The sequence below is a fragment of the Streptomyces sp. NPDC048671 genome (assembly GCF_055587045.1).
Genome location: NZ_JBVJHB010000006.1, coordinates 1 through 57,016, shown reverse-complemented (window position 1 = coordinate 57,016; position 57,016 = coordinate 1). Strand labels below are relative to the sequence as shown.

Genomic DNA, 57,016 nt, shown 5'->3' with positions numbered 1-57,016 from the left:
CCGTCGAGGAGCCGCCCGGACTGACGGCCCGGGTCGCGGCGGCCATCGCCACCGCGTCGGCGGACGGGACCTGGGACCGGCTCAAGGCGTGCGAGGCGGCGGACTGCCGCTGCGTGTACTACGACCGCAGCCCGGCGGGACGCCGTCGCTGGTGCTCGATGTCGGTGTGCGGTGCCCGCGCGAAGATGCGCACGTACCGCGCGAAGCGCGGCTGAGGGCGGCTGGGCGCGGCTGAGGGCGGCCGAGGAAGGGCCCGGACGTCTCCGGGCCCCGGCGGGGGTCAGGCCTTCGGCCGTCCCATCGCCCGGAACGTCCACCCGGCCTCGCGCCACACCGCGGGGTCCAGTGCGTTGCGCCCGTCCAGGATGATCCGGCGGCCGGCGGCCTCGCCCAGCACCGCCGGGTCCAGCTCACGGAACTCGCTCCACTCGGTCAGGTGCAGCACCACATCGGCGCCGCGCACCGCGTCCAGGGCCGTGTCCGCGTAACCGAGCGTGGGGAAGAGGCGGCGGGCGTTGTCCATGCCCTTCGGGTCGAAGACCGTTACCTGGCCGCCCTGGAGATGGATCTGACCGGCGACGTTCAGGGCCGGTGAGTCGCGTACGTCGTCCGAGTCCGGCTTGAAGGTGGCGCCCAGGACGCCCACCCGCTTGCCGAGGAAGGAGTCGCCGCCGACGGCCTCCCTGGCGAGCTCAACCATGTGGCCGCGGCGCCGCATGTTGATGGAGTCGACCTCGCGGAGGAAGGTCAGCGCCTGGTCGGCGCCCAGCTCACCGGCGCGCGCCATGAAGGCGCGGATGTCCTTGGGCAGGCAGCCGCCGCCGAACCCGATCCCGGCCCGCAGGAACTTCTTCCCGATCCGCTCGTCGTGGCCGATCGCCTCGGCCAGCTTCACGACGTCGCCGTCGGCGGCCTCGCAGACCTCCGCCATGGCGTTGATGAAGGAGATCTTGGTGGCCAGGAAGGAGTTGGCCGAGGTCTTCACCAGCTCGGCGGTCGGGAAGTCCGTCACGACGAACGGGGACCCCTCCGCGACCGGTGTGGCGTACACCTCGCGCAGCACCTTCTCGGCCCGCTCGCTCTCCACCCCGACGACGATCCGGTCCGGGTGCAGCGTGTCGTTGACGGCGAAGCCCTCGCGGAGGAACTCCGGGTTCCACGCCAGCTCGGCCGCGTCGCCCGCGGGTGCGAGCTCGACGAGCCGCGCCGCGAGCCGGGCCGCGGAGCCGACGGGCACGGTGGACTTGCCGACCACCAGGGCGGGCCTGGTCAGAAGGGGTGCGAGCGAATCGAAGGCGCTGTCCACGTAGCTCATGTCGCAGGCGTACTCACCGTGCTTCTGCGGGGTGTTCACGCAGACGAAGTGCACATCACCGAATTCGGCCACCTCCTCCCACGAGGTGGTGAAGCGCAGCCGCCCGCTGGCGCCCTCGATGCCCGCGACATGCTTCTTCAGGATCTCTTCGAGCCCCGGCTCGTACATCGGGACCCGGCCGGCCGACAGCAGCTCGACCTTCTCGGGCACGACATCGAGCCCCAGCACCTCGAAGCCCAGCTCCGCCATGGCCGCGGCATGGGTGGCGCCGAGGTAGCCGGTGCCGATCACAGTGATCCTGAGGGCCATGTAGTGCTCCTGTGAGATGCGGACAGACGTGCGGTCAACGAGCATAGTCCTGCCTCTGAAACGCTCCATTCCGGCTGTCGCGAAGCTCACGGCTCCAGCTCGTATGCCTTTCCCGGGGCGGGCGCCTAAAATTGTGTTACTTAACGGTAGTTAGCATCCTGGGGAGTGAGAGTCTTGGCGGGTTCGACCGATTTCGACCTGTACCGTCCGGCCGAGGAGCACGACATGCTCCGTGAGACGGTGCGTGCGCTCGCCGAGGCGAAGATCGCCCCGTACGCGGCCGCGGTCGACGAGGAGGCCCGCTTCCCGCAGGAGGCGCTGGACGCCCTGACCGCCGCGGACCTGCACGCCGTCCACGTACCGGAGGAGTACGGCGGCTCCGGCGCCGACGCGCTCGCCACGGTCATCGTGATCGAGGAGGTGGCCCGTGCCTGCGTCTCCTCCTCCCTCATCCCGGCCGTGAACAAGCTCGGCTCGCTCCCGGTGATCATGTCCGGCTCCGAGGACCTGAAGAAGAAGTACCTGGGCCCGCTCGCCAAGGGCGACGCGATGTTCTCCTACGCACTCTCGGAGCCCGACGCGGGCTCCGACGCCGCCGGCATGAAGACCAAGGCCGTCCGCGACGGCGACTTCTGGGTCCTCAACGGCGTGAAGCGCTGGATCACCAACGCGGGCGTCTCCGAGTACTACACGGTCATGGCGGTCACCGACCCGACGAAGCGCTCCAAGGGTATCTCGGCGTTCGTCGTCGAGAAGTCGGACGAGGGCGTCTCCTTCGGCGCCCCGGAGAAGAAGCTCGGCATCAAGGGCTCCCCGACCCGCGAGGTCTACTTCGACAACGTCCGCATCCCCGCCGACCGCATGATCGGCGAGGAGGGCACCGGCTTCGCCACCGCGATGAAGACCCTGGACCACACCCGCATCACGATCGCCGCCCAGGCCCTCGGCGTCGCGCAGGGCGCGCTGGACTACGCCAAGGGCTACGTCCAGGAGCGCAAGCAGTTCGGCAAGCCGATCGGCGACTTCCAGGGCATCCAGTTCATGCTCGCCGACATGGCCATGAAGCTGGAGGCGGCCCGCCAGCTCACCTACTCGGCCGCCGCCAAGTCCGAGCGCCTCGACAGCGACCTCACCTTCTTCGGCGCCGCGGCCAAGTGCTTCGCCTCCGACGTCGCGATGGAGGTCACCACGGACGCGGTCCAGCTGCTGGGCGGCTACGGCTACACGCGGGACTACCCGGTGGAGCGGATGATGCGGGACGCGAAGATCACCCAGATCTACGAGGGCACGAACCAGGTCCAGCGGATCGTCATGGCCCGCAACCTGCCGTAACAGGGTTTTAGCAGGTCAGCGGCTATTTTCGATGGCTCCCGGACTGTGATCGGCTTTCGGGTCCGGCTCGGGTCCGGTTCGGGCTGATCATGGGCGTCATGCTGGGGGGAACCCTGGGCTGACGCTGGGCTCTGGATCGCTTCTGGCCTGTACAAACACGACGGCCCCCGGCGTGAGGCGAATTCGAGGGGCCGTTCGCATGGTCTCTGCCAGGCGGCTTGCGCCTGTCCTTCTGCGGGGTCGTCCGCGCCGGGCGTCAGCATGCTTGCGATGGCCGCCCGACCGCGCTGCTCGGCTCCTTCGAAGATGTAGTGGTAGTGCTCCCTGAGCACGTCCGTGGAGCTGTGACCCATTCAGTCGGCCACATCGTTCTCCGGGACGCCCGCGTACAGCAGGCGCGATCCGTAGTAGTGCCGCATGGAATGCGGCTTGCAGTACGGAACCCCTCCCTTACTCAAAGCCACCATCCAGATCTGCTGGTAGAAGTACGAGGTGTACACGTACCCGGTCCGCGTCACGTTGGGGAACAGCAAGCGCTCCGGCCCCCGCACGCCGTGGTTCTTGATGTGCCGCCGAAGCTCGAACGCGACGTTGGGCGGCAGGGGCACGGTGCGCCCCGGCTCCTCCTCATCACGCGCCTTGATGTGCCGACGTTGCAGGGCGCTGTTCTTGCCGGACTCTGACTCGCCGTCCTCAGCGATCTGGAAATCCACTCGCAAGACCTCGGCCTTGAAGTCGATCTGATCCCGAGAGACGGCCACGGCTTCACCGATACGGAGTCCGCATCCGGCCATCAGCCAGAGCATCGCCCGGTAGCGGGTAGGAGCCCCGTCGAGCATCGCCAAGACTTCCCGCGTCGTCAGCCGTCGAGCCTTGCTCTTGTGCTCGCGTATCTCCTTGGCGCGACTGCCCGCGTGCTTGATCTTCTTGCACGGGTTGCGGCCGATGATCTCGTTGACGACGGCCCAGTCCATCATCCCGGAGAAGAACGAGAACCGCTGACGGCGAGTGCGCGCGGACAGCTTGCGGTCCGTCTCCATCCACAAGAGCCACTGCTCAATGTCTGCCACCTTCAGGGACACGATGGACCGGGCCTTAAGGAACACCCCCGCCAGTTCCAGCTGGGGTGTTCGCATGTCCAGGAGATCAGCGTTTTACGCTGCGTACGATCAGGGTTCCGATGTGTCCCCCGGTGGGAGCGTCCAGGACGGTTGCGTCGATGTCCTGGAAGCCACTCTTGGCGAGAAGCGCGGACCACTTGCGGGGTGTGAAGCTGTACCGGTAGGTGAACATGGCCTTGCCCGCGAAGCCGCCTTTGTACATGCCCTGGGGGCCGTAGGCCCCTGGGATGGCCGGAGGTTGGGAGAAGACCAACGTGCCACCAGGGTTGAGCCGCTTGGCGATCAGCGGGAAGAGCTTCACCGGGTCGGTGAACCAAACCGCGCCGAAGATTGAGTAGATGGCGTCGTACGTCTCCGTGCTCGCCGCGAGGTGCTCAAGCACTTCCGCACAAATGAACTCCGCCCCCGTAGGCCCCCAGCGTTCGGTCAGGTGCTTGACGGCGACCGGAGACAGGTCCAAGCCCGTGACCTCGACTCCCTGGTTCAGGAGGAACGCCAATGCTCGCCCGGTACCGCAGCCGATTTCCAGTGCCGTTCTTGGTGAACCCAGGAGTTCAGGCCCTGGGCCGTGTCCGGCGTACTGCGTCCAGCAGAGCACCGGTTCAGCCTCCAGGGCCTTGTCCTTCGTGTTCTCGGCGAAGGTGTCCCAGAGTTCGCGTTCAGAGTCGATGTTGTGCTGAGCGGGCAACTGTCGTCCTCAGTTCCACGTTGGTTCGGTGCCCCGCCCTGGGGAGGGCGGGGCACCCCGTACAGGGCGCGGCTAGTGGCTGTCGGGCACCTTGTTGTCGCACGGCGAGCACTCCGCCGCGTCCATGTCCCACAGCTCATCGTCTACGGCGAATCCGTTGTCCCGCAGGATGTCGGCCGTCCGCGTCACGGTGCCGTCGCAGCGCCGCTGGATCAGGGGAGCGTGGTGCTTGTACTGGCCGCTGTTGTATTCGTCGCACAGGGCGAAGTACAGCGGAGTGTCCAGGATCAGGGCGTGAACGGCCACGTCCACCGTGTAGCCGACGCCCATGTCCACGCCCTTCCGCTCCATGGCGGTGATCGTGTAGGCGATGGCCTGGCCCAGCAGCCGTTCGGCGGTGTTACGGGTCATGACGCTGTTGTCGCGAAGCAGGAGAGCGATTTCTCGATCCCACAGCGTCGGTTCGGTGTCGGTGATCAGGTGGGGCACTCGATGGGCCAGTGCGTTGAGGATGATCTGCGGCTCACGGGTGCGGGTCTGAACGGCTGTGCTCATTGTGCGTGCCTCCAGGGAGAAGGGTTGCGTGGAGCGTGCGGGCCGGCCAGTTGTGTTCAGACGCTGTCCCGGATGCGGCGCTCGCTCTCGGGAGCGCATCTGTTGTCCGCGTGAACGGGGCAGCGACACAGCGGGAAGCGGTTCGACGCGGAAGGCTCTGAAGCGGGTGCCACCTCATGTTTTGGAACCCGCTCTGTGATGCCGTCCCTCGTCACTCGATAGACCGCGATGGTCATCGCCATGCTTGCCTCCGGCTGTCAACTGGCTGTGCCAAGAACGGTAGGAAGAGGGGCAGCCAGGCAGGGCGGATGTTGCATGGTGTTGTAAGTCTTCATTCCTCGGTAGCGTCGAGGGCCTTCCTGATCAAGGCTTTGGCATTCGAGCCGTACACAGCGGCTCGTGCCATCTGAGCGAACGCGCTCAGGTACACGTCGATCTCGGCTCGATTCGTCACCCGGACCATGGCGGTCAGGGTTTCCACCTGAACTTCGCGATCATCGAATGCGTAGAAGGATTCGATGGGCCATACCGGGCGGCGTGACATGTGGGGGATGATTCCGAAAGCCAAGTTGGGGTGCCCGATGACGGACATGAAGTGTTCCAGTTGTTGCGCATGCTGCGGAGGGTCGGTCATCGGCATGTACAGGGCCGATTCTTCGATGAGGACGGACACTTGATTGCCTCGCAGAGTGGCGGCCGAGCGCTCCAGACGCGCCTGTACGGCGTCCTCAACGTCGTCGGGAAGACTCCTGAAGCGACGGATCTTACGGAGAATGCCCCGCGCGTACGCCTCCGTCTGGAGCATCCCGGGGAGGACCCCGCAGCTATATACCCGGAAGGAACGTGTCTCCTGGTAGATGCCGCTGCGTTGGGCCTTGCTGAGGCCGCCCTTCAGGTACTGGGTCCACTGGACGTACAGGGTCTTGGCCGTGCGCGTGGTCTCTATCAGTGCTTCAGCTTCTTCGGGCCTTCCGCATGCCGTGCACCATGCGCGGATGTCGGCGGGCTTGGGGATCGTCTTCCGGTGCGTGATCCGGTGAGTCTTGGAACGGTCCCAGCCGCACAGAGCGGCCAGCCGGGCCCCCGATAGATCGGCGTCTTCCATCATGCGAGTAAGCCGGTCGGCAACTGCCTTATGGGCCTCTTCAGCCGTCGACAGAGGTGAGGTCATGGACTGGCCGCTGTTCTGTTAGACGTTGTACTTGTTGTGCGGGACAGCTCGCTCCCAAACCGCCTCGAACATGTCAGCACACCGTGCCGCTACGCCCGCGTCTTCTGTGAAGTCCGTGTGCATCCAACGGCCGTCACCGTCAAAGACGTTGAACTGGACTAGCTTGCCGTCGAAGAGCCAGAAGTCGTTCCCGGGCAACAGCAGGTCGGATGCCTGCCGACGCGGCAGCCACCGGACGTCCTCCCCGCAAGCGACGTTGCCATACGTGACGTTGTGCTCCCACTTGATGTAATCCGAGGCCGGCTCACCCACCACCCTCGCGCGGCGCACCGTCACACCTCGGGCGGTGATGTTCTGGATGAGGCCGTGCCAGTCATCGCGCCACCACGACGAACGGTCGTCCCAGTCCTTGCGCTCCCCTGCTAGCCAGGCGTCGAAGGCAGGGTGTTCCCCGGGGACGGCATACGCGTCGCGGGTCTCAAGGTGGACTGCTGAGTGCTCACACTGCCTGAGCAGCTTGGCGAACTCAGCCAGACTCTGCGACACGGATAGCCTCCTTGAGAAGCGGGATCATCCTCGGTTCCAGAACGATCAGCGTCTCATCCTCGGCTCGCGGCGAGTCGGCCACCGTCCGAGCCTTAACGTCTTCCCCGGCGCGCCGCCCCTGTACGAGTAGCCGTCGGTCGTCATCCACCCAAACCGCCGGGCACCCGTTCACGTCGGACTCGGGATCTTTGCCGATGAAGGTGTAACCCATGGTGCGCCCTCCTGCTGCGTGCGTTGCACTGCGTTGCAGTCTGTTACATGACCCTCACCCTTTGGGTTGATGAGGTCAAGAGGGCGGTTGTCGGGTCCGCGAGCACGACGAGGCGCGCGCCCGTCATCGCAGCATCCTGACCAGCGGTTGGTCCCGCGTGATCATGGGGAAATGCTGGGGGAGACCCCCTGGAAGGAGGTGTTCGTGCAGGTCAGAGCGATAGAGGCTGTAAAGCACCCAGATCTACGAGGGCACGAACCAGGTCCAGCGGATCGTCATGGCCCGCAACCCGCCGTAGCGGCGGACACACGGATCAGCGATCACGGCCCCCGGCACGCTTGCCGGGGGCCGTGGTGTGGCTCCGGCGGCGGTCCGGCGCGGTGTGTGATCGGCGCACGGCTGCGAAATGCCCGGTCAAAGCCCCTCCTGGCCGAGTGGCTTGTGCGACAACGCAGCCAGGGACGCGCTCGCGGAGCGCGCGAGACGCCGCTGGTATGGTCCGCAAAGGTTTTGTGCGACGTGATGGAGTTGGTTCGGTGAAGCTGCTCCCGCTGTTCCTCCGGCGGCCGATAGAAGCGGTGTACGAGCGGCGACTGGCCGCCACCCTCGTGGGGTTGCCGCGCCCGCAGCACGTCGGGATCATGCTCGACGGCAACCGGCGCTGGGCCCGGCAGGCGGGCCACACGGATCTCCGGGAGGGGTACCGGGCGGGCGGCGCGAAGGCGACCGAGTTCCTGGACTGGTGCGCGGCCGCCGGAATCGAGCGTGTGACCCTCTTCATGCTCTCCGACGACAACCTCGGGCGCCCCGCCGAACAGCTCGGCCCGCTGATCGAGATCATCAAAGAGACCATCCAGGACATCACGGCCGTCGGCCGCCCCTGGGAGGTCCAGGTGATCGGCTCGCTCGATCTGCTGCCCGGCACCACTGCCCAGGCGCTCAAGGAGGCCACCGCCGCGACGGCCGGGCGCAGCGGGCTCAAGGTGGATATCGCGGTCGGCTACGGCGGCCGACGAGAGATCGTCGATGCGGTGAAGAGCGCCTTCGAGGAACACAGAGCGGCCGGTGGCGACCTGGCCGAACTGGTCGAGCGGTTCGATGTCGAGGACATCTCCCGGCATCTGTACTCGCCGACCGCTGACCACACCGACTTCATCATCCGGACCTCCGGCGAGCAGCGTCTGTCGGGTTTCCTGCTCTGGCAGTCCGCGTACGCCGAGATGCACTGGGTGGACTGCTACTGGCCGGCGTTCCGCCGCGTGGACTTCCTGCGCGCCATTCGCTCCTACGCACATCGGCAACGACGATTCGGTAAATGACTGCCGTCGGGCGCACGGGCCCGCGCCCGACGGTCGATCAGTCGACGTTCGACGTTCGAAGGCAATCGCCAACGGGGCACGATCAGCTCCCGAGCCGGCCATTCCGCCTGACGATTCAGCCGCCGCGTCCCCCGTGCCGCGAGACATGTCCGGGGCCGTCCGCGTGCACCGTGCTCCCAGCCGTGTCCGGGACGACCGGGAACGGCTGGGACAGCGGCGATAACCGTCCGGGCGGGCGTAGTTACCCAGCCAGGGCTACTTACTTGCGAAGACTTCCTCCGCAGTGGTGGCCGTGGCGGCACGTTGGATCCACTGGTGCAGGAGCTGGGGGTCGGTGCAGGTGGTGATCTTTTCGCGGGTCTCGTCGGTGAGGGCGATGCCGCGTGCTTCGAGGACGAGCCGGATGCCTTCGGCCTGGCCCGTTGCCTGGCCTTCTGCTCGGCCTTCTGCTCGGCCTTGGGCTCGGCCTTGGGCTCGGCCTTCTGCTCGGCCTTGGGCTCGTCCTTCGTCGCGGATTTCTTCTGACATGAAGGATTTGTAGAAAGAGGTATCCACGGCTACCAGGTTCCTCGATTGTTGTGCGGCTGGGTGAGGGTGGCGGTCAGACGGCGGCTGCGTGCAGGTCTTGGTGTGTGTCGGTGCGGCAGTCGCGGCAGTGGCCGGGGGTGGTGGAGCGGAAGGCGCGTTCGCAGGTGTCGCAGTTCTGGAGCGGGATGACGGTGGTCTTGCGGTGGGGTGGGGTGAGGGCTGTGGTGTCGGGGAGTGGGGGTGGCAGGAGGGTGGTGATGCGGTGGCGGAGGAGCTTGGCCGGGTGTTTGACGGGGTTGGGGAGGTCGCTGGTGAGGGTGTGGCGGATGGTGTCGGGGTGGGTGTCGCGTTCGAGCCAGGTGGCGATGCCGGGGGTGAGGGTGGTGATGTCGCTCTCGGTGAGGGTGAGTTGGGGTGCGTGACGGCGTAGGTCGGCCAGGAGCGCGGAGGCGGCCCGGTGCAGTTCCTCGGTGGGTGCGTGCGGCTGGGGGAGCGGCTGGGGAGGTGTCCGGGCGGCCGTTGGCGCCGGTACGAAGACCGGGGAGGGCAGCGGTGCGGGCTGTGGCTCGGGTGCCGGGGCGGGCGGGGGCGGAACCGGGGCGGGCTGCGGTTCAGGGGGTGTCGCTCGCGGCGGGGCGGTCGGCCGGGGCTGTGGCGCGGGGACCGTCGAGGCGTCGGTGCGCGGCTGGTTGTACGACACCGTACGGGTCACCACCCGGCCCTCCGGGAGGCGTACGCGGCTCCGGTGCAGGTAGCCCTTCTCCTCCAACTCCCGTAAAGCGGCGGCGATACGCGCTTCGCTCTCCGGGAAGCGGTCGGTGAGGATCTTGATGCCGACCTTCGCCCCGGCGGGCAGCGACTGGATGTACACGGCGAGCCCGATCGCGACGAGGGTGAGTTCGTGGTGCTGGGCGAGGTGGTTGCCGATGACCACGAAGCCGGAGACGTGGCGGGTGGTGACGTGAATGACACCGGATGTCGGTGTGACGTCGCGCGGGGAGCCGGAGAGGCTGGGGGAGCCGGGCGGGGCGCACGGGGGCGCGGTAATCTGCGGGGTATCCATCAGGAAGCTCTTCTTCCTCGTGGTCAGGCCCCGCTCGGGATTCTCAGTCCCGGCCGGGGCCGTCTCGTGTCTGTGGTTGTCGCGGCGAGCATATGCCAGCCAACCCGTGCCAAATCCAGCTGAGTTGCCATTTGTCACCCGCGCGAGTGATGGGCGTTCGGACGGGGGCGGGGTTGGGTTTGGTTCGGTTATTTCCCTTGGTTCTTTAAAAGCCTTTAGACGTCGTGGGCAGCCGCGTCGCGGCTCACCGGGTCGTGGCCGCGTAGGTCGTGGGCGTCCACGACCCGGTGAGCCGCGACGCGGTACGAGGCCGAGTTCCGCCGGGAGGCCGGCGTTCCACCCGGCACACCGGGCGTCTACGGACATTCCCGCGGGGCGACGACGGCTGAATCACCAAATCCGTTTCTTCGTAACGAAGTTGACGCACATTCTCGTGGGCGGAAGCTGATTACGGGAACAAAGCTGGGGTAGGTGCGGCAGCTGAGCCGTTGGAGACAAGCATGAACAGGACCCCGTCTGTGTCTGATCCCATACCGGCGTTACCCGGCCACGACGTCCTCGACGCGTACGTCGACCGGTACGGCCCCCGCCTTCTGCTGTGGGTCTGGGACAGGGCGGAGGGCGGGCTGTACCGGCACGTTTCCTGCGCCGGGTTCGGCTCTCTCCAGAGCATCCCCATGAGCGCGGTCAGGCTCATCGTCGACCACCTGTGCGCCGAGGAGCTGATCGACGCCGTCAGCGGGCCGGGGCCCGAGACCGGGGCTCCCGTGGTCACCCTGCGGGCCGCCGGGGCGGCCCGCGCCCGCCGGCTCCAGGCCCTGCGCGCGAATGCCGCCGAGCGGACCCGCCACGCGGCACGGGCCGTACTGCACTGGATCCACGCCAATACGCACCGGCAGCCGTTGCGGATCAGCGGTTTCCTCGACTCGCCGGACGTCTTCTTCCTCGGCGACGCCCTCTCCCGGAGTGAGGTCGCCCGAGCCCTCACCTATCTGGCCGCCGAGGAACTGATCACCTGTGAGGGACCGCCGTTCCACCATGACGTCGGCTCACACGTGGCGCTCACCTCGCAGGGCGTGTCGGTCGTGCTCGCCGGCGCGACGGACATCGGCGCGTATGTGGCACGGCAGCGTGAGTACCGTCGGCCCACCCAGCACACTCACATAGAGGCCGGGACGATCGAGCACCTCACGCAGGGCGACTCCGACCACAGCGTGCACACCTCGATCGAGATGCACACCGCGCTCCCGCCCGCCGGTCTCGCCAGGCTCATCGCGGAGCTGGCACCGGCCCTCGACCTCGATCCGGAGTCGCTCGCGGCCCTGATGCGGAGCGCGAATTCGCTGGCGGGCGGCGGTGCCCCCGACGACGAGCCGCCCCCGGACCGGCAGCGCGGCCTGATGGAGCGGATTCGGCACAGCCTCGCCTCCGCTCCCGACACGGTCGGCCGACAGCTCCTCCTGGACGCGGTCGGCCAGGCACTGGGCAGGATGCTCGGCGGCTGACGCCTCCTCACGGGCCGGGCCCGTGGCGCGGGGGCCGCACAGGACGCAGAAGGACGGCGGAACGGCTGAACGGGGGGATGGGCGATGCGGACGCCTTTGTACGCACGGGATCCGATCTTGCGAGGACTGGTTCCCCGGCTGGTGGGCATGGCGCCCGACCGGCGGGAACTGGTGCCTCAGGAACACCGGGACGACCTTCCCGTGACGCTGCTCTCCGGCAGGCACGGAATGGGCAGGACCGCGGTCCTCGACGCCCTGGAGGAGTCCTACCGCGGGCGGATCCCGCTCGGCAGGGTCGATGCCGCACAGGTCGAACAGGCACACCGGTCAGGACCCGCGGCGGCCAACACGTCGGCGGTGGTCGAGATCCTGGAGCACCTGGCCTGTGGACTCGCGCCGGCCGTACCGGGAGCGGTGCGGCTCCGCTTCTCCCGCCTGCTGCCGGGGCTGTTCGCCGTGTCCAGCTGGCACCGCGGTGACGAGGAGCAGCAGGCACTGGCCCGAGACCGGATCGCGCGCCTGCTCGTCGCCTGCGGCCTGACGAAGGGCACGGGGGGAACCGAGGGGGACGGGACCGACTGGACGTACGACGTCAGCGAGCGCCTCGCGGACCCGGACCGGCGGCAGCACGATCTGGCCCCTGTCACCGAGGCGGTCGTCCAGCAGTACTTCGGGCGGCACACACGGACCCGCGCCGAGAGGTCGGTGCAGCAGTGGTACCAGAGCCGTTCCAGCGGCTCCGACGACGCGGAGGCCGCCCTGATCCGGCTGAGCCTGCGCTTCCACCAGGGCGGTGACTTCCAGGACGCCGTCGAGCGCACCCTGACCGCGGCCTTCCTCGAAGACCTCGCCGACGCCTACGGACGCTGGCAGCGCGTCAACCGGGCACCCCGGCCGCTGGTCATGCTGGACAACGCGCACACCGCGGCCGGGCGGCGTTTCCTCGGCCTGCTGCTCGACCACCGGGCCGCGCCCGGATCCGGCGTCCAGGACCCCCTGGTCGTCGTGGCGACCCGACTGGGCGGCGGCGCGGCCCTCTACCCGGACGCGACGGCCCGGGAGCTGCCCGAGCTCACCCACGAGTCCGGCTGGGAACGCACCGTCGCCTCGTCGCCGTCGGCCGGAATGCTCACGGTCGCGCTGCCCCCGCTGGGCCGCGGAGACCTGCTGCTGATGCTCGACGCGGCTCAGGGGCCGTTGCCCCGCCATCTTCCGTCCGCCCTGTACTCCCTCACCCGCGGGCATCCGGAGGGCAGCCGGGTGCTGTGCGAGGCGGTCGTCCGCGCCCAGCACGTCGTCGCCCCCGAGGCTCTGCTCGACCTGCCCGTGGGGGAGGGCCGGCCGGCCGGCGAGGTGCTGCTGGAGCGGCTCGTGCCCCAGCCCCAGCTGCGCGCCCATCTGGCACCGCTCGCCCTGGCACGTGACCGGGCCGCCGCACAGGTCCTGACCACGGCGGCCGTGCTCGCCGACGGCGGACTCCCCGGCGCCGGGCTTCCCACGGCGGCCCGGTATCTGGTGGAGGAGCACTGGACCGACGGTGCGCCGGCCGAGGCGAGCGGGGACGGGCCCGGTGCGGAAGCCGGATTCGTGGCCGACCCCTTCCTGCGGGCCCTGCTGGTCCACGAGGCGCGCAGGACCTGCGCCGCGGCCGGGCTGGGACGGCGCTGGGCGGACCTGCACGGCCTCCTGCGACAGCATCACGAGGAGCGCGGAGCCGGTCACGAGCCGGACGTCCTGCGGCACTTGCTCGCCGTCGGGGACGCGGAACCGGTGGTGAGCACGCTGACGGAGTACTTCGGGAGCTGGCCGGCCGACCGCTGGCTCACGGCCCTGCCCCATGTCGCCTCGGCCCCGCACCCACCTCGGGCGGAGTGGACCGATCACCGTGCCGAGATCGCCCGGGGCGCCCATGACCACCTGCACGAGGAGGCCGACGACATACACCGGTCCGTCAACCGGCTGCTGCACGCTCTCTGGTACCTGTCCGAGACGTACGCGGAACCGATGGACGACCTGTGCGAGGACATCGGCTCCGAGCTGGCTTTTCTGTCGATGCGTCATCCGTCGGGCCGCGTGGTGCTCAACGAGGCGGCACGCTCCTGGCCGGCCGCCGTACGCGAGCGGAGGCCCTGCCCGACGTACGGACCGGACTACGGACGCGGCCCTCTCCGCGGCGAGGAGTGAGAACTGTGCTGGACCGTTTCAGAAACCGGGCCATGGGCCCGGCAGACAAGGCCATCGCCCTGACCGTGGGCGTCCTCCTGCTCGCGGCAGCCGCCTTCGCGGTCGTACGGATGCTGCCGGAGAAATGCGGTGACGGTTTCGAGGAGGCGGCGAAGCAATGTGTCGGCGTCACCGCGGGCGTCCTGGACGGTGACCCGGAACTGGATGGCCTGATACGCGCGGTGGCGGACGAGAACGCCCGCGTCGAGAAGGGCTGGAAGGACCCGGAGAACGGCCGGGCGCGCATCCCCTACGTGCGCATCGCCCTGATGATGCCGTTCACCACGGACGCCACCAGCGCCATGAGCAAGGCGCAGATCGCCCGCGCCCTGGCGGGCGCCCATGTGGCGCAGCTCCGGGCGAACGCGCAGGCCGGACCCCGGTACGAGCTGCTTCTGGCCAACGACGGGAAGGACCTCGACCACTGGCGGCCCGTCGTCGACCGGCTTGTGCCGATGGCCGCCGACGAGGAGTCACCGCTGGTCGGCGTATTCGGCATGCCCAACAGCATTCCGGACACACTCGCAGCGGCCAAGGCCCTTTCCGAGCACCGGATTCCGACGGTGGGCCCCATTCTCACGTCGACCACGATGCAGGCCGGCTACTTCTTCAAGACCTCACCGTCCAACGACCTCCTGGTGCAGGCGCTGGGTGCGTATCTGGAGAAGCATCCGGGAGACGTGAACGGCTTCCTGGTGTCCGACCGGCGAGAGCAGGACAGCTACTCCACCGACCTGAGGGACGTCTTCCTCAAGCACTTCGGCAAGAAGTACGGACTGAAGCAGCGCCAGGCGTCCTACCTGGGACTCATCGGTGACGACAAGGGCGTCCCCCAGCGCTTCGCCGACGTGGCCAGGAGCATCTGCCAGACCAAGGCGGACACGGTCTTCTTCGCGGGCCGCGATCACGACCTGCCCCATCTGGTGAACCGGCTGGCGAGCGAGCCCCTCTGCACTCACGCCAAGCCGACACGCATCCTCAAGGTGGGGATCGGCATGGATCCGGAGTCCACTGGGTCGACGATCACCGCACACCTGCGTGAATCCCGGATCACCCTCGTCGGCGCGGCCTCGGTCGACACCCTGTCCTGGAAGAAGAACGCCGCGCAGCTCCCGGCCGGGCCCCGGGACTTCCTGGAGTACTTCGAGAAGCTTCAGAAGACCATGCCGGACAAGCCGGTATGGGGCGCGAAGCCCCTGGACGACGGCTACGCGGTCATGTACCACGACGCCTTCACCGTGCTCGCCCAGGCCACCGACCGGGCGTACGACGACATCAACGGCGAAGGGGGAGAGGAGGCGGGAGAGGACCGGCAGGTGAAGCCCGGGGCCATCGACCTGCCGAACCACGACGACGTGTACAACACCGTCGTCAACATGAACATCCTGGGCACCGACACTGGTGCGAGCTGCGTCAACTGCATGCGCGGAGCCAGCGGCACCTTCGGTTTCGACGACTCCCCGGACACCCGCAAGTGGGCCGTCTGCAAGCCCGTGCCCGTCATCGAGTACCCAGCCGCGCCCCCGGCCGGCAAGGACAAGAAGGCCGACCGGGTCTACCGCACCTACGAGGACAACTTCGACGGCTCCTGCCCCTGAGGCGCTGTCGCGTGACACCGGCTCCTGGGGCGGGAGGACTACTCCTCGGCGAAGACTTCCTCGGCCGAGGTCGCGGTGGCGGCGCGCTGGAGCCACTGCTGCAGGAGCCGGGGGTCGGTGCAGGTGGTGATCTTCTCGCGGGTCTCGTCGGTGAGGGCGATACCGCGTGCTTCGAGGACGAGCCGGAGGCCTTCGGCCTGGCCTTCTGCGCGTCCTTCGTCGCGGATTTCTTCTGACATGAAGGATTTGTAGAAAGAGGTATCCACGGCCACCAGGTTCCTCCATTGTTGTGCGGCTGGGCGGTTGCCCAGGCCTTGTGCGGTGAGTTCGACGATGGGGTCTGTGATGTTGTCGGGTGCTTCGCGTAGTGCGGCGGAGAGTGTTTTCAGTATGGCACCGACGTCCGGATTGTCGGCGTGTGTGATGGCGGCGAGGGTGGCGAGTGCGAGGTCTTTGCGGGCTTCGGCGATGTCGGTGATGACGGGCATGTTGTGGGGGCCTGCGACGAGGGGGTTGAGGGTGAGGGTGGGCCATTGGGGGAGGCCGATGGTGAGGGGGCGGGAGGCCCATTGGGCGGTGGTGTGGTCTTGGCAGACGACGAGGAGGAGGACGGGGAGGCCGTTGTATCGGTTGTGGAGGTAGCTGACGTAGTAGGGCCAGCTGGTTGTTTTGCGTGGGTCTTTTTTGCCTTGGGCTTCGATGGCGAGGAGGAAGGGTTCGTTGGTCTCTGTTTCGATGCGGAGGAGGGTGTCGACGCGGCGTTCGACGGGTTTGGCTTCGGTGAGGTCGGTGGGCAGGACGGTGGCTGAGGTGGGTTGTGGGATGTCGATGCCGAGGACTTCGGAGACGCGGGAGAAGAGGCCGGGGTACTCCTGGAAGATGCGGTGCATTGCCTCGTGCGGTGAGCTGACCATGCAGGTCCGTTCGGGGTTGAGGGTGGGTGCGGCTGCGGCCGTGGTGGTGGCGCGGCGAGTGGTGGTGCGGCCGTGCCTGGCCGGTCTTACGAGACCGTGCGGGTGATGGCCCGGCAATCCAGGAGCCGTACGCGGCTGTGCGCCGGGCGAAGTGGTTGCCGACGCCTCTGGACTTCGCCACGAGCATATGCCAGCCAACCCATCGTAAAACCAGCCCAGTTGTCATTTATCACCCGTGTGAGTGATGAGGGCCGGGGCGAGGCGGGAATGGGCCGGGTCTGTTTTGGGAAGCTCTTCCCGCCCGGCCGGTGGCTCGTCGTACCGCTGCCCGGGGACGAGACGTACAGGGAACTCGTCCCGCGCGGCACCCTCAGCCCGTGGCTCGCCCGGAACATCCGTGGCCAGGAAGTGTCCGCGAAGCCGGCGCTGCTCCGACGTGCCCTTTGAGGCAGTAGGCCGTTAGGGGTGTCGCGGACGCGCTCGGCGTCCCGTCCGGAAGGATGCTTGATGTACACGAAGCGCGTTGCCCGCCGTCTGCTGGTGCTGACAGCCACGGTGGCCACCGGTACCGGTGCGTTGAGCGTTCCGGCCGTCGCGAACACGAACATTCTGTCGGCCGGCAATGCCGCTTACGACACCACGATGATCAACAAGGAGCGTGAGATCGGGGCGGCCGGCGTGACGGCGTACGGCAGTGGAGTGGGCAGCGGTCTGTTCCAACTGCCGGTGAGCAGCCCGGAGAACCGCGGTGGTGGCGGCAGCCTGCTCTTCTCGGATCGTGGGCTGAAGACCGAGGTGACCGCGGTGGTCTGGGAGCGATGAACTACCGGCGGTTGAGAGGGGCCTTGGCCGGGGTGAGGACGTCGGTCCTGGCCAGGAGGCGCCTGCGGCGGGGTGCTTCCGCGGCCGGCCGGGCGTCCGATGCCGTGTCGGGTGCGGTGTGCGGCAGCGGTCCGGTCAACGGGTACCAGGTGCTGGAGCAGGTGGTGCGGCTGCCGGTCAGCACGTGGCGGTACCACTGGGACCCGCCACACGTACGCCACCTGGGGCCCATGGCGCAGGACTGGTGGAAAGCGTTCGGGGTCGGTGAGAACGACCGGACGATCTGCTGCACCGATGCCAACGGAGTGGCCGTCGTCGCCATCCAGGCACTGCACCGGGAACTGACCGAGCTGCGCGGCGAAGTCGCGGCCCTACGGGCCCAGAGTTCACCGGCACACCACCCCGGCGGTCCCCGAGCCGCCGACCCGGGACGAAGGGCCGTCCCGGAGCAGGCGGGGGTACGTGTCGACGGGGAGGCGGGAAGCGGCGTCGGAGAGGGCGGTGACGGGGGTGGCGACAGCTGACAGGGGGCAGGACCCCCGTTCAGGCACCGGTGCGGGATGCCCGGCCGTCACGCGCGCCGGACAGGCCCGAGTGTCCCGCCCGCCGGCCTGACCTCTCGGCACCGCCACCCGGCACCAGCCGCTCGCCCAGCAGGACCGCGCAGCCCGCGACGGTCAGCAGGCCGCCCATCAGGAACGTGCCCCGTACGTCGGACAGCGACAGGACCAGTCCGCCGAGCGCGGCGCCCGCCGCGATACCGGCGTTGTAGGCGCCGGAGTTGGCCGCGAGAGCCATGTCCGTGCGGCCGGGGGCGCAGTGCAGCATTTCGTTCTGGGTGGCCATGAACACCGGGCCGAGCGCGGCGCCGGTCAGGGCCAGGAACACCACCGCCGCGACCGGATCGCCGCCGGCCGTGTACAGGCCGAGCATGCCGACCGCCTGAGTCGCGATGGCGGTGGCCAGTACGGAGTTCGGGAAGCGGTCAAGCAGCACCCCGGTGAGGGTCACCCCGGCCAGGCACGCGACGCCGAAAGCCACCAGCAGGGCGTTGACCGCGCCCCCGGAGAACCCGCTCACGTCGCCCAGGAACTTCACGACGTACGTGTATCCCGCGAACGCGCCGGTGGCGGAGAGGACCCCGGCCGCCAGTACGGTGCCGAAGCGGCGGGCGTCGGGGCGGGTGCCGTACGCCGCGTGTCCCTCCTCCGGGCGGGAGGTCGGCAGCAGGACGGCGATCGTCACCAGGGAGACGAACCCCAGCGCCGCCACCCCCGCGACCGGCACCGGCCAGCCGCTCTGCCGGCCCAGCCAGGTCCCGACGGGCACCCCGAGCACGAGGGCGAGCGAACCGGCGACGGACAGCGCCCCGATCACCCGCCCACGGATCTCGGGCCGGAACAGCCCCACCGCGACCGGCCCCATCACCGCCCAGAACAGCGCCTGGGCGAGCGCAGTCAGCAGCCGGGCCCCGAGCAGCAGCCAGTAGGAGCCGGCCAGCGCCGCGACCAGACTGGACACGACGAGTGCGGTCAACAGGGCTGTGAGCACGTGGCGTCGGGGCATCGTCCGCGTGAAGTGGGCCAGCGGCAAGGACGCGACGGCGACCGTCACGCCGTAACCGGTGACCAGGTAGCCGACCGACGGCAGGGACACGTGCAGGCCGTCGGCGATGAGCTCCAGGAGACCGATCGGCAGGTTCTCCGCGGTGTTGAACGTGAAGGCGGCCAGCATCAGTGCGCCGAGTACCGCCGGCCCCCGTTGCCTTGCGGCGAGCTCGACGATCACTCGAACAGTATGGCAGACAGGGCGAACGCCGTCCGGTCCGAACGTAAGACCCCCGGGCGGTAGTGGTTCCGCCGTGCCGGGGCCGGTGGCGTACCTTCCCTTTCCATGACGGACATCGACGAGCTGCCCGAGCTGACCGGCCTGTTCGAAGCGCTGGGTGCCGACGACGCGGCGGGCTGGGCCGAGTCGGAGGCCGAGGAGAACATTCCTCAGCTGGCCAGGTACCGGTTCCTGCGCATGGTCTGGCAGGACATCGACGCCTGGAGCACGGCGGCGCCCGACTGGGTCGAGGCCTACCGCAAGGGCGCACTGGCGGGCGGGGCCGTCGAGCGGGCGCTGCGGCTCGGGCTGACCCCGGGTGAACTGGGCGAGATAGCCCGCGAGATCGCGAAGGAGACCGCGTTCGGCCTGCTCTACGGGCTGGCCGACCCGGCGGACGGCAGCCTCCCGCCCGAGACCGAGGCGAGGCTGCCCGGCTGGTGTCTGGCCGAACTGTCGCCGGAGGGCAGACCCACCGGGCGGATCCTGGACGCGCTCTACGAGGACTTGGACGAAGCGGAGCCGCAAGGCCCGACCGGAGGTGCCACATGACAGCGTTCGACGTGAGCGAGCGGCGGATCTGGGACGGGCGGGCCGAGAGCTACGCCCGGACCTTCGCCCGCCTCTGCGCCCGTACGGTGCCCGCCCTGCTGGACGCAGCCGCCGTGGACCGCGGGACCCGGCTGCTCGACGTGGGGTGCGGCAGCGGCAGTGTGACGGTCGCCGCCGCCGGCCGGGGCGCTGTCGTACGGGCCGTGGACGCCGAACCCGGCATGGCCGCGGCCACCCGGCGGGCGGCGCCCGGCGTCGAGGTCCGTACCGGATCGCTGCCCCAGCTGCCCTACCCCGACGGGGAGTTCGACGCGGTCGCGGCGAACTTCGTGCTCAACCACGTGGGCCGTCCGCTGGACGCGCTCGTCGAGCTGCGCCGGATCACCCGCCCCGGGGGCCGGGTCGCCGTCACCATCTGGCAGGTACCCGGCGGCGCCGGACAGGCCCTGGTCGGACGGGCGGCGGAGGCTGCCGGACTGACCCGTCCCGGATGGCTGGCCACGGTCGACGAGGAGCACAACTTCCCGCGCACCCAGGAGGGGTTGAGCGCCCTGCTGACCGGGGCCGGGCTCGGGGACGTACGGAGCGAGCCGCTGTCCTGGGACCACCACGCGGACCCGGAGGACTGGTGGGCAGGGCCTGCGGCCGGGGTCGCCGCGATCGGGCAGCTGGTCAACAGCCGGGGACCGGAGGGGGTGGCGGCGGCGAAGCGGGAGTACGACGTGCTGTGCGAGGAATTCGCCTCGGAGGACGGGGAGCTGGTGCTGCCGCACCGCGCCCTGCTGGCGCAGGGCCGGGTGTAGCGGCCGCACATGCGACAGGGCCCGGACGGCGAACCGTCCGGGCCCTGTCACATGATCGCCGTCAGTTGTCGGAGACGGTGACCTTCTCGTCGTTGTTGAGCTGCTCGACCAGCTGCTTGACCTTGGCCTTGTCCCAGACCAGGTTGCCGCCGGTGGAGCCGGAGATCGGCATGTTCATCGACTTGCCGTCGCCGCCCGTGACGCCCTTCATGGCGAAGAACATCTTGCCCAGGGACCAGAGCGACATGTCCTTGTCGACGACGAGGGTGTCCAGGCCGGCGCCCATCGTCGGGTACAGCTTGAACGGGTTGAGGATCGTCGACGGCGTCGCCGTCTGGCTCGCCAGCGCCGCGAGGAACTTCTGCTGGTTCTTCGTACGGTCCAGGTCGCTGCCCGCGAAGGCGTACCGGGTCCGGACGAAGGCGAGGGACTCCTCGCCGTTCAGCGTCTGCTTGCCCGCCTTGAAGTCCGCGCCGGAGTTCTTGTCCTTGAACGCCTTGGGGATGTCGAGCTCCACCCCGCCGATCGCGTCCACGATCTTGGCGAAGCCGCCGAAGCCGATCTCCACGTAGTGGTCGATCCGCAGGCCGGTGTTGAACTCGACGGTACGGACGAGGAGTTCGGGGCCGTCCTCGGCGTACGCGGCGTTCAGCTTGGTCGTGCGGCCCTTGCCCTCGTACCTCTTGCCGGAATCGGAGCCGACGAACGACGGGATCTCGACGTTCGAGTCACGCGGCAGCGAGACCAGCGTCGGGCCGTTGCCGCCGTCGTGCAGGATCATCATCGAGTCGGTCCGCTTGCCCTCGGCGGAACCGGTGTGAAGCTTCTTCTTGTCCTCGGCGGTCATGCCCTCGCGGCTGTCCGACCCGACGATCAGGTAGTTCGTGCCGTCGCCGCCCTTCGGCCGCTCGATGACCTTGGAGAGGTCGACTTCGCGCTTCAGCTTGGAGTCGGCCCAGAAGTACGTGCCGATGGAGACGGCGAGCACCACGACCACCAGGACCAGTGCGCCGATCTTGATCCGGCGGCGCCAGTCCGGTGCGGCCGGCGGATGGCCCTGGACGTATCCGTCGTCACCCGGTCCGCCGCCCTGGCCTCCACCGCGGCCGCCGCCGTTGCCACCGCCGTAGACCTGGCCCGTGTTGTAGCCGCTGTCGTACTGCGAGCCGTCGTCGTAGCCGCCGGACTGCTGCGGCACCTGCGGCTGCCGCGGCGGTGCGGGGCGCCGCTGCGACGGGGCGGGCTGCTGGGACGGGACGGGGCGCTGGACGTGCGGCATCGCGCGGGCGCTCTCGGGCCGGTCGCTCGCGCTTCCCTGCCCGTAGCGGTTGCCGCGGCGGTTGTCGTCGTTCCGGCCCTCGGGCCAATCGTTCATGCGATCCAGTGTGCAGGCCCGGACCACTGCTATTACAGGGTGTAAGTGAAATCGGACCTGGGCTGTTGCGAAGCTGATGCATTGCGACGGGCCCGAAGCCCCCGCATAAGGTGGAGGGCATGACAGATCAGGCCCCGCGCCCGGAGGGCGACATTCCGGGCAAGCCGACCGCGGCCTCCCGGACCACCCTCAGCCACATCATGACCGGCAGCGACACCAATCTGCTGGGCACGGTGCACGGCGGCGTGATCATGAAGCTGGTCGACGACGCGGCGGGCGCGGTGGCCGGCCGGCACTCCGGCGGTCCCGCGGTGACGGCCTCGATGGACGAGATGGTCTTCCTGGAGCCGGTCCGCGTGGGTGACCTCGTTCACGTCCGCGCCCAGGTGAACTGGACCGGCCGCTCCTCGATGGAGGTCGGCGTCCGGGTCATGGCCGAGCGGTGGAACGAGTCGACCCCGGCCCAGCAGGTGGGCAGCGCGTACCTGGTGTTCGCCGCGGTCGACGCGGACGGCCGCCCGCGCGCCGTACCCCCGGTGATCCCGGAGACCGAACGCGACAACCGGCGCTACCAGGAGGCGCAGATCCGCCGTACGCACCGGCTGGCCCGGCGCCGCGCGATCAGGGAACTGCGCGAGAAGCGCGTCGCCGACGGCATCGAGGACTGAGACCCGAGGGCTGGGGGCTGATACCCGAGGGCTGACACCCGAGAGCTGAGAGCCGAGGGCCGGTGCGCGGCGCTCCCGGCCCTGTCGCCTACGGGCACACCACCTCGTCGCCCGTGACCGCGCCGAACCTCCCCTGCTCGGGCTCCTCCGCCCGCACCCGCTCCACCTTCGCGTAGTCCGCGCCCGCGATCACCTTCATCGTGGCGCCCTGGCCGTTCACCGCCTTCAGCTCCGCCCCCGGCAGCGCCGCCGCCAGTGACTTGGCGGACCGGTCCCAGCGCGGGTCGTACGTGACCAGGGTGTGCTTGAGATCGCGCTGCTCCCCGTTGAGCGGGGCCCTGGTGGTGTCGAAGCCGGTGCCGTGCAGCGCGGTGTCGACCGTGCCGCCGAGGCCGTCCTTCGGGGTCCCGTTGTAGACCTGGACCCGGATCTGCTGGGGCGGCACGTCCACCTTCTTCGCGGGCGGCTGGTCGGCCCTCTTCACCGTGAGCGGCTTGTCCTCGCGCAGCGCCTGGAACAGCTGCTTCGACTTCTTCGGGTCCCACTTCACCGTCGAGCCGATGCCCTTGACCTGGTAGGCGACATCGCCCATCGGCACCGAGGCGAATTCGGACGAGGCGGCGGAGAAGCCCCGCATCGCCTGGCCGAGGTCCAGCATCAGCTGGGTACCGAAGCCCTTGTCCGCCCGTACCGACTTCAGCATCGTCGAGGCGACCTCGCGGAACTTCACCGGGTTCAGCAGCACCCCGCTGCTGGTCGTCTGCTTGATCAGCGAGGCGAGGAACTTCTGCTGGCGCTGCATCCGTCCCAGGTCGGCGGCGCCGTCGATGTGCCGGGAGCGTACGTACTGGAGCGCCTGGCCACCGTCCAGCTCGTGGGTGCCCGCCGCGAGGTCGAGACCGGTGTACGAGTCCTTCATCGGCCGGGTGGTGCAGATCCGCACCCCGCCCAGGGTGTCCACCGTCGTCATGAAGCTGGTGAAGTCGACCTCCAGATAGTGGTCGACCTTGACGCCCGTCATGTGCTCGACGGTCCGCACGGTCAGACCGGGCCCGCCCTCGGCATAGGCGGCGTTCAGCTTCACCGGGTGGGCCGCGTGCTTCTCGCCGGTGGTCTGGTCCCGGTGCTCGGGGATCTCGGCGTAGCTGTCGCGCGGCAGGCTGACGATGCTGGCGCGCTGCTTGTCCGCAGACAGGTGCACCAGCATGATCGTGTCGGTGCAGTGGCAGGGCTCACCGCCCAGCCGGTACTTCTCCTTCTCCTCCTTGGTGATCTTGTCGCGGCCGTCGGTGCCGACCAGCAGCAGGTTCATGCCGTGACCGCCCGCGGGCCGGTTCTTCATGTCCTTGAACGGGTCGATCCGGTCGATCCCGGCCTCCAGGTTGGTCACGACGGCATGACCGATGCCGCCGGCGCCGAGGACCAGTACGGACAGCCCGGTCGCCATCCGCATCCCCCAGCGCGGTCTCTCGTCCTGCTTTCTGGGCCGCCTGCGCTGCGGGGGAGCGGCGCGGGGCCGCGGTGGACGGGGGGAGCGTGGCGGCGTGGGCACGGGGGGACCTCCGCGGTGCAAGGGGGACCTGTCGCACGGTAGGCCCATACGATCTGCATCCCGGTCCGCGACCCGGCGGCGCGCACCCGGTTCCCCCATTCGCGGTAACGTGGCGGCCGAATGACGCCGCCTGGTGGGGTTCGGACCCCCGGCGCCCCCGAGGACCCCCCGAGGACCACATGTCTGCCGCGCAGCACCCCGCCGTCTCCGTGATCATGCCGGTGCTCAATGAGGAGCGCCATCTCAGGAACTCCGTCCGGCACATCCTGGAGCAGGAGTACTCCGGTGAGATGGAGGTGGTGATCGCGCTCGGCCCGTCCACGGACCGTACCGACGAGATCGCCGCCGAACTGGTCGCGGAGGACCCCCGGGTCCACACCGTGCCGAATCCGACCGGCCGCACCCCCGCCGCGCTCAACGCCGCGATCAAGGCGTCCAGCCACCCGGTCGTGGTGCGCGTGGACGGCCACGGCATGCTCTCGCCGAACTACATCGCGACCGCCGTCCGGCTCCTGGAGGAGACGGGCGCGCAGAACGTCGGCGGCATCATGCAGGCCGAGGGCGAGAACGCCTGGGAGGACGCCGTCGCCGCGGCCATGACGTCGAAGATCGGTGTCGGCAACGCGGCCTTCCACACCGGCGGCGAGGCGGGACCGGCCGAGACCGTGTTCCTTGGCGTCTTCCGCCGGGAGGCCCTGGAGAAGGCCGACGGGTACAACATCGAGTTCATCCGCGCCCAGGACTGGGAGCTGAACTTCCGCATCCGCGAGGCCGGCGGCCTGATCTGGTTCTCGCCCGAGCTGCGGGTGCAGTACCGCCCCCGCCCCTCCGTCCGGGCGCTCGCCAAGCAGTACAAGGACTACGGCCGCTGGCGCCACGTCGTCGCCCGCTACCACTCCGGCTCGATCAACCTGCGCTACCTGGCCCCGCCGACCGCCGTCGTCGCGATCGCGGCGGGCATCGTCGTCGGCGCCGCCGTCACCCCGTGGGCCCTGCTCGTCCCGGCCGGGTACATCGCGGCCATCGTCGCCGGATCGCTCCCGGCCGGCAAGGGACTGCCGCTGAAGGCGCGGGCGCTGATCCCGGTGGCGCTGGCCACCATGCACATGTCGTGGGGGTACGGCTTCCTGACCAGCCCGCGCTCGCTGGCGAGGAAGGTCATCGCCAGCCGCCGCCCGGCGGTCAGCGAGGAGCCGGGCGCTCCGGTGGCCTGACCAGGAGCTCGTACGACGCAGAGGGGGATGCCCGGTTCGCACCGGGCATCCCCCTCCGTCGTGTCTCCGAGGCGCCGCTACATCTGCCGGTACGGCCAGTACACGTCCATGCAGCCCGCCTTGGCGCCGTTGACCGCCTCGGTGCCCTCCAGCGGGTCGCTGTCGTCCTTCGCGGCCTTCGGGAACGTGGACCCCGTCCGCCAGTCCGAGCCGACCGTGAGCGTCAGCCTGTCCCCGTCCGGCACCTCCTTGACGACGCTGGTCGGCATCGACATCGCCTTGGCGATGGAGAGCGCGTCCGACCTGCCCTGGGCGCCGGAGCTCTTCGGATAGGTCAGCTCGGTCGTCAGCGCCGATCCGGGATCGGTCGAGGTGGCCGCCTCGGTGAAGCCCTTGGCCCGCAGCAGGTCCCGGACGCCACCGGCACGGTTGCTGGTGGGCGCCTGGCCGTCGGCCGCCGTCCCGTTGACGACGCTCACGCCGATCGACGCGGGAGCGCCGGCGGCCGGACCGGTCTCCTTCTTCTTCTTGTTCTTGGCCCGGTCCTTCGGGTCGAGCGACTGGTCGTCGCGGAGCAGCGCCCAGAGCTTGTCGGCGGCGCCCGGCTTCGCCAGCACGTGGTTGTCGTCCTGGGGGTCGGGAATCCTCGGCATCGTCAGCATGTTCATCTTGTCCATCGGCACGCCCTTGAGCTGCATGCCGAGGTCGAACAGCTTCTTCACCGTACCGATCTCCTCGGAGACCTGGAGCGACTTGGTCGCGGTCTCGGCGAGACCCATCAACCGTCCCGTGTCCGAGAACGCGTCCTGGTCCTTCAGCTCACGGATGACGGAGTTCATGTACATGTGCTGGGCCTTGGAGCGGCCGAAGTCGCTCTCGAAGGCGTGCCGGGTGCGCAGCCACTGGAGGGCCTGCTTGCCCTTGACCTTGTGCGTGCCGGCCGTCAGCCTCAGGCCGGAGCCACCGGGCACGTTGGGCTTGGGCACGTCGTTGACGTTCTGCTTCACACACACGTCCGCACCGCCCACCGCGTCCGCCATGTCCACCACGCCCGCGAAGTCGACCATCATCCAGTGGTCGATGTAGACCCCGGTGAGCTTCTCCCAGGTGTCCAGCGTGCAGCCGGGGCCGCCGCGGCCGAGCGTCTCGTTGATGAGGGTGTTGGTGGCGGGGTACTTCTTGCCGTTGTCGGGGTCCTCGCAGGCCGGGATGTCCACCCGGGTGTCGCGAGGGATGCTGATGACCGAGGCGTTCTTCCGGTCGGCCGACACATGGAGCAGCATCTGCACGTCGGCGAGCGGGATCCCGCCGACGCTCGACTTCGAGCCGCCGAGCTTGAGGTTCTCCGCGGTGTTCCGGCTGTCGGACCCGATCAGCAGGATGTTCAGCGGGGTCTGGCCCGCCGAGTTCGGCGCGGTCTTCTTCGCCGCGCTGTTGCCCGCACTGCGGTGGCCCTTGCGGAGGTTGCCGTTGAGGTGCTCGTACCAGAGATAACCGGCCGCGCCGGTTCCGAGTATCAGCACCGCGAGCGAGAGGGCTGCCCAGCGCAGTATTCGGTGCTTCTTCCGCTTCCCGGCCCGGTGCGGACGGCCCCGGCGCCCGCCGCCGTGGCCCGCGCCGCGGCGGGCGGCGTCCCCGTCCCCGCTCCCGTCCGGCCTGGGGGCGCCGGCCTTGGCGTCCTCGTAGAGGCCGTCGTCCCAGCCGAGTTGACCGGCATGCCGGACCCGTGGTCGCGTCCCCTCCCCTGGCGTACTGCTCCGTCCCACCGGACCCCCCTGCTGCTCAGACTCGCGGTACGGCGCAGTGACCCGGTGTCACTTGGCGCACTCTGCCTTGTCGGCACTGGCCTTCGGAATGTCGATCTCGGCCGGCCCCGTGATCGGGGTGCCCGCCCCCTCGAAGTCCGCCCCGAGCGTCAGCACCATCGCCTGCAGCCCCTCGGCGTCGGTGGTGCCCTTCTTGAGCGCCGATCCGGGGAGCCCCATCATCTCGGCGAGGGCACGGGCCTGGTCGGCCTGGTTCGGCGCGTACTCCAGCGTCGTCCTGGCGGCCTTCGCCGGGGCGTTGGCCTTGTTCGTGGACTTGAGGACGCCCTTGGTGTTCTGCAGCCAGGTGACGGTCTGCTGAGCCCCGCCGGCGATCTTGCCACCGTTGTAGACATCGACGCGTACGTCGGCGGCGGCGGCCTTGGTGCCCTTGAGGAGAGCGTTCTGCTTGCTCTTCGCCGCCTTCTTCTGCGCGGCCACCTCGGTCAGTGAGGTGTCCTTGCGCATCATCGAGAACAGCTGGGGCGCCTTCACCGGATCCACGACCACCGTGATCGGCTTGGGCTCGGCCGGGTTGTCGATCACCGGCACCGTGACGAAGGTGATGTTCTTCGTGTCGATCTTGGTGAGTTCCTTGGCGAGCGTGGTCAGCTTCGGTACCGAGCTGATGGCCTTGTCGACCGTCAGGGCCTTCGTCGCCGAGTCCGCCAGCTTGAAGAGCTTCGTGGGGCTGGTCAGCGTGTCGTCCGACTTCATCTGCCGGATCATCGAGCCGATGAACTGCTGCTGGACCTTGATCCGGTCCAGGTCGCTCCCGTTGGCGAAGCTGTGCCGGGTCCGGACGAACGCCAGCGCGTCCTCGCCCTGGATCTTGTGCTTGCCCGCCGACAGGTCCAGATGGGAGTCCGCGTCCTTGACGGGCTTCGCGAGGCAGACCTCCACGCCACCGACCGCCGTGGACAGCTCCTTGACCGCGTTGAAGTCGACCATCATGAAGTGGTCGACCTTCAGACCGGTGATCTCCTTGACGGTGTTCATCGTGCAGCCCGGGTCGCGGCCCTCCTGGCCGAGGCTGACGTTGAACCGGATGTTCTCCGTGCCCGGGATGACCTTGTCCGTGCCGTCCGGCTGCTTGGTCTTGCAGTCCGGGATGTCGGTGATGAGGTCGCGGGGGATGCTCAGCGCGGTGGCGTTGGTGCGGTCCTTGGAGACGTGGAACAGGATGTTGGTGTCGGCGTGGCCGGTACTGCCCTTGTCGCCGTAGCCCTCGTTGCCCTTGCCGGTCCGCTTGTCCGTACCGATGACCAATATGTTGAGGGGCGCGTTGGCGGTGACGACGTCCTTGTTGCCGGCGTCGCCGATGTCCACGGAGCTCAGGTTGCCGTTGAAGTGCTGGTACAGCAGGTAACCGCCGACCGAGACACCGACGAGCAGGAACGCCATCACACCGCCCGTCCAGATCAGCGCCTTCTTGCGGCGGGCCTTCGGGGCCTTGCGCTTGCGACGGCCGGTGCCGCTCTCGTTCGCGGACGAACCGGAGGACGAGCGCGTGGACGAGCCCGAGCGCGTGGACGGACCCGGACCCTCCTGGCCGCGGGCCGAACGGCGACCGCCCTGTCTGGGCACCTCACGGCCGGGTCCGGCACCACGTCCGGCGCCGTCGCGCGGGGAGCCCTGTCGCCGCCCCCCGTCCTCATGGCCGGCGTCTCTGCGCCGGGAGCCGCGCGGGGCCGAAGTGCTCGGGCCGCCGCCCGAATCCCCTCCGGATTGGTTCAGTCGCAGTTCGTAGTCGCCGGTGTCCGGGTTGAGGACCCATTGGTCTGCGGGATCGATATCTTCCGCCCGCCCACGGCCTTGTGCATCCACGGTTGCTTGAGTCCTCCGTCGGTGCCACGCGAGGCGCCTCCCCCGATAAGGCGCTCAATTTTTCACTCCGGAAGTGCTCGGCCCGAGGGCCGAAGGTAACCGGATCGCGTCACACTATCCGTCCGGTTCGGCGCCGAGCGATGAGCGTGACACATTCCACGGCCCTTACAACCGGGCATTCTTCCCATTGCACGCCGAACGTTGATGTCCGCTTGGCAATTGCTTTACTGCTTGCACAGGTCGGTCGCCGCGTTGTTACCCGAATAGGTGGGTGTGGGGCTGGGGCCCGGAGCGCCCGTGGCACCCGATTCCCCGTCCGGGGACCCCTCGCCGGACCGGCTGTCGCTGTCTTCATCCTGTGAATGTTCCGAACCCTCCCCGTGTCCGGTGTTCTTGCCGTCGTCACCGTTGAGCTGATCCGCCGGAACCACCGTGAGCGGCTTGTCGTCGCGCAGTTGCTTGAAGAGCTTGTCCGCATCAGGTTGTACGAGTTCGTCCCGGTTCCGGTTCGCGGCGTAAGGCTGCCGGGGGACGGTCAGGAACTGAACCTTGTCGGTCGGTACGTTGCGCATGCCGCGTACGAGTTCGTAGAGGTCCTTCAGGGTGTCCAGCCCCGGGTCCGTGGTGAGCGCCTTCGTCGCCGCGTCCAGCACCGGGTAGAGCCGGGTCGGATTGAGCAGGACGCCGTTGCTCTGCACCTTGTTGACGAGTGCGCCCAGGAACTGCTGCTGGCGGTCCATCCGTTCGGTGTCGCTGCCGTTGCCGATCGACTTGCGGACCCGTACATACCCCAGCGCCTGCTCGCCGTCGAGCTTCTGGCGGCCCGCCGGGAGCTTGAGGTGGGCCGCGGTGTCGTTGATCGGTTCCTTGAGGCAGATCTCGACGCCGTTCACGGCGTCGACCATGTCCTTGAAACCGTTGAAGTCGACGACCATGTAGTGGTCGATGCGGACTCCGGTCATCTTCTCGACGGTACGGATGGTGCAGGCGGTTCCACCAAACTCGAAAGCCCAGTTGAACTGGGAGAATTGCGGCTTGCTGACAGTTTTGTCCGGCTTGTGGCAGGTCGGGATGTTCGCCATCAGGTCGCGCGGGATGGACATCGCGGTGGCGCTTTTCCGGTTCGCGGCCAGGTGCAGCAGGATCGTGGTGTCCGAGCGCTGGCTGCCGCCGTCGTCGCGGCCGTACTTGCCGTTGTCCCCGGCCCGGCTGTCGGAGCCGATGAGGAGGATGTTCTCCGCGTCATGGACGACGGACGCGGGGCGCTCCTTCTCGTACGTCTTGAGCTCGGCGGCCGCCGAGGTGTCCGTCTTGATGTTGCCGTCGAGCCTCTTGTACAGCCACCAGCCGGCGCCCGCGGCGACGAGGACGACGAACGAGGCCCCGAGCGCGGTCCAACGCAGCCAGTGCCGCTTGCGCTTGACGGTGATGTCGAGGGTCGGACCCGGCCCCGGGTCCGGGGGCGGCGCCCCGCCCGAAGATCCGCTGTCCGATCCGTTGCCGGATCCGTTGCCCGATCCGCTGCGCGTCTCGCCGCCCGGGGTGTTCCCGGGAGCACTCGCAGGGGTGTCCTCCGGGATCTTCTCCGAGGCGTCCTTCGAGGTGTCGTTCGGGGCGTCCTCCGAGGCGTCCTTCGAGGTGCTTTCCGGCGCGGGCTTCTCGCCGCGCTCCGCACCGGGCGACCCGTCCGGCGTCTGGTCCTCGCCCGCGGCCGAGTCGTCGGGGTCGGCCGGAGTGCCGGCACTTTCGGTCACGTCTGCGTCCATCCTTCACGTTCGGCGGCGCGATGGGCCGCCGGTTGCAGAAGTAGACGGCTGAACCTCACGCTTGGTTGTGCCTTGAGTGGTCTGTACCGCAGATCATGTACCGGAGTTGACGTATCGCCCGGAGGGCTCGGCCCACGATGGGCCGGACGGGTGGTCCACGGACCGCTTGTCGTACCGCGGCGCCCCGCTGTCGCGCGGAGCGCCGCCGCGCGGGCCGCTGTCACACGGTCAGGGTGACCCGCTCGCTCTCGACGCGCTGCGCCAGCCCGTCCTCGCCCAGCTCCCCGAGGTGCCGGCACAGGACCACCGAACCCCCGGTCGCCAGCGGCGCGAAGAGCCCGGCGCTGAGGCCGTCCCAGGTGTCGTACGTACGCCCCGAGAGCAGCCGCGATCCGGCACCCAGGCCCAGCGCGGCACCGTCCTCGCGGGCCCGCGCGACCAGCCGCGCCGAGCTGAGGGCGACCTCGCCCACGGTCAGCGCCGGGGCGTCCGGGTCCACCGGGGCGAACGGGGCGAACCGGTCGCCCTGGCCCGGCACCTCCACCGCGTAGTCCGCGAAACCCTCGGGCGGCTGCGGGAACCTGCCGCCCATCGGGCGCAGCGCCAGCGCGATCCGCTCACCGCGGCAGGCCCGCGCGGCCTCCAGCGTGTCCGGTCCGGTGACGACGAGGTCGGCGGCCGCCGGGTCACCCCCCACCTCGGCGACGACGCCGACCGAGGAGCAGGCGAGCAGCCAGACCGCGGACTGCCAGTGCGCGGGGAGCAGCAGCGCGAGCCGGTCGCCGGGCTCCGCGGCGAGATCGCCCTGAAGCAGGTTGGCGGTCTTGGCCACCCAATTGGCGAAGGTGGCCACCGACAGTTCGACGCGTTCTCCGGTGGCGTCGTCGTAGAAAGTGACCATGGGGCGGGCCGGGTCCGCGGCAAGCGCGGAACGCAGCAGGTCGGCAGGGGTGCGGTCGCTGGCGTTCATCCGCGCAAGGGTACGTGGCGGTGGCGGGCCGGGCCGGGCGCCGCGGGTGCCCTCGTACACCGGTTCGGCAGACGGGCCGTCAAATACCGGACGAATCACCGGTCGCCGGAGTCGTCTGATTGTGCGAAGGATCATCTGTATGCGTGCCTTCATTGCATCCGCCATTGGTGTCACCTGCGCGGCAGCTCTCCTGCTGCCGCTCGCCGCGCCCGCGGGCGCCGCCCCCGACACCCCCGCCCACTCGACTGCCACGGGCTCCGTGCCCGCCGAGGCGTCCGAACCCGCCGCGCTGCCCGGTTCGACGCGGTCGCTGGCCCTGTCGCCGCTGTCCGCCGCCGCGCGGGCCACCGGTGAACCCGTCCCGGCAGTCGCGGGACAAGGGCTGACCGAGCTCGACGTCCACGCGTTCTCCATGGTCGGCGTCGTCTGGGACGACGTGAACACCGAACTCCACGGCACCGCCCAGGTCCGTACCCGCTCCACCGGCACCGGCCGCTGGTCCGGCTGGCAGGACCTGGAGACGCACAACGCCGAGCACTCCGCCGACCCCGGCACCCCCGAGCGCGAGTCGGCCGCCGTCCGCGGCTCCACCGCCCCGCTCTGGGTCGGCGCGTCCGACGGGGTCGAGGTCCGGGTGAACCCCGAGGCCCCCGGCACCCGGGACGCCTCCGCCACCCCCGTACCGCTGCCCGCCGGACTGCACCTCGAACTCGTCGACCCCGGCAAGGACCCGCAGGAGCCGCCCGCCACCGGCGCCGCCGGCGCCGACCGCGCCGCACCGCAGGGCGCCACCGCGCTCCCCGCCCTGAGCAGGTCCGCGACCGACGCGGCCGCCGGATACGCGCCGGCCGCCAAGCCGTACATCGGACCCCGCCCGCGCATCATCACCCGCAAGGGCTGGGGCGCCGACGAGAAGATCCGCGAGAGCGCCTTCGCGTACACCAAGACCGTCAAGGCGGCCTTCGTCCACCACAGCGCCACCGGCAACAACTACACCTGCTCCCAGGCGCCCTCGGTGCTGCGCGGCATCTACCGGTACCACGTCAAGAGCAACGGCTGGCGCGACATCGGCTACAACTTCGCCGTCGACAAGTGCGGAAACATCTACGAGGGCCGGGCCGGCGGCGTGACGAAGGCCGTCATGGGCGCGCACACCCTCGGCTTCAACACCAACACCATGGGCGTCGTGGTGCTCGGTACCTACAGCAGCTCCAACCCACCCTCCGCGGCGGTCAACGCCGTCGCGAAGCTGACCGCCTGGAAGCTCGGCCTCTTCAAGGCCAACCCGAAGGGCAAGGTGACCCTGGTCTCCGGCGGGAGCAACAAGTACAAGAAGGGAAAGAAGGTCAAACTCAACGTCATCTCCGGCCACCGGGACGGTTTCGCAACCGAATGCCCCGGAGCACGTCTCTACAAGAAGCTCGGCACGACCCGGACCAGCTCGGCCCGGCTCCAGGGCCGCTGACACGGAAGGAACCGAAGGGCGCCGAGGGTGCCCGGCGCCTGCTGCGGGCTGCTGACCAAGGACACCCCGTCCGGTCTGCATACACTGGCCAGCCGATACCAGGCCCGGCCCCAGCAGGAAGCAGAGACAGTGCTGTGACAGAGGCAAAAGAAGCGATTCTCCTGGTCGGCGGCAAGGGAACCCGGTTGCGCCCGCTCACGGTGCACACCCCGAAACCCATGGTTCCGGCAGCAGGCGTCCCCTTCCTCACGCACCAGTTGGCGCGTGCACGGGCCGCCGGGGTCGAGCACATCGTCCTCGCGACGTCGTACCTGGCGGAGGTCTTCGAGCCGCACTTCGGTGACGGTTCGGAACTCGGCCTCCACATCGAGTACGTCACCGAACGCGAACCGCTCGGCACCGGCGGCGCCATCCGCAACGTCGCCGCACGGCTCGACTCCGGCCCGGACGAACCGGTCCTCATCTTCAACGGAGACATCCTCACCGGCCTCGACATCCGGGCGCTGGTCACCTCGCACGCGGACTCCGGGGCCGATGTCTCGCTCCACCTCACCCGGGTCGACGACCCGCGCGCCTTCGGCCTCGTACCGACGGACGACACGGGCCGGGTCACCGCGTTCCTGGAGAAGCCGCAGACCCCCGAGGAGATCGTCACCGACCAGGTGAACGCGGGGGCGTACATCTTCCGCCGGTCGGTCATCGACACCATTCCGGCCGGCCGCCCGGTCTCCGTGGAGCGCGAGACCTTCCCCGGACTGCTCGCCTCCGGCGCACATCTCCAGGGCATGGTCGACTCCACGTACTGGCTGGATCTCGGTACCCCGCAGGCGTTCATACGCGGCTCCGCCGACCTGGTGCTGGGCCGTGCCCCCTCGCCGGCCGTCCCCGGCCGGTGCGGCGACCGGCTCGTGCTGCCGACCGCCTCCGTCGCCCCCGACGCCAAACTCACCGGCGGTACGGTCATCGGCGCCGACGCGGTCATCGGCGCGGGCGCCAGGATCGAGGGTTCCACCGTGCTGGCGGGCGCGATCGTCGAACCCGGAGCGGTGATCACGGACTCCCTGGTCGGAGCGGGTGCCAGGATCGGCAGCCGTACGGTGCTGGCCGGCGCGGTCATCGGCGACGGGGCCAAGGTCGGCGCCGACAACGAACTGCGCGACGGCATCCGGATCTGGTGCGGGGCACACCTGCCCGCCGCGTCGGTGCGCTTCTCCTCGGACGAATGACCGGGGCGAGCCGCTCCTCCCGGACGTCCGCACTGGCCGGAATCAGCCGTACCCTCGACAGGCACCCCCGACTACCGAGGACCTCACCCGTGGCAGGACGATTCGCTCCCCGCAGCGCCCCGCACACGGCTGTCCCGCGCCAGGTGACGACGCCCGAACCGGCGGCGCTGACCCGCGACTGGACGCCGCCGGGCCCGTTCGACCTGCGGCTCGTCCTCGGCCCGCTGCGACGGGGCCCCGCCGACCCCACCTTCCGGATGTCCGCGGACGGCTCAGTGCGCCGGGCCAGCCGCACCCCCGCCGGTCCCGGCACCCTCCATGTCGTCGCCCGCGAGGGCCGGATCGAGGCGGCCGCCTGGGGGCCCGGCGCGTCCTGGCTGCTGGACCAGCTGCCGACGCTGCTGGGCGCGGCGGACGAACCGGAGGCCTTCACCCCGCGCCACCGGCTGCTCGCGGTGACCCACCACCGCCGGCCGGGACTGCGGCTGCTGCGCACCGGCCTGGTGATGGAGTCCCTGATCCCGTCGGTCCTGGAACAGAAGGTCACCACGGACGAGGCGTACCGGGCCTGGCGCCTCCTGGTCCGCAAGTACGGGGAGCCCGCGCCGGGCCCGCAGGAGTACGGCCTGTACGTCATGCCGGACGCCCGGACCTGGTCGCTGATCCCGTCCTGGGAGTGGCACCGCGCGGGCGTCGACAGCAAGCGCTCGGCGACGATCCTGCGCGCGGTCCGGGTGGCCCGCCGCATGGAGGAGGCCGCCGCCATGGAGCTGGCCGAGGCGATGGCCCGGCTCCAGGCGATCCCGGGCATCGGCCCCTGGACCGCCGCCGAGACCCTGCAACGGGCGAACGGCGCCCCGGACGCGGTGACGGTCGGCGACCTCCACCTGCCCGGCATCGTCGGCCACGCGCTGGCCGGCAACCGGAACGCCGACGACGAGGAGATGCTGACCCTGCTCTCCCCCTACGAGGGCCAACGCCACCGGGCCACCCGCCTGATCATGCTCTCCGGCAACACCCCGCCCCGCCACGCCCCGAGAATGACGCCACGCAACATCGCCCAGCTGTAAAGGCGGGCCGAACTCAAGCCCACCGTCCCGCACGTTTCCACCGGGCCCGGCGCTGATTCAAGCCTGTCCGGCGATTGAGGGCCGGGGTCCGGGGCAGAGCCCCGAAACCCGCCCCGGCCCCCTCACCGCACCGCGACAAACGACTCCGCGTCACGAACCCCCCGCGCCGGAGGTGCCACCGCGGCCCGCCCCACCGCCACCGCCCCCAACGGATCCCACGACGCCGGCAGCGACAGCACCTCCCGCACCACATCGCGGCAGAACATCGTCGAGGACACCCACGCCGACCCCAGCCGCTCACCGGCCAGCGCGACCAGGAAGTTCTGGATCCCGGCGCCCGCGGCGACCACGAACATCTCGCGCTCCGCCGTGTCCCGCCGCTCGTCCCCGTACGTGTGGGAGCCGTCCATCACCAGACACGGCACCACCAGATACGGCGCCCGGCGCAGCACATCGCCCCGCCGCACCCGCTTGGCGACCGACTCCTCGCTCTTCCCGTCACGCCGCAGATCCGCGATCCACGCATCGCGCATCGCGTCCAGCAGCCGGGTCCGCACGTCCTCGGACTCCAGCAGCACGAACCGCCACGGCGTCGTGTGATGCGGCGCGGGCGCCGTCACCGCCGCGGCCACGGCCCGCCGCACCGCACCCGGGTCCACCGGGTCGTCGGTGAACTCGCGCACCGTGCGCCGCTGGGTCATCGCCTCCCGTACCGCCTCGGACGTCCCCAGCCGGAACATGTCGTCGGCCGCGACCCGGACCATCGCCCGTGCGCCCCCGGCCTCGGCCGGGTCCACGACATGGCCGAGGCCGCGCACCACCGCCACCGGCAGCCCGTTCGCCTTGCCCTTGACCAGATCGCCGGCCGCGGCCAGCTCGTCGGCGGTGGCGACGACGGTCGCGCTCAGCGGATTGCCGTACGCGTCGCTCCCGCCCCGCAGATCGTCCAGCACCCGCACCCCGGCCGCCCCGATCGCGACATCGGTCAGCCCGCTGCGCCACGGGCGCCCGAAGGTGTCCGTGACGATGACGCCGACCTCGACGCCGAGCGTGTCCCGCAGCCCCTCCCGGATCGTCCGCGCCGACGCGTCGGCGTCCTCGGGCAGCAGCAGGACCGTTCCGGCGGGGGTGTTGGAGGCGTCGACCCCGGCGGCGGCCATGACCAGGCCCTGCCGGTTCTCGACGATCCGCAGCGTGCCGCGCCGCGCGACCACCCGTACCGTCTCGGCGTCGATCGCCGCCTCCCGGTCGGTGGCCTCGACGATCCGGCCCTCCGCCTTGGAGACGATCTTCGAGGTGACGAGGAGCACGTCACCGTCGACGAGACCGGGCCCGGTGGCGGCGATCAGCTTCGCGAGATCGTCCCCGGCCCGCACCTCGGGCATTCCGGGCAGCGCCCAAACCCGGAACGAGGGCGCGGCGTCCGGGGCCGCGCTCATGCCCGTACCTCTTCGGCGAGCACCAGTGCCTGCCGCGCCATCTCGGCCGTGGTGGCGACATCGGTCATCATCAGCGGTACGGAACGGCAGCGGACGCCCGCGGACTCCACCTCGTCCACCGTGCCCGCGTCCACGGTGTCGACGAGCCAGCCGTCGAGCAGCCCGGAGCCGTAGTGCTGGGCGACCGCCGCGGCCGTCGACTCGACGCCCACCGCGGCGAGCACCTTGTCCGCCATCCCGCGCACCGGTGCGTCACCGACGATGGGGGAGAGGCCGACGACCGGTACCCCGGCCTCGGCGATGGCTTCCCGGATGCCGGGCACGGCGAGGATGGTCCCGATGGACACGACGGGGTTCGACGGCGGGAAGAGGATGACGTCGGCCGAGGCGATCGCCTCCAGGACGCCCGGCGCCGGCTTGGCCTGCTCGGCACCGACGGGCACGATCGCCCGAGCCGGGACGGAGGCGCGCAGCTTCACCCAGTACTCCTGGAAGTGGATGGCTCTGCTCTCGCCGTCGACATCGACCGCCACATGCGTCTCGATCCGGTCGTCGGACATCGGCAGCAGCCGGACCCCCGGCTTCCAGCGCGCACAGAGCGCCTCCGTGACGGCGCTCAGGGGATAGCCCGCGCCGAGCATCTGCGTACGGACGATATGGGTCGCGAAGTCACGGTCGCCGAGCCCGAACCACTCGGGCCCCACGCCGTAGGCCGCGAGTTCCTCCTTGACGTGGAAACTCTCGTCGGTCCGCCCCCAGCCCTGGTCCTCGTTGATGCCACCGCCGAGGGTGTACATCACGGTGTCGAGGTCGGGGCAGACCTTGAGTCCGAACAGATGGATGTCGTCACCGGTGTTGCCGATCACCGTGATGTCCGCGTCGGGCGCGGCCTCCTTGAGGCCACGCAGAAAACGAGCACCACCGATACCGCCGGCCAGAACCACAATGCGCATGCGAAACAGTCTGTCAGGCGAAGCCTGATCATTGTCGGGGTGGTGGCGGGAGACGGGTGGGGCTGTCAGGCGAGGCCTGATCGTTGTCGGGGTGGTGGCGGGAGACGGGTGGGACTGTCAGGCGAGGCGCGGTGTCCGGCGGCGGGCCGTCAGACGGTGGCCGCGGCCGGGGCGCACTGGGTGGAGTGCATCGGCATGTCGGTCAGGCCCGGGTAGTAGACGTGCAGGCTGACGGCCGGTTCGAGGGAGTCGTTGACCACCTCGTGGACGTAGCCGGGGGCGAAGACGCGCTGGGTGCCGGAGCCCAGCGTCCGCTTCCCGCGGTCCGTACGTTCTGTCAGTTCGCCGTCCAGCACGGTCAGTACGCCGGATGACAGGCCGTGGTCGTGCAGCCCGCTGCCCTGGCCCGGGATCCAGCTGAGCAGCCAGACGTCGTATCCGGGTCGGCTGAGCAGCCGGTGGTACCAGCGGGTGGTGGCGTCGTACCGGACGAGCGGGGCCCACCGGGAGCGGTCGCCGGCGATGGAGCGGGCGAGCCCGACGAACTCCGCCACCGTGGCGGGGTGCTCACGGGCGGGGCGCAGGAGGTGCTGGACCTCAAGGAGGTCGCCGGCGATCTGGAGGTCGCTGTCGCTGTTCATGGGTGCGGTGGTTCCTCGGCAGGAGTGCACGGGAGTGCGGGTGCGGATGCAGGGGTGTCGCGAGGACCGCGGGACCGGGTGACCATGAGCCGCGAGGGCCGCAGGGGAGGGTCCGGAGGTCCGGGATGAGCTGTGTCGGGCTGGAGCGCGAGGGCTTCAACAGCTGAGACAGCTGGAACAGCAACAGCGAGCCTGGACAGCGCTACGGAACCCACGGATGTGGGTGACGCGCATCGCTGAGGTCGCTGGCATGACATCAAGGAGAACCGGAGAACCTCCGACTGTCAACCCAATGACCGATTTGGGGCTATTGTTTCACCTCATCCGGTTACTCCGGACGGAGAAAGGTTTGTGCAGCGCTCACTGCGGAGATGTGGCGCAGCAGACGCACCCGCAAACGTGGTCGCGGGTCCGTGACCCGACTGTGATCTTGATCGCTTCGGTGATCGAATCGCAACGTGTCCGCCCTCCGGGGAGTTCCTCCTTGTGGCGGATGCATGTGGAATGAAGCCCATGGCATATGTCAGGTTTTTGGTGATTTGAACACTTTCCGCATACGCTTGGTGCCGCAGAGTGAATACCGGGCCCAATAGCAGATCTGCGCTTGACTGGCACTGAGCTACACACTTGTAATTTCACTCGTGTCGTTCGGCCGATTCGATAACGGCCGCATCACGGGGACGCAAGAGACAGACGAGGGGCGCACATGACCGAGCTGTTCCAGCAACTGCTGGTCGAGGACGCGGACGAGGAACTCGGCTGGCAGGAGCGCGCACTGTGCGCCCAGACCGATCCCGAGTCCTTTTTTCCTGAGAAGGGCGGGTCCACCCGCGAGGCGAAGAAGGTCTGCCTCGCCTGTGAAGTCCGGTCCGAATGCCTTGAGTACGCCCTTTCCAAAGACGAGCGGTTCGGCATCTGGGGCGGTCTTTCCGAGCGCGAGCGACGCCGTCTGAAGAAGGCCGCGATCTGACGCGCGCCTGGGGGCCCCGGCCTGCGGGCGCCTGACCCGGCGAACCCGACGAGCCCAGCGAACCCGACGAACCCGACGAGCCCAGCGAACCCGGCCCGAAGGCGCCGGACTCCGAGGCGCGGCCCGCTCCCCGGCCCGCTCCCCGGCCCGCTCCCGGCCCCGGTCGCCCATGGCCCGCCGCCTGCACCCTGCCCGCAGGCGGCGGGCCATTGCCGTGTCCGCCGCCCGCGCGCGGCCACCGCTGCCCCGGGGCCCGGCTCCGGCCCCCAGCTCCTCCGGTCCGACCCGGCCCGCTGCCCTCCGCCGCTGTGCCATTGCCCTCGTTCAACCGGTCCGCGCCATTGCGGTTATCCGTACCGTTAGTGTGGGGCCCCGTCCGAGACGCGCCAACGACCCGACAGAGCGCGCGTGTACACCGATGCAGCCCCCGGGGGGAATGTCCCCCGGATCCGGCCGGAGGGCCCGTACCTCGATGTCCGTGCACAGCCATTCGACGGCGCCGTACGCGGCCGCCGCCGCCCCAGAGTTCCCCCGGCACGTCGTCACCGCCGTGCTCGTCTCCCACGACGGCGCACGCTGGCTGCCCGGCGCACTCGCCGGGCTGCTCGGGCAGGAACGCCCCGTGCAGAGCGTCGTCGCCGCCGACACCGGCAGCGCCGACGACTCCGCGCGGCTGGTCACCGAGGCGCTCGGCGCCGACCGCGTCCTGCACCTCGCGCGACGTACGGGCTTCGGCACCGCCGTCGACGAGGCGAGCCGCACCGCCGCGGTCCTCACCCCGGACGACCTGCCGTACCTGAAGCGCCCCAGCGGCTGGGACCCGGTCACCCGGTCCTGGCGCGACGACGCCTACGACCTGCCCGAACTGCCGCACGGCGAACCGGTGCAGTGGCTCTGGCTGCTCCACGACGACTGCGCGCCCGAGCCCGACGCACTCACCGAGATGCTCCGCGTCGTCGACAACGACCCGCACGCCGCGATCGTCGGCCCCAAGCTCCGCGGCTGGTACGACCGCAAGCAGCTCCTCGAAGTCGGGGTCTCCATCGCCAACAGCGGGCGACGCTGGACCGGACTCGACCGGCGCGAGCAGGACCAGGGCCAGCACGACCAGGTCCGTACCGTCCTGTCCGTCTCCACCGCGGGCATGCTGATCCGCCGTGACGTGTGGGAGGAGCTCGGCGGGTTCGACCGCAGGCTCCCCCTGATGCGTGACGACGTCGATCTGTGCTGGCGGGCCCACATGGCCGGGCACCGGGTGCTGATCGCCCCCGACGCCGTCCTGCGGCACGCCGAGGCGTCCGCCCGCGAACGCCGTCCCATCGACTGCGCCGGGCGTTCCGTCTCCAGCCCGCACCGCGTCGACAAGGCCGGCGCCGTCTACACGATGCTCGTCAACGCCCGCGGCAAGCTGCTGCTCTGGGCGCTGCTCCGGCTGGTGCTCGGCACCCTGCTGCGTACGCTCGCCTACCTCGTCGGCAAGGTGCCCGGCCAGGCGGTCGACGAGGTTGCCGGACTCCTCGGCACCCTGCTGCGGCCCGGACGGATCCTCGCGGCCCGCCGCCAACGCGGCAAGGGGGTCATCGACCCGGCCGAGCTGCGCGGGCTCTTCCCGGCTCCCGGCGCCACCGTCCGCGCCACCGTGGAACAGGTCGCAGGGAACTTCGGCGGCTCCGCGGAGGCCGAGTCCGGCGGCTCGCGGCACGGCGCCGTCGAGTCCGGACCGGGCGGCGACGACGCCGACTTCCTGGAGATCGACCAGTTCGCGAAGTTGAAGCGGGTCGGGCGCAAGCCGGGACCGGTGCTCTTCGCCGTCCTGCTCCTGGTCTCCCTCGTCGCCTGCCGCAGCCTCATCGGCGGCGGCGCGCTGGCCGGCGGCGCCCTGCTGCCCGCACCCGGCGACGTCTCCGAGCTGTGGAGCCGGTACGCGGACGGCTGGCACACCGTGGGCACCGGCGGCACCCAGACCGCACCGCCCTACCTGGGCATGATCTCCGCGCTGTCCGCGCTGTTCCTCGGCTCCACCGGATTCGCGCTCACCCTGCTGCTGGTCTGCTCGGTCCCGCTCGCCGGACTCACCGCGTACTTCGTCTCCCGCCCGCTGATCCCCTCGCGGCTGCTGCGGGCCTGGGCGAGCGTCGCGTACGCCTTCCTGCCCGCCGCGACCGGCGCCCTGGCGACCGGCCGCCTCGGCACCGCCGTCCTGCTCGTCCTGCTGCCCCTGATCGCCCGCGCGGCCGTCTCCGCACACGGGATGCGCGGCAGCGGCGACAGCCGCGGCAGCTGGCGCGCGACCTGGGCGTACACCCTGCTCCTCACCTTCACGACGGCGTTCACCCCCATCGTGTGGCCGCTCGCCGTGGTGCTCGGCGTCGGGGTCCTGGCGCTGCGCCGCAAGGACATCACGGCCTACGGGCTCCGCTTCCTCGCCGCCGTCGGCACCCCGATGCTCGTCCTGGCGCCGTGGTCGCTCTCGCTCCTGACCAGCCCCGCGTCCTTCCTGAAGGAAGCGGGCCTGGAGACCGGTACGGGATCGGCCTCCGCCCTCGACCTGCTCGGGATCAGCCCCGGCGGGCCCAAGGCGGCGGGCGGCGTCCTGCTGCTCGGCATCGTGCTCGCGGCGCTGGCCGCGCTGCTGCGCGGGGAGCGGCAGTTCGCGGTCCGGACCGCCTGGGCCGTCGCCCTGGTGGGCCTGGCCTTCGCCGGGCTCGCCAACGGCTCGGGCTGGGCGGGACCGGCCACCCTCGTCTACGGCGCCGCGCTCATCGCCGCCGCGCTGGTCGGCGCCGACGGTGCCCGGGTACGCGTCGCGGAGCTCAGCTTCGGCTGGCGCCAGCCGGTCGCCGTCCTGATCGCGCTCGCCGCGGGGATCGCGCCCGTGCTGGCCGCCGCCGGCTGGATGATCGGCGGCGCGGCGGGCCCGCTGGAGCGGCGCGACCCGGTGCAGGTGCCCGCGTTCGTCGCGGAGGAGAGCAGCACCCGCGACCAGCCGCGCACCCTGGTCCTCGGCGGCACGTCGCCCTCCTCCGTCGCGTACACCCTGGTCCGAGGCTCCGGCGCACGCCTCGGTGACGCCGAACTGGCCGCGGCCGGCGGCGGCAACAGCCACCTCGACAAGGTCGTCGCCAACCTGGTCGCGGGCTCCGGCGCCGACCAGGGCAGCCAGCTCAGCGGCTTCGCGATCCGTTACGTCCTCGTGCGGGACGGGGCGCCGAAGCAGATGAGCCGGGTGCTCGACGCGACGCCCGGCCTCAGCCGGCTCAGCCAGCTCGACGGCAGCGCGCTCTGGCGGGTCGACCGCCAGGTCGCCCGGATCATGATCGTCCCGCCCGCCGCCGGTGCCGAGTCGCTCCCGGTCGGCTCCGGCCGGGTCGAGGCACACACCAAGATCCCGGCGGGCGGCGCGGGCCGGGTGCTGCGGATCGCCGACGCGGCCGACCCCGGCTGGCAGGCCACGCTCGACGGGCGGGCGCTGACCCGCAAGACCGTCGACGGCTGGGCCCAGGGCTTCGAGCTCCCCACCGAGGGCGGCTCGCTTGACCTCACGTACGAGGCGTCCTTCACGCACTCCGCGTGGATCTGGGCGCAGGCCGCGTTCGCCGTGGTCCTGCTGGTCCTGGCCCTGCCGGGCCGGCGCCGGGAGATCGACGACGACCTGCCCGAGGAGACCGTGCCGGTCCCCGCCGAGCCGGTCGCGGGCGAGGGCCGCCGGGCGCGCAGGCTGCGCGCGGCCGCCCAGGTGGACGGAGAGGAGGACGGCGAGGACGTCGACATGGGCGAGGAGCGGGCGGAGTACGCCCCGGCCCACCAGCCGGCCGAACCGGAACAGCCGGAACAGCCGGCCACCGACGACCAGGACGTCTTCGTCCCGCAGCAGGCTGAGAGCGACACGGGTCAGTACGCGGCGATGCCGCAGCAGGCTGAGGGCGACACCGGCCAGTACGCCGCGGTGCCACAGCAGGCCGAAGGCGACACCGGCCAGTACGCCGCGGTCCCCCAGCAGCAGTACGGGGAATGGGACGCCCAGCAGTACCAGGGCGCCGACTACCCGCAGTACCAGGACGGTCAGTACCAGGACGGTCAGTACCAGGACGGTCAGTATCAGGACGGTCAGTATCAGGACGGCCAGTACCAGGAGGGTCAGTACCAGGGCGGCCAGTACGGGGACGGGCAGCAGCAGAACCCCGCCGGCGGGTACGACCAGTACGGCTATCCGCAGCAGCAGGACGGCTACACCGCGTACGGCCAGGGCCAGTACACCAACGCCCCGTACGACGCTGCGAACCCGCAGTACGACCCCAACGCCCAGTACGAACCCAACGCCCCGTACGACGCGAACGCGCAGTACGACCCCAACGCCCAGTACGGTGCGGGCCAGTACGGCGACCAGCCGCCGTACGACCCGCAGAACCCCGGCCCCGCCCCCCATCCCGCCAACACCCCCGACGAGAATCCCGACGAGAACCCCGCCCCGGGCCAGAACCCGTGGCCGACCGGTAACGCATCGCGAGGCGAGTCCGAGTGAAGTCCACCAGCCTGTCCCTCATCGCGGGGGCCGTGGCCCTCGCCGCAGTCACCGGATTCGCCGCGCTCACCGTGCCGGGGGACGGGGGTGCGACGGAGGCCGGGGCGGCGTCCCGGCTGCCCGTGGAGCGGTCCAGCCTGCTCTGCCCGGCACCCGGTCTCTCGGATCTCGCGGAGACGACGTACACGTCCTTCACCCCCGTCTCGAAGAGCGACGGCGAGGCGGGCGCGGCCGAACTGAAGTCACCCACGGCCGCCAAGAAGGCTGAAGACAAGGAAAAGACCGCCAAGGACAAGCCCGCGAAGGACAAGGACAAGAGCAAGAGCAAGGACACGGACAAGGCGGCCGACGCGGACAAGCCCGTCGTCGCTCTCAAGGAGCCCGGCAAGCCGGCCACCGCCGACGTGTCCGGTTCCGACGCCCCCGCCCTCGTCGGCACCGCCACCGGCCGGCTGGCCCCCGGCTGGACCGCCCAGCAGACCACCACCGTCGAGGCGGGCGACGCCCGAGGCCTGCTCGGGGTCAGCTGCACGGCACCCGACACCGACTTCTGGTTCCCGGCCGCGAGCACCGCGAAGACCCGCGAGGACTACGTCAACCTCACCAACCCGGACGACACCGCCGCGGTCGCCGACATCGAGCTGTACGGTCCGGACGGCACGCTCAAATCCGATGTGGGCGAGGGCATCACGGTCCCCGCCGGATCCGGCGTCCGGGTCCTGATCTCGACCCTGACCAGCAAGGCGGCCGACGACGTGACCGTCCACGTCACCACCCGCACCGGACGGGTCGGCGCGGTCGTCAGGACCGCGGACAGCAAGACCGGCAGCGACTGGCTCGCCGCCTCCGCCGCCCCGGCGGGCACCCTGGTGCTGCCCGGCATCCCGGCGGACGCGACCTCGGTCCGGCTGGTGGCCTTCGCCCCCGGCGAGGACGACGCGGACCTGAACGTGAAGCTGCTCGGCAAGACGGGCGCGTTCGCCCCGGTGGGCAACGAGGATCTCCACGTCAAGTCGCGGATGACGGCCGGGGTCGACCTGAAGAACATCACCCGGGGCGAGGCGGGCTCCCTGCTGCTGACCCCGGTCCAGAAGAACAGGGCGACCCCGGTGGTGGCCGCGCTGCGAGTGGTCCGGGGCAAGGGCGACAAGCAGGAGGTCGGGTACATCCCGGCGACCGGCCCGGTGGGCGCGCAGGCGACCGCGGCCGACAACCGGGCGAAGGGCTCGGTCCTCTCGCTCACCGCCCCGGGCGCCGCCGGCACCGTGAAGGTCACGGCGTCCGCGGGCAGCAAGGGCGGCACCCCGGTCAGCAAGACGTACAAGGTCGCCGCGGGCACGACGGCCGCGGTCACCCCGCCGGTCCCGGCGGGCCTCAAGGGCACGTACGCGCTGACGGTCGAGACGCTGTCGGGCGGCCCGGTCCACGCCGCCCGCACGCTCACTCTTCCGCAGGACGGCATCCCGATGTTCACGGTGCAGACGCTGCCGGACGACGGCGGAACGGTCGAGGTGCCGACGGCCGAACAGGACCTGTCGGTCCTGGACGACTGAACGTGGGCGAGGGCCGGAGGGAGGGGGCCGATGAACGAGGCGTCCGCCTCCGCCCGGCCTCTCCGCCCTGCCTCGCGCCCGCTACTCCTGCCCGCTACTCCTGCCCGTACCGGGGGTCGACCGACTCCGGGGCGAGCCCGAGCAGATCCGCGACCTGCTCCACCACGACCTCGTGCACCAGCAGCGCACGCTCGTCGCGGTTCTTGGTGCGGATCTCGACGGGACGCCGGTAGATGACGATCTGCGCCGGCCGTTCCTTCTCGGCGGACAACGCGTTCCCGAGCGGAACGGTCTCCTCCCCGGTGCTCGGCACATCGAGGACCACGAAGTCGACCTCGGCCAGCTGCGGCCAGCGCCGCTCCAGCCGCTCCACGGAGTCCTGCACGAGATCACGGAAGCTGTCCGCACGGCTGGCCGAGAGCGGCACCTGGGGCGGGGCGACGGGCCCACGCATACCTCGGCCGTGTCGGTCTCGGCGTCGCGGTCGCGGCTCGGACGGGTGGGGCGGTACGGGACTGTCCATCACCGACGCAGCGTAACGCTCCGCGGGGCGAGCGGAGGCGGCTGCCCGGAGACGCACCGGCCGGTCCGTGGGCTGCCCGTGGCCTGTCCGCTCTTGAGTGATCCGGCCACGAGGCAGCCCGTTTCAGGCCCTGCTCATGACCGCTCGACTTCTGCCTTATGACCGTTTTTAGGGCGAGTGGTGACCGGAATCCCTGCCGTCACGACCTGCGACCTTCTGATGCCGCGCAGGTCAGCGGGAGTTCCCCCGGAGGGAGCCGGACCCCGGGTCACAGGGCGACACGGAGGGGTGAGCTGAGGGAGAGTCGTCGCAGCCCGCTCAAGAGTGCGGTAGCGTCCAACATCGTGAGCCCTGTACGTCGCTGTTCGCGCACCGCGTGCGGCCGCCCTGCCGTCGCGACACTGACGTACGTCTATGCCGACTCGACTGCGGTCCTCGGCCCGCTCGCCACCTACGCCGAGCCCCACTGCTACGACCTCTGCGCCGAGCACAGTGAGCGGCTGACCGCGCCACGCGGCTGGGAGGTCGTCCGGCTCTCCGACCCCTCCGTGCCCGTCCGCCCCAGCGGTGACGACCTCGAAGCGCTCGCCAACGCCGTACGGGAAGCGGCCCGTCCGCAGGACCGCGGCGGCGACCGGCCCAGGGGCGGCGGTCCGCGTACCGCGGATCCGGCGGAGGTCGCCCGCAGGGGCCACCTGCGCGTACTGCGCTCGCCCGACTCCTGAGCCGGCGGCCGTCCGTAGGGCACGAGCCGTGCCGCTCCCCGTCCCCGGAGCGTGAGGTGACCTGGGCCGCCGGGTAGTTTGGCGGTCCGAAGAAACCCTCAGGAGGACCGTCCCGTGACTGCAGACCTGTCGCAGCTCGTGAAGGCGTACGACGTTCGCGGAGTGGTGCCCGACCAGTGGGACGAAGCCCTGGCCGAGCAGTTCGGGGCGGCGTTCGTCGAGGTGACGGCCGCGGCCGCGATCGTGATCGGCCACGACATGCGCCCCACGTCCCCCGCCCTCTCGGGAGCCTTCGCCCGGGGCGCGGCGGCCCGAGGCGCGGACGTCACGATGATCGGTCTGTGCTCGACGGACCAGCTGTACTACGCGTCGGGGTCGCTGGACCTGCCGGGCGCGATGTTCACGGCCTCGCACAACCCGGCGCGGTACAACGGCATCAAGATGTGCCGTGCCGGCGCCGCACCGGTGGGCCAGGACACCGGCCTCGCCGAGATCCGCACCCTGGTCGAGCAGTGGTCCGTGACCGGCACCCCGCAGTCGGCCGCCACTCCCGGCACGATCACCGCACGGGACACGCTCACCGACTACGCCGCGTACCTGCTGTCGCTGGTGGACCTGTCCGCGATCCGGCCGCTGAAGGTCGTCGTGGACGCGGGCAACGGCATGGGCGGCCACACGGTCCCCACGGTCTTCGCGGACCTGCCCGTCGATCTCGTCCCGATGTACTTCGAGCTGGACGGCATGTTCCCGAACCACGAGGCCAACCCCCTGGACCCCAGGAACATCGTCGACCTCCAGGCCCGGGTGCTGGCCGAGGGCGCCGATCTGGGCCTGGCCTTCGACGGGGACGCGGACCGCTGCTTCGTCGTGGACGAGCGGGGCGAGGGGGTCTCCCCGTCGGCGATCACCGCCCTGGTCGCGGCCAGGGAACTGGCGCGCAACGGCGGCCGGGGCACGGTCATCCACAACCTGATCACGTCCCATTCGGTCCCGGAGGTCGTACGCGAGAACGGCGGCACCCCGGTCCGGACCCGGGTGGGCCACTCCTTCATCAAGGCGGAGATGGCCGCACACGGGGCGATCTTCGGCGGCGAGCACTCGGCGCACTACTACTTCCGCGACTTCTGGAACGCGGATACGGGCATGCTCGCCGCCCTCCACGTCCTGGCTGCCCTGGGCAGCGGGCCCGAACCCCTCTCCGCCCTGGTCGCCCAGTACGACCGCTACACCGGCTCCGGCGAGATCAACTCCACGGTCGACGACCAGCCGGCCCGCACGGCGCAGGTGCGGGCGGCGTTCGCCGACCGCGAGGGCGTGAGCACCGACGACCTGGACGGCCTGACGGTCACGGCCCCGGACTGGTGGTTCAACCTCCGGGCCTCCAACACCGAACCGCTGCTGCGCCTGAACGTCGAGGCCCGCGACGAAGAGACGATGAAGGCCGTACGGGACGAAGCCCTGTCCTTGATCCGGAGCCCCGATTCCAGTCCCTCCCCTGCCGGCCCCTCCGGCGTTTGAGGAGCGGGGTCCGGGGCGGAGCCCCGGTTACGGGAAGGGGCGGGGAGGGGACAAGCCCCGCCGCAGGCGCACCCACCCGCGCCCACCCGTACCCGCCCCCACCACACCTCTCCACAAGAGCCCCCGGCCGGGCCGCGCCCCCGCCACCCCAGCGGTAGGCTGACGTCGCCCGATCCAAGAAGTCACCCGATCCGAGAACACGCACTCGCGCCCGCCCGAAGGGACCCACCCCATGCCGCTCGAAGCCGGCCTCCTGGAGATCCTGGCCTGCCCGGCCTGCCATTCCCCCCTCGACGACCGGTCGGCGGCCGACAGCCCCGAACTGGTCTGCACGGGCAAGGACTGCGGACTGGCCTACCCGGTACGGGACGGCATTCCCGTCCTCCTCGTCGACGAGGCCCGCCGCCCCGCGTAACCGGGCCCCACACCTCGCACGGTGATCAGCGCGTGATCGGAGGACCGTCCCCATGCTCGACGAGTCGTTGCTCGACGCCCCGGAAGCCCTGGCCCGAGCCGACCGCCGCGGTCTGCTGCGCGGCGCCGCCGAGGCCGGGGCGAGAGTCCGTACCGCCGCCCGGCACGCGACGGAGGCCGGAATCCCCGCGCTGAACCCGGAGGGCCGCCCGCGCGCCGTCCTGGTCGCGGGCTCCGGCACCGCCGCATCCGGCGTCGCCGACCTGATCGCCGCCCTCGCCGGGGCCTCCGCGCCGGTCACGCGCATCCACCCCACCGGCGTCGCCCCCGCCGCGGGCGCGATGCGCTGGACGCTGCCCGGCTGGGCCGGCTCCCTCGACCTGCTGCTCATCGCCACGGCGGACGGCTCCGAACCCGGCCTGGCCCTCATCGCCGAGCAGGCCTACCGCCGAGGCTGCACCGTCGTGGCCGTCGCACCCCGGCAGTCACCGCTGCGCGAGGCGGTCGACGGCGTGCACGGCCTCGTCGTACCGATGGCCTCCGCGCCGTACGGCGAGTACGACGCCGAGACGTCGGCCGCGGGACCGGGCACCCTCTGGGCCCTGTTCACCCCGCTGCTCGCGCTGCTCGACCGCGTCGGCCTGGTCACCGCGCCCCCGGAGACGCTGCAGAGCGTCGCCGACCGCCTGGACCGCACGGCGGAACGCTGTGGGCCGGCCATCGCCACGTACAGCAATCCGGCCAAGACCCTGGCCGCCGAACTCGCGGACAGCCTGCCTCTCGTCTGGACCGAGGGCGAGGCGGCGGCCCCGGTCGGACGCCGGTTCGCCGCGGTCCTGGCCGAGCTCTCGGGCCGCCCGGCCCTCGCGGCCGAACTCCCCGAGGCGCTCCCCGCTCACGGGGGACTGCTGGCCGGGGCCTTCGCCGCCGGAGCGGACCCCGACGAGTTCTTCCGCGACCGGGTCGACGAGCCGGAGGCCCTGCGCGCCCGGGTCGTCCTGCTCCGGGACCGGCCCACCGGCGGGCTGAGCGCTGCCCCCGCGGCCCGCGAACTCGCCCTGGGCCACGAGACACCGATCAGCGAACTCGAACCGGAGGAGGGCAGCAAGCTCGAAGCCCTCGCCGAGCTCCTCGCGGTCACCGACTTCGCGGCCGTCTACCTGTCCCTCGCCTCGGAAGCCCGCGCCTGAACCACCGACGCAAGGGGCGGCACAGCAGGAGACCAGACCTCACGCCCGCCGCAGGGCCCACGCACCCCGGAGCTCCAAGCTCCGTATCGCACCCCAAGCACCACGCACCCCAAGCTCCCTGTCGCACCCCAAGAACCACGCACCCCCAAGCTCCCGATCGCACCCCAAGAACCACGCACCCCCAAGCTCCCGATCGCACCCCAAGAACCACGTATCCCACAAAGCACGAGGACGAACTCCATGGACCGGCTCTCCAACACCGTGCGCCCGTACGCCTGGGGCTCCACCACCGCCATCCCCGCCCTGCTGGGTGTCGCCCCCACCGGCGAGCCCCAGGCCGAGATGTGGATGGGGGCCCACCCCGGAGCCCCCTCCCGCATAACCCGCACCGGCCCCGGCGCGGCCCCCGGCACCCCGCAGCCCGCCACCGAGCACCCCCTCACCGACGTCATCGCCGCCGACCCCGTCGGTGAGCTCGGCGCGGCCACCGTGGACAAGTTCGGCCCCCGACTTCCCTTCCTCCTCAAGCTGCTCGCCGCCGGAGCCCCGCTCTCCCTCCAGGTCCACCCCGACCTCGCCCAGGCACAGCAGGGTTACGCGGACGAGGAGCGCCGGTCCGTCCCGATCGACGCACCCCACCGCACGTACAAGGACGCCAACCACAAGCCCGAGCTGATCTGCGCGCTCACCCCCTTCGACGGCCTGTGCGGCTTCCGCAAGCCCATCGAGGCGGCCGAGGCGATGGAGGCGCTGGGCGTCGACTCCCTCAAGCCGTACGCCGATCTGCTCCGCGCCCACCCCGAGGAGGCCGCGCTGCGCGAGGTCCTCACGGCGATCCTCACCGCGGACCCGGCGCAGATGGCGGAGACGGTGACCGCCGCGGCCGCCGCGGCGGAACGGCTCGGCGGCGCGTTCGCCCCGTACGCGCGCATCGCCCACCACTTCCCGGGCGACGCGGGCGTCATCGCGGCCATGCTGCTGAACTACGTACAACTCCAGCCCGGCGAGGCGCTGTTCCTCGGCGCCGGGGTCCCGCACGCCTACCTCGACGGCCTCGGCGTCGAAATCATGGCGAACTCGGACAACGTGCTGCGCTGCGGACTGACGCCCAAGCACATCGACGTACCCGAACTCCTGCGCATCGTCCGCTTCGAGGCGACCGATCCCGGGGTCCTGCGGCCCGAGGCGTCCCCGTCCGGCGAGGAGCTCTACGAGACGCCGGCCGACGAGTTCCGGCTCTCCCGCTTCGACCTCTCACCGGGCGCCGAACCCGTCGACCTGACCGCGGCCACACCGCAGATCCTGCTCTGCACGGCGGGCGCACCCCGGACCGGCGAGCTCGGCCTCGTACCCGGCGACTCGGTCTTCGTACCGGCCGGGGGGAAGGCCGAAGTGTCCGGTGCGGGCACGCTGTTCCGTGCCACGGTGGTGGCCTGACGTACCGTCCGCTCCAAGGACTGCAACAATGTCCGGCCGTACCGCGGCCGCCGGAGCCGCAGCACCGAACGAAGGGACACCAGGCACCCATGAGTGCGTCAGGCGGAACCAAGGCGATCGTGGCGGCGCTCGGCGCCAACCTCGCGATCGCAGTGGCCAAATTCGTGGCGTTCCTGTTCAGTGGCTCGTCGTCGATGCTCGCGGAGAGCGTCCACTCGCTCGCCGACTCGGGCAATCAGGGACTGCTGCTGCTCGGCGGCAAGAAGGCCAAGCGCGAGGCCACCCCCCAGCACCCCTTCGGGTACGGGCGCGAGCGCTACATCTACGCCTTCCTCGTCTCCATCGTGCTGTTCTCGGTCGGCGGCATGTTCGCTGTGTACGAGGGCTACGAGAAGATCAAGCATCCGCACCAGATCGAGGCCTGGTACTGGCCGGTCGGGGTCCTGGTCTTCGCGATCATCGCCGAGGGCTTCTCCTTCCGTACGGCCATCAAGGAGTCGAACCAGACCCGCGGCGCACTGTCCTGGACCGAGTTCATCCGCCGCGCGAAGGCCCCCGAACTCCCCGTCGTGCTGCTGGAGGACTTCGGCGCGCTCATCGGTCTGGTGCTCGCACTCGCCGGCGTGGGCCTGGCCGTCGGCACCGGTGACGGGGTGTGGGACGGCATCGGCACCCTCTGCATCGGCATCCTGCTGATCGTGATCGCGATCGTCCTGGCCGCCGAGACCAAGTCCCTGCTGCTCGGCGAGGCCGCCGGCACCGACCAGGTCGAGAAGATCAAGGCCGCGGTCGTGGACGGCGACACCGTCACCGCCATCATCCACATGCGTACGCTCCACCTCGGCCCGGAGGAACTGCTGGTCGCCGCCAAGATCGCGGTCCAGCACGACGACACGGCCACCGAGGTCGCCAACGCCATCAACGCCGCCGAGTCCCGCATCCGCGAGGCGGTCCCGATCGCGCGGGTCATCTACCTGGAACCGGACATCTACAACGAAGCCGCGGCCCGGTCCGGCACCAACCCGGCCAAGGACCCGGCCAAGGACCCGGCCAAGGACCCGGCCAAGGACCCGGCCAACGGATCGGGCGGATCAACCGCCGTAGCCACCGAGCCCACTGCCACCGAACCCACCGCCACCGAACCCACCGCCACCGAACCCACCGCCGCGACACCCACAGCCACCACCCCCGACGAGGCCCCCGACACCCCGGCCGACCCGACGGAATCCGGTCATTGAACGCACCCGACGCGCCCTCGAGGCCGCTTTCGGACCCGGTGGGCTGGGAGCGGCTGGGCCGTTCGGTGTAGATTCGACTGCAGTGCCAGACGTCGCTGCTGATGGCGGTCGATCGGTCCGTATCACGGACCGGCCGAGGGAGAGAGGGCCTCCGACGGACTGCGCTGCGAGCCGCTCGGGCATTCGTATGCCCGGCGCCGCAGAGCCGCCCACCCACCCTCGACCCATCACGAGGAGCAGCCCGTTATGACGACGGTCGCCAATCGCCAGGACTTCAAGGTCGCCGACCTCTCCCTCGCAGCCTTCGGCCGCAAGGAGATCAACCTCGCCGAGCACGAGATGCCCGGCCTGATGTCGATCCGCAAGGAGTACGCCGCCACGCAGCCGCTGGCCGGTGCCCGCATCACCGGTTCGCTGCACATGACCGTGCAGACCGCCGTGCTGATCGAGACCCTGGTCGCCCTCGGCGCCGAGGTCCGCTGGGCCTCCTGCAACATCTTCTCGACCCAGGACCACGCGGCCGCAGCCATCGCGGTCGGTCCGAACGGCACCCCGGACGCCCCCGCCGGCGTCCCGGTCTTCGCCTGGAAGGGCGAGTCGCTCGCCGAGTACTGGTGGTGCACGGAGCAGGCCCTGACCTGGCCGAACACCCCCACCGGCGGACCGAACATGATCCTCGACGACGGTGGTGACGCCACCCTCCTCGTCCACAAGGGCGTGGAGTTCGAGAAGGTCGGGGCGGCCCCGGACCCGTCGACCGCGGACAGCGAGGAGTACGCCAACATCCTCACCCTGCTGAACCGCACCCTCGGCGAGGCCCCGCAGAAGTGGACCCAGCTGGCGTCCGAGATCCGCGGTGTCACCGAGGAGACCACCACCGGTGTGCACCGGCTGTACGAGATGCACCGTGACGGCACCCTCCTGTTCCCGGCGATCAACGTCAACGACGCGGTCACCAAGTCGAAGTTCGACAACAAGTACGGCTGCCGCCACTCGCTGATCGACGGCATCAACCGCGCCACCGACGTCCTGATCGGCGGCAAGACCGCCGTCGTCTGCGGCTACGGCGACGTGGGCAAGGGCTGCGCGGAGTCCCTGCGCGGCCAGGGCGCCCGGGTGATCATCACGGAGATCGACCCGATCTGCGCCCTTCAGGCGGCGATGGACGGCTACCAGGTGGCCACCCTCGACGACGTCGTGGAGCAGGGCGACATCTTCGTCACCACGACGGGCAACAAGGACATCATCATGGCCGCTGACATGGCCCGGATGAAGCACCAGGCCATCGTCGGGAACATCGGCCACTTCGACAACGAGATCGACATGGCGGGCCTCGCCGCCATTGACGGCATCGTCAAGGACGAGGTCAAGCCGCAGGTCCACACCTGGACGTTCTCCGACGGCAAGGTCCTCATCGTGCTGTCCGAGGGCCGTCTGCTGAACCTGGGCAACGCCACGGGCCACCCCTCGTTCGTCATGTCCAACTCGTTCGCGGACCAGACCCTGGCCCAGATCGAGCTGTTCACGAAGCCCGAGGAGTACCCGACCGAGGTCTACGTGCTGCCCAAGCACCTCGACGAGAAGGTCGCCCGCCTCCACCTCGCCGCGCTCGGAGTGAGGCTCACGACGCTCCGTCCCGAGCAGGCCGCCTACATCGGCGTCGAGGTCGACGGCCCGTACAAGACCGACCACTACCGCTACTGATCCCGTGACCACGGCGGCCCACCGGTGACCGGTCACAGTCACCACCGGTCAGTGACGACCGGCCACCGGCGGGCCCCGCGGCCCCGGACCCCGAGCGTGCGGACGCGACAGCGTCAGCAGGCCCGGTGACTCAGCAGCACAGCGCAGCAGCTACGAACGCAGGCCCCCGCACCCCCGTGTCGGGGGCCTGCGTCGTACCGCACCCCGCACAGCCCGAGGAACCCGAAGGACCCCATGCCCCGCGGCCGTTATTCGCTCCACGATCTCCACGACCACACCCCCCTCGGTGAAGAGCACTTCCACTGCGCCCCCGGCCCCTCCGGCTGGCGCTATGTCTCCCAGACGACCGCCCCGTCCGGCGACCACCTCGGATCCATCGATCTCACCCTGGACGAACTCGGCCGCCCGATCCGTCTCGAACTCCACGCCGCGAGCTGGCAGGTCCGCGGCGCCGCCCTCGAAGGCGTCACCTGGGTCCGCTCCGATCCGACCGGCACGCACGCCGACGAAGGCAATGTCCGCGCCCACACCTTCACCGGCACTTCCCCCGCCTTCCTCATCGCGACCGCACGCCTGTTGCGCCTCACCCCCGATTCCCCCGCGACCCGTCTCCGCGTCGTCGCCTTCACGGATCCGGTCCTCGCACCCCGTACCGTCGACCAGTCCTGGGCCCTGGTGAACAGTGAAACGCACGCCACTGACAACGGACCGCTGACCGTGGACGAATACCAGGTCAACGCCTTGGACACCGGCGAGCAGCACACCCTCCACATCGCCGGCGACGTGGTCCTCTCGGCCCCGGGCATCGAGCTCGAAGAGCTGGAATCCCCGCCCTCGACCCGCTAGGCGGGCGGAGCGAACCCGGTCGTGGGCGGCCGCGCCCGATCCGCCCCGGGAGCCGCCACACCCCTGGCCCCCGCAGGCACCACAGGCACCGCCGGAGGCGCTGAACCCGTGCCGGGAGACCGAGGCGGCCTGCCCGTACCGCCGGGGCCGTCAGCGGCGGTACGGGAAGCGGCGAACATCCGGTGCGTATCCCGAGCCTGCCGTTCGTTCACCACGGCCGCCAGGTACGCGGCGGCGGGTACGCCCACCGGAGCCGGAACCCCGGTCCACCCGGCGAGCTCTCCGGCCGGCCGCCCCGCCATGGCCCGGCCCACGTCGGCGTCCAGCTGGTGCATCCGCGTCAGGTACTGCCGTACCGCCAGCCACAGTCCGTCCGGAACCGCCGACAGGTCCAGCCCGGCGAAGCGTCCCACCAGCCAGGGAGGCGGAGGCGCAACAGCGGCGGCCCGGCCCGCCGGCAGCCGCTCCCGTACGACGAGCGTCCCCGCGAAGACGTCCCCGAGCCCGCCTCCCGCGCGCCGACACCAGCAACGCGACGGAGGCGACCACCCCGAGTGTCATGAGGATCTCCGCGACACCCATCGCCCCACGCACCAGCGCGTGCCGGAACCGGATCGGCCCCCGTCGTCCCGCACCACCCGCAGCCCGCACGCCAGCTTCCCCAGTTAACGGCCGTGGCTGAGCGTTTCCACCGCTATCGGCGCTCCACCAGGACCAGCAGGAACGTCGCGACGGAGATGGCGGCGGATGCCGCCCCGTCCAGTGCGGCCGTCGCCATGGTCAGTCCGACCGACGCCAGGACGAACACCGTTCCCACTGCCACCAGATCGATGGCCAGAGCCAGCGCACGGCTCGGCAATTTCGCCGGCCGCAGCCCCAGCAGCGCGACCGCGTCCCCGGTCACGAGCTCACTCATCGCCGCCCACCCTTCGGCGACCATCCACATCGGGCTGATGTCCTCGGCCGGCCGGCTCGACACCTTCCTCGGTCTGATCCTTCCGCACGGACTGCTTGAACTCACGGCCGTCTTCGTGGCGGCCGTCACCGGCCTGCGTCTGGGCTGGACGGTCATCGACCCCGGTCCCTACACCCGGCGCACAGCCCTGGCGCAGCAGGGCCGCGCCGCACTCGGCATGGCCAGTGGGCTGGCCCTGATCCTGTTCGTCTCGGGTGTCATCGAAGGCTTCGTCACCCCCTCCGGCCTCCCGACCTGGGCCCGTATCGCCATCGGAATGGCCGCCGAGCTGGCCTTTCGCGCCTACGTCTACATCCTGGGCGGCCGCGCGGCCCGGACCGGCGACGCCGACGACATCGCAGATGCCGAACGCAGCGCCGAACTTCCGGTAGCCGCCTGATGTGCGTCCGGCTCTCCTGACCTGCTAGTCTCCTCCTCGCCCCAAAAAAACCGTTGACACGGCGGACTGGGGGAGGTAGATTCAAACGGTTGCCTCGAACTGGACAAGTTCGGGCCCAGCAGTTAGCGTCATCTCGCTCTCACCGGAAATTGAATTTCCGCAGAGCCATTGATTCCCACTCTCTGGACCATGAAGCCGGTTAGTTCGGCCGAACTGTTCTGATAAAGTCGAATCAGCCGAAAGGCAAGGCCCCTTCAACGGCCACCGGAAATCAAATTCGAACCGGAAACGGAACGAAATTGAGTCTGGTAAGGTTGGAATCGCTGGAAAGGGAAAGCGCGAAAGCGAAGAACTGGAAAGCGAAAATTGCGAGGCCCGCTTCGACCGGGAATCGGACACGAAAGAGTCTGATAGAGTCGGAAACGCAAGACCGAAGGGAAGCGCCCGGAGGAAAGCCCCAGAAAATGTTCTGGTGCGAGTACAAAGGAAGCGTCCGTTCCTTGAGAACTCAACAGCGTGCCAAAAGTCAACGCCAGATATGTTGATACCCCGACCTGCTTCGGCAGGTTCGAGGTTCCTTTGAAAGTCCTGGCAGACCACTTAGCGGGTCTACCAGGCAATGCACACAGCGAGGACACAGTGGACGAT

Annotated in this window: 48 protein-coding genes and 2 pseudogenes (1 of these 50 cut by a window edge); 28 read left to right on the top strand and 22 right to left on the bottom strand. The window is 70.2% G+C overall.

Features of this window, described 5'->3' with window-relative positions; translation table 11 throughout:
- Positions 1-215 carry the final stretch of a CGNR zinc finger domain-containing protein gene (locus ACZ6S6_RS13490; RefSeq protein WP_362954892.1) on the top strand. 298 nt of this gene lie to the left of the window's left edge, so the window shows 215 of its 513 coding nt (coding positions 299-513); its start codon lies off the left edge, out of view; the stop codon is at positions 213-215.
- A 65-nt stretch (positions 216-280) separates the two neighbouring features.
- Here the strand turns inward: ACZ6S6_RS13490 and ACZ6S6_RS13485 are convergent, their stop codons facing one another.
- Positions 281-1,624 (bottom strand): UDP-glucose dehydrogenase family protein, encoded by a 1,344-nt coding sequence (locus ACZ6S6_RS13485; RefSeq protein ID WP_362954890.1) that lies wholly within the window; start codon positions 1,622-1,624, stop codon positions 281-283.
- 174 nt (positions 1,625-1,798) lie between these two features.
- Here ACZ6S6_RS13485 and ACZ6S6_RS13480 point away from each other — a divergent pair, with 174 nt between their 5' ends.
- On the top strand, positions 1,799-2,956 hold the full coding sequence (locus tag ACZ6S6_RS13480; protein ID WP_469705931.1) for an acyl-CoA dehydrogenase: 1,158 nt from the start codon (positions 1,799-1,801) through the stop codon (positions 2,954-2,956).
- 353 nt (positions 2,957-3,309) lie between these two features.
- Here the strand turns inward: ACZ6S6_RS13480 and ACZ6S6_RS13475 are convergent, their stop codons facing one another.
- From ACZ6S6_RS13475 to ACZ6S6_RS13450, 6 genes are all read right to left on the bottom strand, one after another.
- On the bottom strand, positions 3,310-4,092 hold the full coding sequence (locus tag ACZ6S6_RS13475; RefSeq protein WP_469705694.1) for a tyrosine-type recombinase/integrase: 783 nt from the start codon (positions 4,090-4,092) through the stop codon (positions 3,310-3,312).
- A gap of 10 nt (positions 4,093-4,102) precedes the next feature.
- Positions 4,103-4,765 carry a class I SAM-dependent methyltransferase gene (locus tag ACZ6S6_RS13470; RefSeq protein WP_469705692.1) on the bottom strand — a complete coding sequence of 221 codons (663 nt, stop codon included), beginning with the start codon at positions 4,763-4,765 and terminating at the stop codon, positions 4,103-4,105.
- Positions 4,766-4,837: 72 nt separating this feature from the next.
- Entirely contained in the window at positions 4,838-5,320 is a 483-nt protein-coding gene (locus ACZ6S6_RS13465) for a hypothetical protein (RefSeq protein WP_451311289.1), read from the bottom strand.
- A 331-nt stretch (positions 5,321-5,651) separates the two neighbouring features.
- Positions 5,652-6,491 carry a DUF5753 domain-containing protein gene (locus tag ACZ6S6_RS13460; RefSeq protein ID WP_469705689.1) on the bottom strand — a complete coding sequence of 280 codons (840 nt, stop codon included), beginning with the start codon at positions 6,489-6,491 and terminating at the stop codon, positions 5,652-5,654.
- A gap of 18 nt (positions 6,492-6,509) precedes the next feature.
- On the bottom strand, positions 6,510-7,037 hold the full coding sequence (locus ACZ6S6_RS13455) for a DUF6879 family protein (protein ID WP_328317809.1): 528 nt from the start codon (positions 7,035-7,037) through the stop codon (positions 6,510-6,512).
- Positions 7,018-7,248, bottom strand: coding sequence for a hypothetical protein (locus ACZ6S6_RS13450; RefSeq protein ID WP_403760183.1), 231 nt, complete (start codon positions 7,246-7,248; stop codon positions 7,018-7,020). Before ACZ6S6_RS13450 ends, ACZ6S6_RS13455 begins: the two co-directional genes overlap by 20 nt.
- A 536-nt stretch (positions 7,249-7,784) precedes the next feature.
- On the opposite strand from ACZ6S6_RS13450, the gene ACZ6S6_RS13445 reads away from it, so the two are divergent.
- Complete coding sequence (locus tag ACZ6S6_RS13445) at positions 7,785-8,567, top strand: isoprenyl transferase (RefSeq protein WP_469705686.1); 783 nt, start codon at positions 7,785-7,787, stop codon at positions 8,565-8,567.
- A 255-nt stretch (positions 8,568-8,822) separates the two neighbouring features.
- Here ACZ6S6_RS13445 and ACZ6S6_RS13440 read toward each other — a convergent pair whose 3' ends face one another.
- Entirely contained in the window at positions 8,823-9,122 is a 300-nt protein-coding gene (locus tag ACZ6S6_RS13440) for a hypothetical protein (RefSeq protein ID WP_362967523.1), read from the bottom strand.
- Between the two features lie 46 nt (positions 9,123-9,168).
- Positions 9,169-10,158 (bottom strand): helix-turn-helix domain-containing protein, encoded by a 990-nt coding sequence (locus tag ACZ6S6_RS13435; protein ID WP_362967525.1) that lies wholly within the window; start codon positions 10,156-10,158, stop codon positions 9,169-9,171.
- Positions 10,159-10,676: 518 nt separating this feature from the next.
- Between ACZ6S6_RS13435 and ACZ6S6_RS13430 the strand changes: the two genes are divergently transcribed.
- The 3 genes from ACZ6S6_RS13430 to ACZ6S6_RS13420 all read left to right on the top strand — a co-directional run bounded on the left by ACZ6S6_RS13430 (position 10,677) and on the right by ACZ6S6_RS13420 (position 15,484).
- Positions 10,677-11,663 carry a hypothetical protein gene (locus ACZ6S6_RS13430; protein ID WP_362967455.1) on the top strand — a complete coding sequence of 329 codons (987 nt, stop codon included), beginning with the start codon at positions 10,677-10,679 and terminating at the stop codon, positions 11,661-11,663.
- A 117-nt stretch (positions 11,664-11,780) separates the two neighbouring features.
- Positions 11,781-13,847, top strand: coding sequence for an ATP-binding protein (locus ACZ6S6_RS13425; protein ID WP_469705682.1), 2,067 nt, complete (start codon positions 11,781-11,783; stop codon positions 13,845-13,847).
- 32 nt (positions 13,848-13,879) lie between these two features.
- Positions 13,880-15,484, top strand: a complete 1,605-nt coding sequence (locus ACZ6S6_RS13420) for an ABC transporter substrate-binding protein (protein WP_362967459.1) — start codon at positions 13,880-13,882, stop codon at positions 15,482-15,484.
- Positions 15,485-15,522: 38 nt separating this feature from the next.
- Here the strand turns inward: ACZ6S6_RS13420 and ACZ6S6_RS13415 are convergent, their stop codons facing one another.
- On the bottom strand, positions 15,523-16,398 hold the full coding sequence (locus tag ACZ6S6_RS13415) for an RpnC/YadD family protein (RefSeq protein ID WP_469705679.1): 876 nt from the start codon (positions 16,396-16,398) through the stop codon (positions 15,523-15,525).
- Positions 16,399-16,635: 237 nt separating this feature from the next.
- On the opposite strand from ACZ6S6_RS13415, the gene ACZ6S6_RS13410 reads away from it, so the two are divergent.
- Genes ACZ6S6_RS13410 through ACZ6S6_RS13400 form a run of 3 tightly spaced genes read left to right on the top strand, consistent with a single transcriptional unit; the run spans position 16,636 to position 17,744 of the window.
- Entirely contained in the window at positions 16,636-16,845 is a 210-nt protein-coding gene (locus tag ACZ6S6_RS13410; protein WP_362965527.1) for a hypothetical protein, read from the top strand.
- 60 nt (positions 16,846-16,905) lie between these two features.
- Positions 16,906-17,220: a hypothetical protein gene (locus tag ACZ6S6_RS13405; RefSeq protein ID WP_362965471.1), complete on the top strand. Its 315-nt coding sequence runs from the start codon at positions 16,906-16,908 to the stop codon at positions 17,218-17,220.
- Positions 17,221-17,252: 32 nt separating this feature from the next.
- Complete coding sequence (locus ACZ6S6_RS13400) at positions 17,253-17,744, top strand: tail fiber domain-containing protein (RefSeq protein ID WP_469705677.1); 492 nt, start codon at positions 17,253-17,255, stop codon at positions 17,742-17,744.
- Positions 17,745-17,763: 19 nt separating this feature from the next.
- Here ACZ6S6_RS13400 and ACZ6S6_RS13395 read toward each other — a convergent pair whose 3' ends face one another.
- Positions 17,764-18,954, bottom strand: a complete 1,191-nt coding sequence (locus ACZ6S6_RS13395) for an MFS transporter (RefSeq protein ID WP_469705930.1) — start codon at positions 18,952-18,954, stop codon at positions 17,764-17,766.
- Positions 18,955-19,113: 159 nt separating this feature from the next.
- Between ACZ6S6_RS13395 and ACZ6S6_RS13390 the strand changes: the two genes are divergently transcribed.
- Positions 19,114-19,599: a hypothetical protein gene (locus ACZ6S6_RS13390; RefSeq protein ID WP_362965475.1), complete on the top strand. Its 486-nt coding sequence runs from the start codon at positions 19,114-19,116 to the stop codon at positions 19,597-19,599.
- A complete protein-coding gene (locus ACZ6S6_RS13385; protein ID WP_469705674.1) occupies positions 19,596-20,402 on the top strand; it encodes a class I SAM-dependent methyltransferase in 807 nt (268 codons plus the stop codon). Before ACZ6S6_RS13390 ends, ACZ6S6_RS13385 begins: the two co-directional genes overlap by 4 nt.
- 61 nt (positions 20,403-20,463) lie before the next feature.
- On the opposite strand, the gene ACZ6S6_RS13380 is transcribed toward ACZ6S6_RS13385, so the two are convergent.
- Positions 20,464-21,777 carry an LCP family protein gene (locus tag ACZ6S6_RS13380; protein ID WP_362965478.1) on the bottom strand — a complete coding sequence of 438 codons (1,314 nt, stop codon included), beginning with the start codon at positions 21,775-21,777 and terminating at the stop codon, positions 20,464-20,466.
- A gap of 119 nt (positions 21,778-21,896) precedes the next feature.
- On the opposite strand from ACZ6S6_RS13380, the gene ACZ6S6_RS13375 reads away from it, so the two are divergent.
- Positions 21,897-22,445: an acyl-CoA thioesterase gene (locus ACZ6S6_RS13375; RefSeq protein ID WP_362965480.1), complete on the top strand. Its 549-nt coding sequence runs from the start codon at positions 21,897-21,899 to the stop codon at positions 22,443-22,445.
- An 88-nt stretch (positions 22,446-22,533) separates the two neighbouring features.
- Here the strand turns inward: ACZ6S6_RS13375 and ACZ6S6_RS13370 are convergent, their stop codons facing one another.
- Entirely contained in the window at positions 22,534-24,045 is a 1,512-nt protein-coding gene (locus tag ACZ6S6_RS13370) for an LCP family protein (protein WP_469705671.1), read from the bottom strand.
- A gap of 131 nt (positions 24,046-24,176) precedes the next feature.
- Here ACZ6S6_RS13370 and ACZ6S6_RS13365 point away from each other — a divergent pair, with 131 nt between their 5' ends.
- On the top strand, positions 24,177-25,211 hold the full coding sequence (locus ACZ6S6_RS13365) for a glycosyltransferase family 2 protein (protein WP_469705669.1): 1,035 nt from the start codon (positions 24,177-24,179) through the stop codon (positions 25,209-25,211).
- Positions 25,212-25,288: 77 nt separating this feature from the next.
- Here the strand turns inward: ACZ6S6_RS13365 and ACZ6S6_RS13360 are convergent, their stop codons facing one another.
- From ACZ6S6_RS13360 to ACZ6S6_RS13345, 4 genes are all read right to left on the bottom strand, one after another.
- Positions 25,289-26,977: an LCP family protein gene (locus tag ACZ6S6_RS13360; protein ID WP_469705667.1), complete on the bottom strand. Its 1,689-nt coding sequence runs from the start codon at positions 26,975-26,977 to the stop codon at positions 25,289-25,291.
- A 48-nt stretch (positions 26,978-27,025) separates the two neighbouring features.
- Positions 27,026-28,843 (bottom strand): LCP family protein, encoded by a 1,818-nt coding sequence (locus ACZ6S6_RS13355; protein ID WP_469705665.1) that lies wholly within the window; start codon positions 28,841-28,843, stop codon positions 27,026-27,028.
- Positions 28,844-29,067: 224 nt separating this feature from the next.
- Positions 29,068-30,609, bottom strand: coding sequence for an LCP family glycopolymer transferase (locus tag ACZ6S6_RS13350; protein ID WP_362965490.1), 1,542 nt, complete (start codon positions 30,607-30,609; stop codon positions 29,068-29,070).
- 220 nt (positions 30,610-30,829) lie between these two features.
- Complete coding sequence (locus tag ACZ6S6_RS13345) at positions 30,830-31,579, bottom strand: TIGR03089 family protein (protein WP_362965492.1); 750 nt, start codon at positions 31,577-31,579, stop codon at positions 30,830-30,832.
- Positions 31,580-31,718: 139 nt separating this feature from the next.
- On the opposite strand from ACZ6S6_RS13345, the gene ACZ6S6_RS13340 reads away from it, so the two are divergent.
- From ACZ6S6_RS13340 to ACZ6S6_RS13330, 3 genes are all read left to right on the top strand, one after another.
- Positions 31,719-33,044 carry a peptidoglycan recognition protein family protein gene (locus ACZ6S6_RS13340; protein ID WP_469705662.1) on the top strand — a complete coding sequence of 442 codons (1,326 nt, stop codon included), beginning with the start codon at positions 31,719-31,721 and terminating at the stop codon, positions 33,042-33,044.
- 134 nt (positions 33,045-33,178) lie between these two features.
- Positions 33,179-34,270 carry a mannose-1-phosphate guanylyltransferase gene (gene manB / locus ACZ6S6_RS13335; RefSeq protein WP_362965495.1) on the top strand — a complete coding sequence of 364 codons (1,092 nt, stop codon included), beginning with the start codon at positions 33,179-33,181 and terminating at the stop codon, positions 34,268-34,270.
- Positions 34,271-34,359: 89 nt separating this feature from the next.
- Positions 34,360-35,340 (top strand): DNA-3-methyladenine glycosylase family protein, encoded by a 981-nt coding sequence (locus ACZ6S6_RS13330; protein WP_362965497.1) that lies wholly within the window; start codon positions 34,360-34,362, stop codon positions 35,338-35,340.
- Between the two features lie 122 nt (positions 35,341-35,462).
- On the opposite strand, the gene ACZ6S6_RS13325 is transcribed toward ACZ6S6_RS13330, so the two are convergent.
- The 3 genes from ACZ6S6_RS13325 to ACZ6S6_RS13315 all read right to left on the bottom strand — a co-directional run bounded on the left by ACZ6S6_RS13325 (position 35,463) and on the right by ACZ6S6_RS13315 (position 38,373).
- The gene (locus ACZ6S6_RS13325) at positions 35,463-36,779 is read right to left on the bottom strand and encodes a coenzyme F420-0:L-glutamate ligase (protein WP_469705658.1); all 1,317 of its coding nucleotides are present in this window, start codon (positions 36,777-36,779) and stop codon (positions 35,463-35,465) included.
- Positions 36,776-37,732 (bottom strand): 2-phospho-L-lactate transferase, encoded by a 957-nt coding sequence (cofD, locus tag ACZ6S6_RS13320; protein WP_469705656.1) that lies wholly within the window; start codon positions 37,730-37,732, stop codon positions 36,776-36,778. The genes ACZ6S6_RS13325 and cofD overlap by 4 nt, the downstream gene beginning before the upstream one ends.
- Before the next feature lie 149 nt (positions 37,733-37,881).
- Positions 37,882-38,373: a cysteine dioxygenase gene (locus ACZ6S6_RS13315; RefSeq protein ID WP_362965503.1), complete on the bottom strand. Its 492-nt coding sequence runs from the start codon at positions 38,371-38,373 to the stop codon at positions 37,882-37,884.
- A gap of 706 nt (positions 38,374-39,079) precedes the next feature.
- On the opposite strand from ACZ6S6_RS13315, the gene ACZ6S6_RS13310 reads away from it, so the two are divergent.
- From ACZ6S6_RS13310 to ACZ6S6_RS13300, 3 genes are all read left to right on the top strand, one after another.
- Complete coding sequence (locus ACZ6S6_RS13310; RefSeq protein ID WP_024494319.1) at positions 39,080-39,343, top strand: WhiB family transcriptional regulator; 264 nt, start codon at positions 39,080-39,082, stop codon at positions 39,341-39,343.
- A 472-nt stretch (positions 39,344-39,815) separates the two neighbouring features.
- Positions 39,816-43,865 (top strand): glycosyltransferase family 2 protein, encoded by a 4,050-nt coding sequence (locus tag ACZ6S6_RS13305; RefSeq protein ID WP_469705652.1) that lies wholly within the window; start codon positions 39,816-39,818, stop codon positions 43,863-43,865.
- A complete protein-coding gene (locus tag ACZ6S6_RS13300) occupies positions 43,862-45,418 on the top strand; it encodes a DUF5719 family protein (protein WP_362965507.1) in 1,557 nt (518 codons plus the stop codon). Before ACZ6S6_RS13305 ends, ACZ6S6_RS13300 begins: the two co-directional genes overlap by 4 nt.
- Before the next feature lie 94 nt (positions 45,419-45,512).
- Here the strand turns inward: ACZ6S6_RS13300 and ACZ6S6_RS13295 are convergent, their stop codons facing one another.
- Positions 45,513-45,941 carry a metallopeptidase family protein gene (locus ACZ6S6_RS13295; RefSeq protein ID WP_362965509.1) on the bottom strand — a complete coding sequence of 143 codons (429 nt, stop codon included), beginning with the start codon at positions 45,939-45,941 and terminating at the stop codon, positions 45,513-45,515.
- A 344-nt stretch (positions 45,942-46,285) separates the two neighbouring features.
- Here ACZ6S6_RS13295 and ACZ6S6_RS13290 point away from each other — a divergent pair, with 344 nt between their 5' ends.
- From ACZ6S6_RS13290 to ACZ6S6_RS13255, 8 genes are all read left to right on the top strand, one after another.
- Positions 46,286-46,666 (top strand): DUF3499 domain-containing protein, encoded by a 381-nt coding sequence (locus ACZ6S6_RS13290; RefSeq protein ID WP_362965511.1) that lies wholly within the window; start codon positions 46,286-46,288, stop codon positions 46,664-46,666.
- Positions 46,667-46,780: 114 nt separating this feature from the next.
- Positions 46,781-48,184, top strand: coding sequence for a phosphomannomutase/phosphoglucomutase (locus ACZ6S6_RS13285; protein ID WP_362965513.1), 1,404 nt, complete (start codon positions 46,781-46,783; stop codon positions 48,182-48,184).
- A gap of 232 nt (positions 48,185-48,416) precedes the next feature.
- Complete coding sequence (locus ACZ6S6_RS13280; protein ID WP_018552946.1) at positions 48,417-48,599, top strand: Trm112 family protein; 183 nt, start codon at positions 48,417-48,419, stop codon at positions 48,597-48,599.
- Positions 48,600-48,651: 52 nt separating this feature from the next.
- On the top strand, positions 48,652-49,788 hold the full coding sequence (locus ACZ6S6_RS13275; protein ID WP_362965515.1) for an SIS domain-containing protein: 1,137 nt from the start codon (positions 48,652-48,654) through the stop codon (positions 49,786-49,788).
- A gap of 240 nt (positions 49,789-50,028) precedes the next feature.
- Positions 50,029-51,225, top strand: a complete 1,197-nt coding sequence (gene manA / locus ACZ6S6_RS13270) for a mannose-6-phosphate isomerase, class I (protein ID WP_469705646.1) — start codon at positions 50,029-50,031, stop codon at positions 51,223-51,225.
- An 89-nt stretch (positions 51,226-51,314) separates the two neighbouring features.
- The gene (locus ACZ6S6_RS13265; protein ID WP_469705644.1) at positions 51,315-52,463 is read left to right on the top strand and encodes a cation diffusion facilitator family transporter; all 1,149 of its coding nucleotides are present in this window, start codon (positions 51,315-51,317) and stop codon (positions 52,461-52,463) included.
- A gap of 246 nt (positions 52,464-52,709) precedes the next feature.
- Positions 52,710-54,167: an adenosylhomocysteinase gene (ahcY, locus tag ACZ6S6_RS13260; protein ID WP_469705642.1), complete on the top strand. Its 1,458-nt coding sequence runs from the start codon at positions 52,710-52,712 to the stop codon at positions 54,165-54,167.
- A gap of 234 nt (positions 54,168-54,401) precedes the next feature.
- Positions 54,402-55,013 (top strand): hypothetical protein, encoded by a 612-nt coding sequence (locus ACZ6S6_RS13255; protein ID WP_469705640.1) that lies wholly within the window; start codon positions 54,402-54,404, stop codon positions 55,011-55,013.
- On the opposite strand, the pseudogene ACZ6S6_RS13250 reads toward ACZ6S6_RS13255, so the two are convergent.
- Positions 55,010-55,929: pseudogene (locus ACZ6S6_RS13250) on the bottom strand (RDD family protein). The gene ACZ6S6_RS13255 and the pseudogene ACZ6S6_RS13250 overlap by 4 nt on opposite strands.
- 25 nt (positions 55,930-55,954) lie before the next feature.
- Here ACZ6S6_RS13250 and ACZ6S6_RS13245 point away from each other — a divergent pair.
- Positions 55,955-56,368: pseudogene (locus ACZ6S6_RS13245) on the top strand (stage II sporulation protein M); the annotation flags it as partial.
- Between the last annotated feature and the right edge of the window lie 648 nt (positions 56,369-57,016).

Bases quoted from the DNA above. Each gene is read 5' to 3' on its own strand.
- ACZ6S6_RS13485 (WP_362954890.1), bottom strand. From the start codon at position 1,624: ATGGCCCTCAGGATCACTGTGATCGGCACCGGCTACCTCGGCGCCACC.
- ACZ6S6_RS13475 (WP_469705694.1), bottom strand. From the start codon at position 4,092: ATGCGAACACCCCAGCTGGAACTGGCGGGGGTGTTCCTTAAGGCCCGG.
- ACZ6S6_RS13465 (WP_451311289.1), bottom strand. From the start codon at position 5,320: ATGAGCACAGCCGTTCAGACCCGCACCCGTGAGCCGCAGATCATCCTC.
- ACZ6S6_RS13460 (WP_469705689.1), bottom strand. From the start codon at position 6,491: ATGACCTCACCTCTGTCGACGGCTGAAGAGGCCCATAAGGCAGTTGCC.
- ACZ6S6_RS13450 (WP_403760183.1), bottom strand. From the start codon at position 7,248: ATGGGTTACACCTTCATCGGCAAAGATCCCGAGTCCGACGTGAACGGG.
- ACZ6S6_RS13435 (WP_362967525.1), bottom strand. From the start codon at position 10,158: ATGGATACCCCGCAGATTACCGCGCCCCCGTGCGCCCCGCCCGGCTCC.
- ACZ6S6_RS13420 (WP_362967459.1), top strand. From the start codon at position 13,880: ATGGGCCCGGCAGACAAGGCCATCGCCCTGACCGTGGGCGTCCTCCTG.
- ACZ6S6_RS13415 (WP_469705679.1), bottom strand. From the start codon at position 16,398: ATGGTCAGCTCACCGCACGAGGCAATGCACCGCATCTTCCAGGAGTAC.
- ACZ6S6_RS13405 (WP_362965471.1), top strand. From the start codon at position 16,906: ATGTACACGAAGCGCGTTGCCCGCCGTCTGCTGGTGCTGACAGCCACG.
- ACZ6S6_RS13395 (WP_469705930.1), bottom strand. From the start codon at position 18,954: ATGCTGGCCGCCTTCACGTTCAACACCGCGGAGAACCTGCCGATCGGT.
- ACZ6S6_RS13390 (WP_362965475.1), top strand. From the start codon at position 19,114: ATGACGGACATCGACGAGCTGCCCGAGCTGACCGGCCTGTTCGAAGCG.
- ACZ6S6_RS13385 (WP_469705674.1), top strand. From the start codon at position 19,596: ATGACAGCGTTCGACGTGAGCGAGCGGCGGATCTGGGACGGGCGGGCC.
- ACZ6S6_RS13380 (WP_362965478.1), bottom strand. From the start codon at position 21,777: ATGAACGATTGGCCCGAGGGCCGGAACGACGACAACCGCCGCGGCAAC.
- ACZ6S6_RS13375 (WP_362965480.1), top strand. From the start codon at position 21,897: ATGACAGATCAGGCCCCGCGCCCGGAGGGCGACATTCCGGGCAAGCCG.
- ACZ6S6_RS13370 (WP_469705671.1), bottom strand. From the start codon at position 24,045: ATGGGCCTACCGTGCGACAGGTCCCCCTTGCACCGCGGAGGTCCCCCC.
- ACZ6S6_RS13365 (WP_469705669.1), top strand. From the start codon at position 24,177: ATGTCTGCCGCGCAGCACCCCGCCGTCTCCGTGATCATGCCGGTGCTC.
- ACZ6S6_RS13350 (WP_362965490.1), bottom strand. From the start codon at position 30,609: ATGGACGCAGACGTGACCGAAAGTGCCGGCACTCCGGCCGACCCCGAC.
- ACZ6S6_RS13345 (WP_362965492.1), bottom strand. From the start codon at position 31,579: ATGAACGCCAGCGACCGCACCCCTGCCGACCTGCTGCGTTCCGCGCTT.
- ACZ6S6_RS13340 (WP_469705662.1), top strand. From the start codon at position 31,719: ATGCGTGCCTTCATTGCATCCGCCATTGGTGTCACCTGCGCGGCAGCT.
- ACZ6S6_RS13325 (WP_469705658.1), bottom strand. From the start codon at position 36,779: ATGAGCGCGGCCCCGGACGCCGCGCCCTCGTTCCGGGTTTGGGCGCTG.
- cofD (WP_469705656.1), bottom strand. From the start codon at position 37,732: ATGCGCATTGTGGTTCTGGCCGGCGGTATCGGTGGTGCTCGTTTTCTG.
- ACZ6S6_RS13315 (WP_362965503.1), bottom strand. From the start codon at position 38,373: ATGAACAGCGACAGCGACCTCCAGATCGCCGGCGACCTCCTTGAGGTC.
- ACZ6S6_RS13310 (WP_024494319.1), top strand. From the start codon at position 39,080: ATGACCGAGCTGTTCCAGCAACTGCTGGTCGAGGACGCGGACGAGGAA.
- ACZ6S6_RS13305 (WP_469705652.1), top strand. From the start codon at position 39,816: ATGTCCGTGCACAGCCATTCGACGGCGCCGTACGCGGCCGCCGCCGCC.
- ACZ6S6_RS13295 (WP_362965509.1), bottom strand. From the start codon at position 45,941: ATGGACAGTCCCGTACCGCCCCACCCGTCCGAGCCGCGACCGCGACGC.
- ACZ6S6_RS13280 (WP_018552946.1), top strand. From the start codon at position 48,417: ATGCCGCTCGAAGCCGGCCTCCTGGAGATCCTGGCCTGCCCGGCCTGC.
- ACZ6S6_RS13275 (WP_362965515.1), top strand. From the start codon at position 48,652: ATGCTCGACGAGTCGTTGCTCGACGCCCCGGAAGCCCTGGCCCGAGCC.
- manA (WP_469705646.1), top strand. From the start codon at position 50,029: ATGGACCGGCTCTCCAACACCGTGCGCCCGTACGCCTGGGGCTCCACC.
- ACZ6S6_RS13265 (WP_469705644.1), top strand. From the start codon at position 51,315: ATGAGTGCGTCAGGCGGAACCAAGGCGATCGTGGCGGCGCTCGGCGCC.
- ahcY (WP_469705642.1), top strand. From the start codon at position 52,710: ATGACGACGGTCGCCAATCGCCAGGACTTCAAGGTCGCCGACCTCTCC.
- ACZ6S6_RS13255 (WP_469705640.1), top strand. From the start codon at position 54,402: ATGCCCCGCGGCCGTTATTCGCTCCACGATCTCCACGACCACACCCCC.